This window comes from Clostridium budayi (assembly GCF_055396605.1).
The window spans coordinates 758,700-816,370 of sequence record NZ_AP042456.1; the positions used below are offsets into that span (position 1 = coordinate 758,700).

A 57,671-nucleotide genomic window follows, 5' to 3' on the forward strand; every position below is an offset into this window, starting at 1 on the left:
AACAGAAGATTTTAATATTAATAATTGCAATAGCCTTTATGGACTACTTTGTGGGATTATTTCAGCAAACTATGATATAGAAAATATTTATATTGATGGATTACTAAGTATAGTTTCTTGTAATTTAGAAGAAACTTATCAGCTATTTATTAAGTTAAAATTCCTTAGTAATAAATATAGAGTAAATCTATTCATTAATATAAATCACGAAGAAGAAATACCAGAATTCATTAAACATTACGTTGCTTAAATAGTTATATAAGTTTTATATTTGAAGTTCTGAAAACATTTTCTAAAAATAAGTTAGTTTATATAATAAAGAGCCTATTTAGAATAATTGCATGGGTAATCAATATTAATATAATTAAAAACAAAGGATTATCTAAAGAAGAAAAATAGTATATTAATTAGAGGTGTATAAAAAGTTTAATAAATGACTAAAATAATTTTAATCTTAAAATATGTAGTTTTAGACATTTATATAAATTAATATTTATACATCTCTTTTTATTTTTGTAAATAAAGATATACTTTGGAAGTGCCTTTTTATCTTACTTTTAGATAGGATGGAGTTGCAAAAATCAGATAGAGAAGATATACTATATTTATGCAAAATTTACGATTAATAAAGGCTAGGAGGACATAAAATGGCTAATGTATTAGATGTTTTATTAGAGCGTGGATACATAAAACAATTCACTCATGAAAAAGAAACAAGAGAGTTACTTGAAAAAGAAAAGATAACTTTTTATATAGGATTTGACCCAACAGCAGACAGTTTACATGTAGGTCATTTCATTGCAATGATGTTCATGGCGCATATGCAAAGAGCAGGACATAGACCAATAGCGTTACTTGGTGGCGGAACTGCAATGGTTGGAGATCCAAGTGGTAAGACAGATATGAGAAAGATGCTTACAAAAGAGCAAATAGCTCATAATGTTGCATCAATTAAAAAGCAAATGGAAAGATTCATAGACTTTACTGATGATAAAGCACTTATTGTAAACAATGCAGACTGGTTATTAGGACTTAACTACATTGAATTCTTAAGAGATGTAGGAGCACACTTCACTGTAAATAAAATGCTTGCAGCTGAATGTTTCAAGAAGAGACTTGCAACAGAGAATGGACTTTCATTCTTAGAATTTAACTATATGTTAATGCAAGGATATGACTTCTATGAATTAAATAAAAAATATAACTGTAAGATGGAACTTGGTGGAGACGATCAATGGTCAAACATGATTGCTGGTGTTGATTTAGTTAGAAAGAAATCAAGAGAAAACGTATTTGCTATGACATGTTCTCTTTTAACAAATAGCCAAGGAGAAAAGATGGGTAAAACTGTAGGAGGAGCTTTATGGCTTGATCCAAACAAGGTATCACCATTTGACTTCTACCAATATTGGAGAAATGTTGCTGATGCAGATGTTGAAAAGTGCTTAAAATTATTAACATTTGTTCCAATGGACGAAGTTAGAAGACTTAGCGCTTTAGAAGGAGCAGAAATAAATGAAGCTAAGAAAGTTTTAGCTTATGAAGTAACTGCTTTAGTTCATGGAGAAGAAGAAGCTAAGAAGGCAGTAGAAGCATCAGAAGCATTATTTGCTGGTGGAAATGATATGACAAACGTTCCAACAGAAAAAATATCAAAAGATATGATAGGAAATAGCTTATTAGATGCATTAGTAGCTGTTAACATATTCCCATCAAAAGCTGAAGGAAAGAGATTAATGAAACAAGGTGGAGTTTCAATTAATGATGAAAAAGTTACTGACTTTATGAGAACTTTAGAAGAAAGTGATTTCAGTGAAGGCTCAGCTTTAGTAAAAAGAGGAAAGAAAAAATTCTATAAATTAATAGTTGAATAGAAAAATTAAAGGGACATTTAAAATGTCCCTTTTTAATATTTAAAATTATTATAATTCTTTTATTGATGTTATATAGTTTTTTACTTTTCCTATAACGTCATCATTTTGACCTACATAAACAACAATATCTTTTTCATTTATTGTAAAGTATGGACCAGGAGAAAGGAATAATTGTTCTCCTCTTTTAATACCAACTATAGTTGCACCTGTATTATGCCAGAAATTTAATTCTCCAAGGCTTTTGCCTATTATTAAACTATTAGGCTCAACTAAACTTTCATAAGGAACTATAAGTCCTACATTTCTAAGCTGAGTTGCAAACTCAATTAAATTTTGTATATTATTTTCTAACTTTTCCTCTAAAACTTTTTTCTCATTAATCAAATTATAAATTTCTTCTTTAATATTTGTAAATTCACTCTTAGTCTTAAATTTTTTTAGAAATTCATTAGCATTATACTTGCTAGTAATTTTTATACCACTTTTTTCTGCAACTTCTACGACATCCATATCTTTTAATAAAGCTATTGAACGACGTATAGTTTCAGGAGAAACATTATAAAGACTTGCAAGAGTAGAACGTCCTGAAAGTTTTTCACCTTCAATAAAATCTCCATTTACTATTCTTGAAGCAATGTCAATTGCTATTTTTAAGTATGCTGGAGTTGATGTTTTCCTAGCCATAACTTATCACTCCTATCAGTGAATAATTGTACCACAAATATGTTAAATATAGTAGATAGATAAAAAATATTGTTAGTATTGTTCACATATATATTTATTTAATGGAAATCATTAAGTATATGATGATATAATGGTAAGCATAGTTAATTTATAAGATATAGCAGGGAAAGGTGATAAAGAAATGGCATTATATGCGATATCAGATTTACACTTAGCTTTAAGTGGGGATAAACCAATGGATATATTCGGGAGTCATTGGAGTAGACATGATGAAAAAATAAAAGAGAATTGGTTATCTAAAATAAAAGATGAAGATACAGTATTAATAGCTGGAGATATTTCATGGGCTATGAAGTCTGGAGAGAGTGAAGAAGACTTAAAGTGGATAGAAAATTTACCTGGAAGAAAAATAATATCAAAAGGAAATCATGATTACTGGTGGGGTAGCATTAGTAAATTAAATAGTATGTTTGAAAATACGAAATTTCTTCAAAATAATTTTTATGAATATGGTGAATATGCTATATGTGGAACTAGAGGATGGGTATGTGAAGGAACTGATAGATTCACAGAACATGATAAAAAAATATATTCAAGAGAAGCTATAAGGCTTAAGCTTTCTTTAGATGAAGCAAAGAAAAATGGATTTTCTAAATTTATAGTTATGCTTCATTATCCACCAACAAATGAAAAGTTTATGGATTCTAATTTTACAAAAATTTGTGAAGAATATAATGTTGAAACAGTTATATATGGACACCTTCATGGAAAATGTCTAAATAGGGTATTAGAAGGTGAAAGAAATGGAGTAAATTATATAATGACTTCAGCAGATTATTTGGATTTTGATCCAAAGCTTATAATGGAGTAATTTAAAAAGGTCTATGCAGAAAAATATTTTGTATAGACCTTTTTATAAATTATAAATACAACGATAAAAACATTACAGAAAGAAAAGTTTTTGGTATAATATGATAGTAAAGCAATAGAGCAATATTAATAGGGTGGTTACTAATGGCAATAAATGATTGGAAAAGTTTTTTAATGCCTTATGAACAGGCAGTAGATGAGCTAAAGGTTAAATTAAGAAGTATTAGAAAAGAATATAGAAAGAAAAAAGAATACTCTCCAATTGAATTTGTTACAGGAAGAGTTAAGGAAGTATCAAGTATATTAGAAAAAGCAAATAAATTTGGTATTCCAGTTGATAGAATTAGATTTGAAATGGAAGATATAGCTGGTATAAGAGTTATGTGCCAATTCGTTGATGATATAGATAAAGTTGTTGAACTTTTACGTAGTAGATGTGATATGCAAGTATTATATGAAAAAGACTATGTAAGAGGAGTTAAATCTAGTGGATATAGAAGTTATCATATGATTATTAAGTATACTGTAAATATGGTAGAAGGTCCTATAGACATATTAGCAGAGTTTCAAATAAGAACACTTGCCATGAATTTTTGGGCAACTATAGAACATTCATTAAACTATAAGTATAAGCAACAAATACCTGTAGAGCTTAAACAAAAGCTTAAGAGTGCAGCTGATGCAGCATTTAAATTAGATGAAGAAATGTTAGAAATAAAAGACGAAATAAAAGATGCACAAAAGTTATTTGAAGTTAAATCAGCTATTATTTCAGATGTTATGAATCAGATTCTTGTTCTAATTTCACTTGGAAAGATTCCAGAGGCAAGTAGATACGAAAAGTCCTTAAATAAACTTATTGAAAACGGAGACGTATGGGAACTTAACAGTTTACTTGATTCTATAAAAAAAGAAATTGATAAATATAAAGATTAATAATAAATTTTAGAGTTAAAGAGTCAATAGTTAGTATATTAATTATTGACTCTTTTTACGATTAATTGTTTTAATAATCTTGAGTAAAATGGTAAGAAATGATATAATAACATATATTCATTAATAATTATTATTAATTATAAAATTTATAAAAAGAAAAAGTTAAGAAAAAATAATATTAAATAAATACATAAACTAAAAATATGAGGTGTTTTTATAAATGGTGGACGAAGAAAATATTATAAAAATGATAAGACAAAATCCAATTAAAATTGGAGAAATAGAAAATCCAACAGAGAAAATGAAACTAGAAGCTATAAAGAAAAATGGAATGACAATAAAATTTATAAAAGATCCTTCAGTAGAGCTTCAAAAAATAGCAGTAAAAAATGATCCATTATCAGTAGAATATATTGAAAATTTAGATGAAGAAGTTGCTCTTTTAGCTGTAAAAATATTATGGAATTCATTAAAGTTTATAAAAAATCCAAGTAAAAATGTTATAAAAAGTGCAATAGAATCAAAGGGATGGGCTATACAGTATGTAGAAAATCAAGAAGAAGAATTAAATAAATTAGCTGTATCAAATGATTATGATTCAATTAAATATATAAAAGATCCAAGTGTAGAAGTTCAAAAGATAGCTGTATCAAATTATTGGGGAGCTATAAAATTTATAGAAAATCCAAGTTTAGAAGTTAAGAGATTAGCTGTAAGTGAGGACGAAGAAGCTATAAATTATATATCAAGTTATGACTATGAAGAAATGAAACTTTTTATAAAAGACAATATTAATGTAGTTAAATATATTTATGAGAGTATAGATCCAGAGCTTGTTGTAGAAGTATTAATTGAGAAATTAAATGAAGGTGATATGACTAGAGAATATATGATGGACTTCTTAGATTTAGAAATATTAGAAATGGATAAAATCTCATTTATTAAAGAGTATGGAGATAAAGAAACTAAGAAGCTTTTAGTAGATTGTAAGCTTTAGGGAGGAATAATATATTATGAAATATTCAGATGTTTTAAGTGCAGTAGAATTAGTTATAGAATCTAATGATGTTCCTTTAATTATAGGGGAGAGTGGAATAGGTAAAACTGCATTAGTTAAAGAACTTTCAAGAAAAAGTAATTATGTTCTTATTACAATAGATGCAAATCTTTTAAAAGAAGGAGAAATTGGAGGACTTCCAACAGTAGTAAATGGTAGAACTTTATATGCAACTCATGTAAAACTTTCTCAAATTGAAGAATGCTCAAAAAGAGGAGAGAAGGTACTATTATTTATTGATGAGCTTAATAGATGTGAGCATGCTGTTCAACAAGAGCTTATGAATCTTATATTAAATAGAGAAATTAATGGCTTTAATATAGATGACAATGTAAAGATAGTTGCTGCTATGAATCCATCTAATAAGTATGAAGACTATAGAGATAGTGAATATGCAGTTGTTGATATGGACCAGGCTCAAGAAGATAGATTCGTATGGCTTAATATGGAGGCTGATGTTAAAGAATGGATTAAATGGGCAATGACAGATGGACATATTGATGAAGATATCATTGAATTTATAGGAATCTTTCCAGAATATCTTAATACTCCAAATTCAAGAGAAAGTATTAAAGGAACTCCAAGAAGTTATGAGAGGGTATCTAAAGCTTATAAAATATATAAGAATAATAAAGAAAAATATTCTTTTGAAGTATTTTTAAGTGTTGTAAAAGGTAACTTAGGAGTTAGTATATCAAATGATTTTATAAGTTTTATAAAAAATAAGAAAAAACCTATGATTAAGGTAGATGAATTATTTAAAAATGAAGTTATAAATAGTGCTTTAAGAGAAAGAATAGAAAATGAAAATAATTCAAGATTATATATTTTAGCTAAAGCATCATTAAATTATTTAGAATCTTTAAAAGAATTTAGTTATGAACTAAATGTATTTAGTGAACTTTTAAAATATTACCCAAGAGATTTAAGACTTGGAATTATGAAAGAAATTAAAGGTGAGTATAGCCAAAAATTATATAATAGACTTCTAGATAAAGATGAGTTTTTAGAAGCATTCTTTATGATATATGAGTAGATATTATAAAAGGAGGGATATGTTATGGGAGTAAGCTTTGATGAAAAGAGACAACTTTTATTAAAAGAAGCATTAAAATTTAATAGTGAAGAAGATATTTCTTCAAAATTTTCTAGAGAATTTTTCAATTTAGTAGAATCAGTTATAATAAATCAAATTGAAACAGAAGATAGCTTCTTTGGGAATTTTATGCTTAAGATAGATAGAGAAATAAAGCTAGATATAACTTATCCTTTAGGTACAATTATAAAAGTTAATGGATTTAAAATGTTCTTTAATCCAATATTATTTTTAAATAGTTCAAAAAGGGAAATGGGAGCACTTTTTAAACATGAAATATATCATATAATGTTTAATCATTATGAAAGAGAAAAAGAACTTAAAAACTCATATAGCAAAGAAGCTGTAAATATTGCTATGGATATATCCATAAATCAATTCATTAAGCATTTACCTATGGAATGTATGAGAATTAATAATGTTTCTATGGAATATAATTTATCTCTTAAAGAAGACATGCCAATTGAATATTATGCAAAAGAAATTGATAAAGCTATCAAAAAAAGAACAAGCAAAAAGAAAGTTAAAGATAGTGATAAAGTAAAAAGAGAATATGATAATTTAAGTGCCCACGATATTTGGGAAAATATTAATTTAGATAAAGATAGAGTAAATGATCTTACAAAAAAGACAGCTATTAGTTCAATTAAGGGAGATGCTCCAAAATTAATTTTAGATATTATAAAAGAATATAATGAAAAAGAACAAGTTGATTGGCAAAATGTATTAAAAAGATTACTTCCAACTGTAAAAAGTGGTTATAAAAAGACTGTTGTAAGAAGAGATAGAAGACAACCTAATAGAATGGATATGAGAGGAAGACTTAGAGATGCTATTCCAGAAATTATAGTAGCAATTGATATTAGTGCAAGTATGAGTGACTCAGAATTCCATAAGACTTTAATTGAAATACTTGCAATAACAAGAGATAGAGCAAATAAAATTAAAATTATTGAATGTGATGATAATATAAGTAATGTATATGATATAAAAACTCCTAGAGATATTAAGGAAAGAAGTAAGAAAAATGGAGCAACTAAATTTTCACCTGTATTTGAATATATAAGAGAAAATAGGTTATCTGATAGAGTTCTAGTTTATTTTACAGATGGTGTAGGTGAAAAAGAACTTACAGTAAAGCCTACAGTAAGAAATGTGATATGGGTATTAACAGGTGAAGATGACTTGTCATTAAGAGAAAAATTCGGGATTATAAAAAGAATAGATGGAAAGACAGATAAAGGTGAAGGTGGATCTGCTGCTCTTGAAATGATTAGAGGAGTAATTCACGATTGGGCTAGATAAGTTAAATGTTTCATATTGTTAAATTAAAATCACTTAAATTCACAAATTGTTAAAAATATTCGTTTTGTAGTAAATTTGTAACCTTTATGTTAAAATACTTATTATAAGGGGGAAAAGGTATGCAAAATGGGTTTAAAAATAAAAAGTATTTTATTTCAGTTGTAATTATATTACTGATAAGTTTGTCTGTAAATATTATACTTTGTTTAAAAAATAAACAATACAGTCATAGAATTGGGGTTAATTCTTATAAAAATATTGAAACTATAAAAATTAAAAATGAAAAGAATATTGAGATAATAAATAAGACAATAGATACATTAAAAATTAATAATGGAGAATTATTAAATTTATATAATAATTATAGTGATATGGCAGATTGTATAATAAAACTTTGGGATGATTATAATTTTTATAATGAAACTGACAGAGGAATATTTATAAATAAAGAAATAGATACAAGTAAAGTTATAGAAAATGATATATACTCAAGAATAGAGAGCTATTTAGGAAATACTTTAATTAATATAATGAGCACAGATAGTGATGATTTAGTAGTTAAAGGAAAAGATTTAGAAGATTTTGAAGTTATGAAATCGTTAGCTATTAATATGGATAAAATATTTAAATCAGTTGATGAAAGCAGATTAGGAAATGGAAATAGCAGTGATAAAGAGAAAAAAGTTATAGATAATAAATACTGGATAGATATTTTAAGAGAAATAGATAAAACTAGTAGTAAATACATTGATTATGATTTTATAAAAGAAGTTAAAGTAACAAAGGCAATATATTAAAATAGAGGTCTACAAAATGATTTAAATTATTTTGTAGACCTTTATTTTTTTATAAGTTTTTCTTTTTGGCTATACCTGTAAGCATAAGAGTAATAGCACCGTCACCTGTAACGTTACATGCTGTTCCAAAGCTATCTTGAAGAGCAAATATAGTTAAGATAAGTGCAGTACCAGCTTCATCAAATGCTAGTACACTTATTATTAATCCAAGGGATGCCATAACAGTACCCCCAGGAACTCCAGGTGCACCTATTGCAAATATTCCAAGTAGTAATATGAATAGTATCATTGTTCCAATGCTTGGAAGTTTTCCATAAAGTATTTGAGATACAGTCATTATAAAGAATACTTCAGTAAGGACTGAACCACATAAATGGATATTAGCACAAAGTGGTACAGCAAAGTCTACAATATCCTTTCTAAGTGCTTTAGATTTTCTTGCACATTCTAAAGCTACTGGTAAAGTAGCAGCGCTAGACATTGTTCCAACAGCTGTAAGATATGCAGGTCCATAATATTTAACTACTTCCCATGGGTTTTCTTTAGAAATTATTCCACCAATAATATAAAGAACTGTAAGCCAAATAAAGTGTCCTACTAGAACTATAAGTATTACTTTAAAGAAAACTGGCAATTGAGTCTTAAGTCCACCTTCATAAGATAATGCAGCAAAGTTTGTTGCAATAAAGAAAGGTAATATAGGAATAATTACTTTATTTACAATATTTAAAACAATATTTTGGAACTGATCTAGTAATTTTTCAAATAAATCTGCTTTTGACCAAGCAGTTGATAGTCCTAAAAGTAAAGCAAGTGCAAGTGCACTCATAACACTCATAATAGGTGGTATGTCAAGCTTAAATAATAATTCAGGAAGTTGTCTTAAAGTTGCAGCACTTGCATCTATAGAAAGGTTTGGAATTATGTTATAACCAGCTACCATAGATAAAAGGGCAGCAAACACTGAAGATAAGTAAGCAATTAAAACTGCATACCCCAAAAGTTTACTAGCATTTCCCTTAAGCTTTGTAATGGATGGAGCAATAAATCCTAATATTATTAATGGCACAGCAAAGAATATTATCTGACCAAGAACATATTTTATAGTAATGACTACGCCTATAACTGATTCAGAAGCATAATCACCAATTATAATACCAATTACTACCCCGATAAGTAGTTTGAAAATTAGATTGTTAAATAATTTTTTCAAAATAAAGTCCTCCTTTTTTAGTTATTTATATAAATTTTATTTATAAGCATTTAAAATAGTGATAAAAGTTATAAAAAAAACTTCTGCCTCTATATTACAGAGGCAGAAGTATACTTCCACGGTTCCACTCTGTTTATATGCAATATATAATAATGCATAAAACTTTAATTATCAGATACAAATATATCATAACGCTGTAACGTGCGTTCACGCTTTAATCTACTTTAAAAAAATTTCGAAAAAAGAGCTCATAGATGCACTCAATTGATAAATTCCCTTAAAGTCTCTTTCAGCTTATAAAGACTATTCTCTGTATAAGTTAAAATTATCATACTTTTCTAATCACTGCTTTTAAAATATAATTCAATTCTTACTAATTTGATACGAATTCTGTAATTTGATTATATGAAAAAATTTTTATAAAGTCAAGTAGGAGTTGATAAATTTTTCTTTATAGGAAAAGTATTGAATAAAAAAGGCCTAGAAATAATATAATTTCTAGGTCTTTTCAATAAATTATTATAATAAATATATTTTATTTAATAATTATAAGATTAGTGACATCCGCCACCACATGATCCGCATCCACCTTCTGGAGCGATAACAGGTTTTAAGCTTAATCCGTTTCCGTTATTTTCAGCTGATGAAAGGATAATGAATCCACCGAATTCATCAATTAAGTTCTTTCCTATAATGAAGTTTATTTCATTAACTGTTTCAACTACATCATCATCAGTAGCATCTTCAATTGTTATGTTAAAAACAGGACCGCTACAAGCCATTCCAGCTAAGTTGATTCTTATATTATAATTTTCTACTTTGTTTTCGTCTAAGAATTCTTTAAATTCTTTGTAAGCTTCTTCGCTTATTGTTAAGTTCTTCATAAAATCACCTATCCTAATTTATTTTATACTCATATTATATCACAATGTAATTCAAAGTAAACCAGTCAGAATTGAAAAAATTATGTATAATAAAAAAATTTAAAGGAATATTGGAAAATAAAGAGAATGTATATATAAAGAAAATTTTATTTAAATAATTTTACAAATTATAAAAAATACATTATAAATAAAAGGGTAATATAATAAAAGGGATGATACTACTAAATAAAGAAAGGATGGTTTTAAGTGAAACCATATGACAAAAATTTTGTATTAAATAAAATTAAAGAATATGATGAAAAAATAAATTCAAATATAATTGGTAATCACGAAATATTTAAAACATATAATAAAGATAAAATAACAGAAGGTTATATGTATAAGAAAAATGAAGAGTTTAATATAAATATGCCTGATTTAGAAGGTAAAGATAAATATTGGATGAGAATTTCACCAAAAGAAGTACAAAGTACTTATGGTATTATTAAGCAAGCTTATGGAAAGGTTGGAGTTGTAGGTCTTGGACTTGGATATACTGTTCAAGAAATGGCAAAAAGAGATGAAGTTAAAGAAATAATTGTTTATGAAATAGAAGAGGATATAATTAATTTATATAAAGAAAACTTTGGAGAAAATAAAAAAATAAAGATAATTAAAGGAGATGCTTATAAAGCTAAAAGTGAAACTTTTGATTATTTTTTTGTTGATATTTATGAGTATAAATTAACTGATAAAGTTGTTTCAGATTATGTTATATTTAATAAACTTCATAAAATTGAAGATTATACATTCTGGGGAGTGGAACATTTCTTATTAAGCTCTAGATATGAAGAAATAGTTTGGGTATATATACCTGAAATTTGGATGGAACTTAGTAAAAAAGCCTTTGCATCACTTCAAGAGTCAGGATACTTAAAATATTATGAAAAGTTAGATGAAAAATTAGTAAGTGATATTCTTCAAAAATTTAAAGTTGTATTAGAATAATTTTATATTATTTAGTAGAATATTTACTTAAAAATAAGACTTAAATAAAATAATAAACAATTTAAAGAAGCAATATTAATAAAAAGTATTGCTTTTTATTTTTATATAAATATTTAAACATACAACATAATTATTATAAAAGTGTAGAGAATAATAAATGTGGAGAAAACCTTTACTAAAAATTTACTAGTTAATTATTTAACAAAAATGAAAAGTTATGATATAATAATTATAAGAGGAGATGAATATTATGGATAAAGATAAATTAAAAATTCAATTAGAAAAGAGATATTTTAATACTAAAGGTTTTTGTAATGCTGTGTGTGAAAAATTAGGTGCGGATGGCTATGAATGTATTGTGGATAATTCAGAAGACATCATTGTAGATGGTGAAAGATATTCTTTAGAAAAATGGAGTTTTGATTACGAATCACCAATACAAGAAGCAATATTTAAAAGAGTAGAAATTAATAGATAAAAATTTTCAAGGAAATAGTTAAAAAAATAACCAAGTTTGGAAGGTTGTTTAAGTAATGTATTTAAAATTAAATATTAAGAGATAGGGCAATATTTTATTATTAGAATTATGTTTAATAAGAAATGTTGCCTTAATTTTTTTATAAAAAAGAGTACTCTATAAAAAGAGTACTCTAAAAATTTCTTATTTAACAACTATATTAACAAGTCTTCCTTTGATAACAATAACTTTTACTATATTCTTACCTTCAGTATTTTTAATTATATTTTCATCAGCTAAAGCAGCAGCTTTAATACCTTCTTCATCAAGGTCAGATGCAACATTAATTTTAGCTTTTATCTTACCATTAACTTGAATAGCTATTTCAACTTCGTCTTTAACTAAAGCTTTAGGATCGAATTCTGGGAATGATTCGTTAAATACTGAAGTAGTATTTCCAAATAAGCTCCATTGTTCTTCAGAGAAGTGAGGTGCAAATGGTGCAAGTATTTTTATAAAGCTTTCACATACTTCTTTTAAGAATGAAGTATTTTTAACTTCTTCTTTATTGTATTTTGATAGAGCATTTATAAATTCCATCATTCTTGCAATTGCAGTATTAAATTGCATCTTTTCTCCATCTTCACTAACACCTTTAATTGCAGTGTTAAGCCAGAAGTTAAGTTCTTTTTCAGCTTTATCTATAGTAGTTTTTGAATTGCCTGAATTTATAGCTTCTCTTGCAATTTCAAGATTTCTTTCAATTCTATCTACAAATCTACCAACAGATTTAATTCCATCATCACTCCAAGCTCCACCTTCAGTGTAAGCAAATCCAAACATTAAGTACATTCTAAATACATCAGAACCATATTCGTTAATGTAATCATCAGGTGAAATTGTATTACCTTTTGATTTACTCATCTTAAGTCCATCTGGTCCTAAGATTAATCCTTGGTGAACTAATGAAGTAAATGGTTCATCAAAGTTTAAGTAACCCATATCTCTAAGTGCTTTAGTTATAAATCTTGCATATAGAAGGTGCATACAAGCATGTTCAGGTCCTCCAACATACATATCAACTGGAAGCATTTTATCTATAAGTTCTTTATTAAATGGAGCTTCAGTATTTTTGTTGTCTGGGTATCTTAAATAATACCATGATGAACAAACAAATGTATCTAAAGTATCAACTTCTCTCTTAGCCTTTCCGCCACAGCATGGGCAAGTAGTGTTAACGAACTCTTCGCACTTAGCTAGTGGTGATTTACCGTCTGGTGCAAATTCAACATCATATGGTAATTTTACTGGAAGGTCTTTTTCTGGTACTGGAACAGTTCCACATTTTTCACAATAGATCATTGGAATTGGGGCACCCCAGTATCTTTGTCTTGATACAAGCCAGTCTCTTAATCTGTAGTTAACCTTTTGGCTACCTTCCTTAGTTTCTGCTAATTTTTCAACGATTTTAACTTTAGCTTCCTTTGTAGTTAATCCATCAAATTCTCCTGAATTAACAAGTATTCCATGTTCGCAGTATGGAAGTTCAGTTTCTGATCCATCTTTAGGAGCTATAACTCTGTTTATTGGAAGATTGAACTTTGTAGCAAATGCAAAGTCTCTTTCATCGTGAGCTGGAACTGCCATTACAGCACCAGTTCCATAGCTTGCAAGAACATAGTCTGAAGCCCAGATAGGAACTTCTTTTCCGTTTATAGGATTTATAGCATAAGCTCCAGTAAATACTCCTGTTTTTTCTTTAGAAATTGATTGTCTTTCTATTTCAGATTGTTTAGCAGTTTCTTCTTTGTAAGCTTCAATTGCAGCTTTATTTTCTGGAGTTACTATTTCATCAACTAATTTATTTTCAGGAGCTAAAACAACGTATGAAACTCCACATAAAGTATCAACTCTTGTTGTGAATACATCAAATGTTAAATCATGATCTTTAACTTTGAATGTAACTTCAGCACCAGTTGATTTACCAATCCAGTGTTTTTGCATTGATACAGTTTTTTCTGGCCAGTTAAGTCCATCTAATTTTTCAAGTAGTTCATCAGCATAATCTGTAATCTTTAAGAACCATTGAGTTAAATCTTTCTTAGTTACTTCAGAATCACATCTTTCACATAATCCATCAACAACTTGTTCGTTAGCTAAAACTGTATTACATGATGGACACCAGTTAACAGGAGCTTTCTTTCTGTAAGCTAATCCTTTTTCATATAATTTTAAGAATAACCATTGAGTCCATTTATAGTAATCAGGTCTGCATGTTACAACTTCATTTTCCCAGTTAAACATTGCACCCATAGCTTTTAATTGTTCTTCCATTTTAACTATATTTTTTTCAGTTGAGTCTTGTGGATGAACTCCTGTTTTAATAGCATAGTTTTCAGCTGGTAATCCGAAAGCATCAAAGCCCATTGGTTGGAATACATTATAGCCTTTCATTCTCTTAAGTCTTGCCCAAGTATCAACTGGTCCGTAGTTGAACCAATGTCCAGCATGTAGCTGACTTCCTGATGGATAAGAGAACATTTCAAGTACATAAAGTTTTTTATCTAATTTGCTTGGGTCAAACTTATAAAGTTCTTCTTTTTCCCATTTTTCTTGCCACTTTTTATCTATGGCAGTTCCGTAGTTTCCCATGGTATAATTCCTCCTATAAATTAATTGTGTAAATAAATCATTACTAAGTATTTAATGGATAGTATAGACATTTTTTGAAATAAAAAAACCTTCCATCTCTTAAATATAAGAGACGAAAGGATACTTCCGCGTTACCACTCTTGTTAGGAAATCTCAAATTATGAAATTTTCTCACTCAATAATTTAACGGTTAAAACCGTACTTGATTATTATCTCAAGTAAGCTTATAGACAAGTTCCTATATTTGTAATACTGCTTTGCACCAAAATAGCAGCTCTCTAAAATTACAAGTGTATAGTACTACTCCTAATCATAGCAATAATATATTTATTTTTAATCATTTGTTTAAAATTATATCCTACAGCACTTTAAAAAGTCAAGTATCATTATATCAAATCATGTAGGAAATATTATAAGTAATTAGGAGATTAGAAGTTAAAGGAGAAGCATTACCTTTAATGCATATTACGATAGAATAATCATGAATTCAGTGAAATAGGCTGTTTGCTACTAAATGTATAAAGCAATATAATAGAAGAAAGTGTTTATTAAACTTAGGAGAGTGATATTTTGGTATCATTTAGGAAAAACTTGAGAAGTATCCTACTTATAATAGTAGGCTCAGGGATATTAGCCTTTGGAAGTTATAACTTTAATTATCAAAATGGAGTAACTGAAGGGGGAGTATTAGGATTAATATTATTAGTCAAAAATGTTTTTGATATTTCACCATCTATAACAAATATTCTGATAGATTTTTCACTTTTTGCCCTTGGAGCAAAATTCTTTGGAAAGAAATTTTTATTATGTTCTATTTTTGCAACAATATCTTTTTCTGCTTCATATAGAGTTTTTGAAACTATAGGATTTTTAGTACCAGATTTAAAAGACCATATGTTAATAGGAAGTATATTTGCAGGGATTTTTGTAGGTGTTGGTGTAGGATTAGTTTTAAGAGCAGGGGGAGCATCTGGTGGAGATGATGTTATAGCTTTAGTAACATCTAAATTTACTAAGCTAAAAGTTAACCACGTGTACTTTTTAACAGATGCCGTAGTTTTAATTATGTCATTAGTATATTTAAGATTCAATCAAATTATATTTTCTATACTAGCTGTTATGATAAGCGGAAAGCTTATAGAAGTTATATATGAATATAGTGGTAAATCATCAAATAATGATGAAGAAATTGAAGGTGAATATGCTTAAATAAAGTAAATTAAAGGTTTAAAGAGTAGTTTTTAGAAGTTAATATTTTATACTTAAGAAAGATTTAATAATTAAATTTTTAAGCTTAATACAATTAAAATATTGTATTAAGCTTATTTTTTTTGCTTAAGTATTAAAAAAAGTATTGTATTATTATAAAAATATAAAAAATATCAATGGAATTTAGTCCAAAAGTTTGAAAGTGAGATTATATTAATATAAAATGTTAATAAATATTAAACATTGTTAATAAATAGCAATTAAGAAAAATAAAGATTATACTTTATTTTTAAAATACAAAAGAAACAAAATAGGAGATTTATTTAATATGATAAGAAAAAAAATAAGTAAAATATTAGCTTTAGCAACTATATTATGTTCTGCAGTTATAATTGCGCCGCACAATGTAACCGCTAATGCAACTCAAATTAAAGCAGAGAGAAGTGTATCATCTGTAGGAAAAGTAACAGCAGTAAGTGGATTAAATATTAGAAAGAGTGCAAGTACAAGCTCACAAATTCTTAAAACAATTCCATATAGTGGACAAGTTAATATAAAGAGTAAAAGTGGAAGCTGGTATTATATTGAGTATAATGGAACTTATGGCTATGTAAGTGATAGTTATATTAATATAATTTCAGGAAATAGTTCTAATAATAATTCTAGTAGTTCAGTAAATGGAACAGGAAAAGTAATAGCAAGAAGTGGATTAAATTTAAGAAAAAGTGTATCAACAAGTGCTGGGATAATAACAACAATTTCATATAATTCACAAGTTAATATAAAAAGTAAGAGTGGAAATTGGTATTATGTAGAGTATAGAGGGGCAGTTGGCTATGTAAGTAGTGATTACATACAAATGGGATCAAGTGGATCTTCTAATTCACAAAATTCAAACACTCAAATAAATGGATATGGAAAAATTACAGCAAGAAGTGGATTAAACTTAAGAAAAAGTGCATCAACAAGTGCAGGAATAATAACAACAATTCCGTATAATTCACAAGTAAGTATAAAAAGTAAAAATGGGAATTGGTATTATGTAGATTATAGGGGTTCTTTAGGTTATGTAAGCTCCGATTATGTAGAAAGAACACAAGGCAATAATTCTACATCTAATAATCAAGTAACTTCTAAATATGATAGAATATTAAGCGCTATGAAATCTCAAATAGGTAAACCATATGTTTATGGGGGTTCATCACCATCAACAGGTTTTGATTGTTCAGGGCTTATGCAATGGGGATTTAATCAAGGTGGAATTAACATAGGTAGAACTACTTATGATCAAGTAAATGCTGGTTATGGAGTAAGTGTAAATAGCGCAAAACCAGGAGATTTATTAGTTTATTCTAATAAAGGACATATTGGTATGTATATTGGAAATGGACAATGGATAGAATCACCAAGTACAGGTAAGACAGTAAGAATTTCAAATGTACCTTGGAATAAGATTGGATATGCAAGAAGAGTTATAAAGTAAATTAAATATAAATTTTAGTATAAAACCTTCTAAGTTATACTTAGGAGGTTTTATTATATTTTTTTAAAATTTAGTAATAAATTTAATTATATTTAAATATATAATAGTATGAAATTAAATTTCTTATAAATAAAAAAATGATGAAAATTTGTTTTAAAAAATCATTGTAAAAAATTCGCAGGATGTTATAATGTAATTGTGATTGAAATTAAATTTCTTTTTAAAAAGCATTTAAATGAAAAAATATTTCAATGAAGGGAGATGAGATATTAATATGCAGGTGAATTTAATAAAATTAGACACTGAGAAAAGAAATTATGATACTGAAAGTATAGACAAGCTACCAACAATAGAAGTAGTAAAATTAATAAATAATGAGGATAAAAAAGTTGCATTTATAGTAGAAAAGGAATTAGAGTATATTGCAAGTGCTATTGACTTGGTATATGAACAAATAAAGCTTGGAGGAAGGCTCATTTATATAGGGGCTGGAACTTCTGGAAGGCTTGGAATATTAGATGCGGCAGAATGTCCACCAACTTATGGAATTAATTTTGATTTAGTACAAGGAATAATAGCAGGTGGGAAAGATGCAATATTTAAAGCGAAAGAGGGGGCCGAGGATTCAAAAAAATTTGCAGTAGATGATTTAAAAGCTATAGGATTTAATAAGAAAGATGTCTTAATTGGAATTGCAGCATCTGGTAGAACTCCTTATGTTATAGGTGCACTTGAATATGCAAAAGAAGTTGGTGCAAAAACAATATCTTTATGTTGTGTTAAAAATGGAAAAATTTCTAAGGAATCAAACATATCAATAGAAGTAGTTACAGGTCCAGAAGTTATAACTGGCTCAACTAGAATGAAAGCAGGGACTGCTCAAAAAATGGTTTTAAATATGATATCAACTGGAGTTATGATAAAATGTGGTAAGGTTTATGGAAATTTTATGGTTGATTTAAAACCTACAAATAATAAATTAGTTGAGAGAGCTAAGTTAATAATAATGGAGTCTACAGGTTGTGAAAGAGAGACTGCAGAGAAATTTTTTTATAAAGCATCTGAAAACGTTAAACTGGCAATTTTTATGATTCTTTCTGGACTGGAAAAGAATGATGCTATAGAAATATTAGAAAAAAATGAAGGGAGAATTTCAAAGGCCATAGATTCTATTTAAAATGGAGGAGATTTTATGAATAGTTTAAAAATAACCGTAATTGGAGGAGGAAGTAGTTATACTCCAGAACTTATTAATGGATTTATAAAGAGAAAAAGTGAATTACCTGTGAGAGAAATAGTACTAGTTGACATTGAAGAAGGAAGGGAGAAGGTAACAATAGTATCAAAGCTTGCGGAAAGAATGATTAAAAAAGCAAAGTTAGATACAAAAATTTCAGTTTCTTTTGATAGAAAAGAAGCATTAAAGGATGCAGATTTTGTTGTAACTCAATTTAGAGTAGGTGGATTAGAAGCCAGAGCAAGAGATGAAAGGTTTCCATTAAAGTATAATGTTATTGGACAAGAAACATGTGGACCAGGAGGATTTGCTAAAGCACTTAGAACAATACCAGTAATACTTGATATATGTAAAGATATTGAAGAGGTATGTCCAAATGCATGGTTAATTAATTTTACAAATCCATCAGGAATGGTTACAGAAGCAATAAATAAATATACAAATGTAAAATGTTTGGGTTTATGCAATGTTCCAATACATATGAAGATGACATTTGCAGATGTACTTGGAGTTAAACCAGAAGATTTATTTGTAGAATATGTAGGATTAAATCATTTAGTATGGGCTAAGAGTATATGGCTAAATGGGAAGAATATAACAAAAGATTTAATAAATGAAATGACAGACTTTGAAAGTTTATCAATGAAAAATATACCGGCAATAGACTGGGATAGGGATTATTTAAAAGCAATAGGAATGATACCATCACCATACCATAGATATTATTTAATGACTGCTGATATGGTAAATGAAGAAAAGGAAGCAGCAAGTGAAAACGGAAATGGAACTAGAGCTGAGGTAGTAAAGAAAGTAGAAAAGAATCTGTTTGAAATTTATAAAGACGAGTCTATTGATACAAAACCTAAAGAACTTGATAAAAGAGGTGGAGCATATTATTCAGATGCAGCAGTTTCTTTGATAAGTGCAATATATAACAATAAAAAGGAAATACACACAGTTAATATATTGAATAATGGAGTAATTAAAGAACTTCCAAGTAATTGTGTAATAGAAACTAATGCAATAATAGATAATACTGGAGCTACTCCACTTACATTAAAGAGTCCATTAGCACAGGAAGCAATTGGATTAATATATTCAGTTAAATCTTATGAGATTCCAGCTGTAGATGCAGCAGTAAAAGGAGATAGAGAAAAAGCACTCATAGCATTAGTAAATAATCCATTAATCCCATCAATTGATATTTCAAAGAAATTATTAGAAGAATTACTAGAAATAAATAAAGATTATTTACCACAATTTTAAATATAAGGAGTAGAACGATGAAATTTGAAAATGAAATATTTGAACTTATCTCTAATACTGGTGAGGCTAGAGCTAACATTTTTAATTCATTAGAAGAAGCTAGAGTAAATAATAATGAAAAATCAAAAGAGTTTGAAAAAATTGCTGAACAGTATTTAACAAAAGCTCATAATATTCAAACTAAGCTTATTCAAGAAGATATAACATCAGAAGGAATTAATGTCTCTCTTTTAATGGTACATGCACAAGATCAATTTATGACTACAATGTCAGAACAATATTTAGTAAAAAAGATGATAGAAATGTATGATACCATTCATAATTTAGAAAAAAAGTTGGAGGAAACTAGATGAAAGGATTATTAATTATAAGTATTTATATAGTAGTTGTAGTTATAGCAGCAATGCTTCCAATTAAATTAACTAATTATATGTATAAAAAGAAAAATATTTTAATTAATAGATGGATTTATGGATTTTCCGGATTTTTAATTATGATTTTACCAAATTTATTCTTTGATAATATTCCTAAAATTTTAAACAGAATATTTTTACTAATATTTTTCTTTTTAATTATGATGTTTTTTGAAACATCAAGAATTAAAGTTGAAAAATACAGTATGAAAACTATGTTTGATTACACATGGCTTGCAAAAAGAACAGTTAAAAAGAAATTATAAGGGGAGGTAATATTATGATTAGAGAAAAATTAATTATAAGTGGAAATGTTAGTGAAGGTGGAATAAGATATTTTGCTCAAATGAAAGCCTCAGCTCTTAAATTAACTGGTTATGCAAAAAGAGGATTAGAAGGGACTATATTAATAGAAGCTCAAGGAGAAAGAGAAAATATTTCTAAATTAAAAGAAAAACTTAAAGTAGGAAATGGCTTTTTTGAAGTAGCCAATATAGAATCTAAAGAGATTGATATTATTAAAGACGAAAAAATTTTTTCAATAAAGTAATATATATTTAAGGAGGAATTATTTATGAGAGTATTAATGGTTTGTTCAGGAGGATTTTCTTCAACAATAGTTGTAAATTCTATAAAAAAAGAGGCAGATAAACAAGGATTGCCAATTGAAATAATGGCATGTGGTACACCTGAGTTTCTTGAAAACGTTTCAAATTTTGAGCCGGAAGTTGTAATAATTGCACCACAAGTAAAACATAGATTTCCATATTTTAAAGAGGAAGGGGATAAGATTGGTCTTCCAGTAGAGCAAATTCCTTTAAATGCATATACACCATTAGGTGCACCAAAAATTATTGAAGATATATTAAAAAAATATATTGAATAATTAAAATATAAAAAAGGGGGGAATTAATATGAATAAATTTATGGATAAATTTATGAAGTTTTTTGATGAAAAAATTACACCACCATTAACTAAGGTATCCGAGGTTAAACAGTTAAGAGCTATAAGAGATGGAATTATATCTACAATGCCTTTAATATTAATAGGTTGTATGTTTTTAGTTATTTATAACTTCCCAATACCTGCATGGAGAGAGTGGATTACGCCAAAAGCTGGAGTGTTTTTAATACCATTTAGAATTACAGTAAGTTTAATGGCTTTATATGCGTCTTATGGTATGGGATATGCATTAGCAAAATCTTATAAGTTAGATGGGGTTAGTGGTGGAGTATTAACTATGGCTGCATTTATCTTAATGAATGTTCCTAAAACAGTATTAGATGCTGTATCAGGAGAAGAATTAGGATGGGCTTTACCTATGGAGTACTTAGGTGGTTCAGGAATGTTTGTAGCTATTATATGTATGCTTATTGCAGTTGAGATTCTTAGGTTTTGTAAGAAGAGAAATTTAACTATTAAAATGCCAGAACAAGTACCACCTTCAGTTGCTAGATCTTTTGAAGCTTTAATTCCAGGACTATTTATTATTGTATTAGTGTGGATTGTTAGGGTTTTATTAGGATTTGATGTAAATGCTTTCTTAATGAAATTATTTGAACCTTTAATGGGTATAGCGGGTAATAGTTTAATTGGAATATTAATTCCAGTAATTTTAATGTGTTTATTATGGACAACAGGTATTAGTGGAGATTCTGTTATAGGTTCAATAGTTAGACCAATTTGGTTAGTGCTTATGGATCAAAATATGGCAGCTGTTGCAGCTGGAGAACAAGCTAAAAATATAGGTGTAGAAGGATTCCTAGATGTATTTTTATGGATAGGTGGTACAGGAGGTACATTAGCTTTATGTATACTATTATTAAGTTCAAAATCGGCATATTTAAAAGAAGTAGGAAAATTCTCAATAATTCCAGGGTTATTTAATATTAGCGAGCCTATTATGTATGGAGCTCCTATTGCAGTAAATCCAATATTAGCAATACCTTTTATAGTAGGCCCAATAATTACAACTTGTATAACATATTTTGCTATGTCTTGGGGCCTTGTAGCAAAGGTATCTGTAATGGCTCCGTGGACTTTGCCAGCACCAATCAAAGCATTTTTGGCAACAAATGATTGGAAAGCCATAATATTGGTAATAATTAATTTCGCAATATATGTTATTATTTATTATCCATTTTTTAAGGCATATGAGAAAAAACTTCTTTCAGAAGAAGGAGAAAATTAGAAGTTATATTAAGGAGCTAGATAATTCTAGTTCCTTATTTAAAATAAAGGGGGAATACAGTTATTAAAATGAATGTAAAGAATGGAATAGATAATATTAAGGAATATGACTATCTATTTAAGAACAAGAGAATCGGATTAGTAACGAATGTAACAGGAGTAGATAAAAACTACGTTTCTACTATAGATATAGTTAATAAATTATATGATTTAAAAATTTTATTTTCACCAGAGCATGGTTTAAGAGGAGAGTATCAAGCTGGAGATAATATAGAAGATTATATTGATAATATTACGAATAAACCTGTAATAAGTCTTTATGGGAGCAAAAAGTCACCAACTGAAGAAGAACTTAAGAAGATAGATGTTCTTATTTATGATATACAGGACTTAGGGATAAGATATTATACATATATATATACTATGTATTTATGTATGAAAGCTTGTAGCAAAAATAATATTAAATTTGTAATTTTAGATAGAATAAATCCATTAGGAGGAGCTTTTATAGAGGGAAATATATTAGAAAGAAAATATTCTTCTTTTGTAGGAATGTTACCGATACCTAATATATATGGGTTAACTGTAGGTGAATTAGCTTTGTATATTAATTCTAGTGAAAATATAAATTGTGATCTTGAAATAATAAAAATAACAGGCTGGAAAAGAGGAATAAAAATAAATGATACAGATTTACCGTGGATACCACCATCTCCTAATATACCAACACTTGACTCAGCATTAATATATGGTGGAACCTGTTTATTTGAAGGAACAAATGTATCAGAAGGAAGAGGAACAACTAAACCTTTTGAAATGATAGGAGCACCATGGATTAATTGCAATGATTTAGCTAATGAATTAAATAAAATTGGTGAATTAGGAGTTCATTTTAGAACGGTATATTTTATACCAAAATTCTCGAAATATAAGAATAAATTATGCAGTGGAGTTCAAATTCATATTAAAGATTATACTAAATTTTCTCCAGTTAGAATAGCGATAACTATTTTATATAAAATTAAAGAGTTATATCCTAGTAAATTTAAAGTTCATATAAACTCAAATGAATTCAAATATGATTTTTTTAAACATTTAACAGGATGTGATTATATATTTAAGAAATCATTAGTAGAAGTATTTAAGAAATACAAACAAGATGAAAATGAATTTGAGAAATTAATAGCTAAATATAGACTATATTAGGAGATGAATTTATGTATTATTTAGGAATAGATGGCGGTGGCACTAAAACACAATTTACAATAATAAATGAAAATGTAGAGGTTATTCAGTCCATTAAAAAAGGTACATCTCATTTTAAACAAGTTGGACTAAATGGAGTAGAGAGAGTTTTAAGAGATGGATTGAACGAAGTACTTAATAAAAGTAATTTAAGTAAATATCAAATAGGTGGAGTATGCATTGGACTTGCTGGTTATGGCAACATAAGAGAGGATAGAGAGAAGCTTCAAAATATAATAAAAAAAGTATTTAAAGATTTTAATTATATTATAAGAAATGATGTTGAAATAGCTATTTCAGGTGCGTTAAATGGAGATGATGGTATAGTAATAGTTTCAGGTACAGGCTCTATTGCTTTGTCTAAAATAGGTAATGAATTTAAAAGATGCGGAGGTTGGGGATATTCAATTGGAGATGAAGGATCAGCTTATTGGATAGGAAAAAAAGTAATTGAGATATTCTCTAAAGAAGCTGATGGAAGATTAGATAAAACACATATATATGATATAATTAAGAAAAATTTATCACTTTCAAATGATTATAATTTAATTAAATATATTAATGAAGAGATAAAGTGTGACAGATTAGAAATAGCTAAATTTTCAAAGCTATGCTTTGAGGCTGCAAAACTTGAAGATATAAATGCAATAAATATATTTAATCTAGCAGCAAAAGAGCTTTCTGATTTAGTAAATATTCTAATAAAGGATTTTAAAAGTAATAATATAAAATTATCATATATTGGTGGAGTTTTTAAATCAGGAAAATTTATTTTAGATCCATTAAAACATTTAGTGGATAAGAAGTGTGTATTAGTTTCTCCAAAATATACAGCTGATATAGGCGCAGCGCTGCTTGCATTAAAAACTTATAATAATATGTTATAATAAATTAATGTTTATAAAATGAATTAGGAGTCAAAAAATGAGTTGTTTATATATTATAAAGCAGGGGATGGAAGGATTTACAGAGAGCGAAAAGAAGATAGGAAAGTATATTCTTTCAAATAAAAATGAAGTAATAAACTTATCAGCACAAGAACTTGCAGAAAAAGTATCTGTATCAGCAGCTGGAGTTGTGAGATTTGCAAAAAAAATAGGCTTTAAAGGTTTTACTGCTTTAAAGGTTGAACTTGCAAAAGACAATGAAGAAGAAATAGTAGACTTTAGTGAAATGATTAGTGAAGATGATGATACAAAAACTATGATAAAGAAAGCAATAAAGTCTAATATTAATACATTAGAACAGACGTATAAGCTTATAAATATGGGTGTAATTGAAGAGGCTATAAATACTATAGCAAATGCTAAAAAAATATATATTTATGGAATAGGGGCATCAGGGCTTATTGCATTAGATTTTCAATATAAATTGCTTAGAATAAAAAAAGATGTAATATATAATAATGATTCGCATATACAACTTGCTATTGCATCTCATATAGGAAGTGATGATGTTGCAATAGGAATAAGTTATAGTGGTGAAACTAAAGAAAGTAATATTGCTATGAATGAAGCAAAAAATAATGGAGCAAAAGTAATTGCTATAACAAGATATAATAATAGTACATTATCAAAAATTTCAGATATGACACTTTATATACCAAATCAGGAGAAAGAACTTAGACTTGGTGCAATAGCTTCAAGAATGTCAGCTTTAACATTGATTGATATTCTATATCTAGGGATTGTTAAGAATGATATACCAAAAACAAAAGATTATATTACTGGTACTAGAAGAATAATAGAAAAAATAAAATAAAAATATTAAACCTAGAGGTTAACTATAAATTAATCTCTAGGTTTTTCTTATATAATTTAATGTTTGTCATATATTAAAGTTTTAATTAATAAAAATATAGTAAATATTAAATTTATAGGATGATAAGAATATGGTTGAAAAGATAAGAATATTTATGGATTTTTTAAACAGGAAAAAAAGATCACTAATAATATTTGTTGTAATTAATATAATAGTTTTTATACTTGGGTTTAACTGTAACATCTTTATAAATAGAGGAGTATATATAAATAGTAGGGAAGAAATATTAGTTAAGATTTGGATTATATTTTTTATTATATCAACAATATACCTATTATTTTATGACTATTTAAAAAAATGGAGCCATTATATTATAAGAGCAAAATACGTATTTATAAGTGCAGACTTTGCATTATTTTTATATTATTATAATTTAAACGAAGAATATATAGTGTCATCAATTGAAAAAGGTCCAAGCTTTATGCCAAAGAGTACCTTTGCTTTTATTCTTTATTTTATTATATTTGTTATCTTTAATATTTTAATAATAACAATACTAACTAAAAGTGTTAAAAGTTTTAGCATAAGTAAAAATACATTAGAAGTTGAATTTGAAAAAAATATAGTAAAGGGTCTTACTTATATAACAGATACTTTAAATTATGTATATGCAAATAACGTGGCGTTATATCAAAATTTAGATGAGATAATAGAAATTACATTTGAAGATATTACTATTAGAAGTGAAGTAGATATAAATGTATTTTTTGACTTTTATAAAGAAATAATAAATTATTTATTCGAAGATACAGGAGTATGTGTAAATATAAGAATTGAATATAAGAATAATTTTGAAGGCTTAAAAAATATAATTAATGATATTGATACGTCAGCACTTTCAAAGACTAATATTTTTGAAGATATAATTCATGATAAAATAGTACAATTTGAGCGATATATTTTTATACCAGTATCTATGAAATTAATCGAAACTAATGTTGTAATAATACTTAATTTTAATAATATTGATGAAACTTTAAGTTCACTTGGCAATATAGTATTTTCTCTTTCTTTATATGCAGAAAATTCAATAAAGAGTTATTTGCTTGAAAAAGAATTAGAAAGATTAAATAAAAGCTTTAATGTAGGGGAAAGGAATGATTAATTAGTATGGCAAAAGCGAAAATAAATCTTGGAAATAAATATAGTAATTTAAATTCAGGAGATAATGAAAGTAATATAAGTAGTGATAATATACTAATTAGATCTACTATATTAAATGTAATAAAAAAGGGGAAAAAGAAAGAAACAATAAATAATAATGATATATATGGCAAAATAAAGAGTCAAATTAATACTTTATACGTAGAATAATATTGTAGAGATATTAAGGTGGTGCCTTATTTTGCTTAAGCTTAAAATTATAAATAAAGAATATGATGATTTTGTGTATATAAAAACAAAACCTTTAATTATAGATTTAATAAAGGACTGTATAAATAAAAGAGATGATAATAATAAAAAAGAGGACAAGTAGAGTTTATAGGTAGAATAACTTTGTAAAGATTTTTATAAGGTTATTCTATTTTTTATATACTTATAAATTTATAAAAAAGAATAATTCGTAAGGTTAAATAATAATAATACAGTAATATTAAATTTTTAGGAGGTATGCAATTTTGAGTGGAATTTTAGAACTTTTAAGTTCGTTTAGAGGACAAGGATTACTAGGATTTATAATTATTGCTATTATTATTTGTATTTTATCATATGGAAGTTTTATGAGTGTTAAATTAAAAAAAGGATATAAAGATTTAAGAGATGAAGTTGAAAATGGAGAAGTTATAGATAATGAAAGTTTAGAAAAAAGTTTTAGAGAAAAGTCTTTAATAAATATAGTTAATCAATTTAAAAAGAGTGCAAGTAGGGGAACTGAAAATATTAATACAGAGGCATTAATATCAAAGTATGTTACAAGAAGTATACCTGTAAATGAGAAGGTCTTAAACCTTCTTCCATCTTTCTCTATAGCACTTGGACTTCTTGGAACATTTTTAGGATTAACTTTATCAATACAAGGTTCAAATGGAGTATTAGAATCTGGTGTAAAAACTATGGATGTATTTTTAAAAAATATGATACTTCCACTTCAAGGTATGTCAAGTGCATTTTGGACTAGTATATTCGGGGTAATAAGTTCAGTTATATTAAATTTACTTATACAAAGTGCAAAGCGAGAAAAGGATGATTTTTATGATGAATTTGAAGATTATTTAGATAATACTTTATATAGTGAACATGCATTTAGTTTTGTAACACAATTTGAAAGGTTTAATGATACTATATCAACTTCAATGATTACTTTAGCGAAAGATATGAGAGCTTTATTTAAAGAAGGAATAGATGAGCTTGTATCAAACATAAATAAAAATACTGTAGATATGACAGAGTCAGCAAAGGTACTATCAAACTATACTAAGGACTTGCAACTAGTTATTGAATCATTAAATAAATCTGTAGATAACTTTAAAGAGCCTATTGATAGCTTTAAAGGTGCGATTGATGAATTTGATATAACAACAGAAAAATTAGAGTTTGTTATGAATACATCAGTTAATAAGCTTTCAGATAAAATTGACATATTATCAGAGGTTATAAATAACTTAGATGTAAGTATGGGGGAACAAAAGGAAGCTATAGAGCTTATGAATAAAGAAGTTAGTGGATATAAAGAAGGATTAGAGCTTGGATATAAGGAGCTTATAAGAAGTTCTGAGGGGATAGAGGCTGTAATTAAGGAAAGTAATAATAGAGTTTCAGAACAAGTAAGAAGTTTAAAAGAAGGATATGAAGGCTTTGAAGATGGAATAAATGACTTTGTAACAAATATTGAAAACTTAAGAGAAGGTATAGGTGATGTTATATTAAAGGTTTTAAAAGAAGAACTTAATAATATATCAGAACAAATGGCAAGTAAATTAAATACTCCAATTAAAGGAATAGAGGAAGCAACTGAAAGCTTAAGTAATAATACAAGAATTGTTGGAGAACTTGTAAAGGCAACAAACGAATTAATTATTGAAGCTTATGAAAATTAGGAGGGAAGGTTTATATGAAGCTTAGAAGTAGAAGATATAGACTTAAAGAGAGTGATGCATCTTATTGGCCTTCTTTTGTAGATATAATGACAGCTGCAGTTTTGATATTCTTCTTTATAATGTTAATATCTATGGCTATATCATCACAATTTGTGGATAATATTTCAGAAAAGAGGGAGAAAATATATAACTCAATTCAAGATAATTTAGATAAGAATAATGTTGATAAAAATATTATGCACTTTGATAGAAATGAAGGAAAGATGGTTATTAGTACAGAGACATTTTTTGATACAGATAAGTGGATTTTAAAAAAAGATGGTGATGATCTTGCCAAAAAGCTTAATAATATTTTTTTATCGCTTTTAAATGAAGAAGAAATACGAGATGAAATAGAATATATAGAAATTGTAGGTCATACTGATTATGCAGGAGATACTATATCAAATAGAAAATTGTCAACAGAAAGAGCTATGAGTTTCTTAAATGCTATGATGCCAAAGGATAGTGAACTTGAGAACAGTTATGGAGGAAAATTTAAAGCTTCAGGAATGTCAGAGTTTGAGACTAATAAAAACAAAAAAGATAGAGATAGAAAAGAATATACTAAAACTGATATGGAAGAGACGAAAGATCAAAGAAAAATAGAAATAAAGATGACATTTTCAAATAAAGATTTAGAAGAGGCTATAAAGTCAAAAATTAATAAATAGAGGGGAGGAGGGTAACTTACTTTGGAAGCATTATATATTAAAAAAAGTGAAGAAAACTTAATAAAAAAGGTTGAGTCACTAAATAATGTAGATGAAATATTAGAGCTTATAGAGAAATCAATAATTTTATATAAATATAATTTATCAATGAAGACTTATATCAAGGTAATAAAAATATGCAAAGAAATAAATAGTAAAAGTATTAACTTAGCTTTATTTTGTGAAAGCTTAATAAAAGATAAGGCCATACTTCTTAATTTAGTTATTGATCCAGTAAAACAAATGTATAAGAAGGGCATTGTAACTGAGAATACAAAAGATGTAATTAATATTTTAGAACTCACAATGTCTAGTGATAAGGAACTTAGTAAGGTATTAATGAAACCAAAAATAAAGCTTGGAATAATAGATAATGAATTTACAGAAGAATTTATAGAAAGGTATAAAAAAGCATTTAATAAAAATCAATTTAATAAAACAATAGATATAATTTTAGAGAGTAAAAATGTTAAATATAACTATGAATTAATAAATGTTATATTTTATTACTACAAAAAGCATAGTGATATAAAAGCATTAATTAGAGTATTTAGGGAACTTAAGAATAAGGATATTGATTTTATAAAGTATGGAATAACTTTAAAAGAAAGAATTTTATTAATTAAAGCGTACAAAAAAGATAGGTTGATTGATTTTAATGAACTTATAGAGTACACAGGGGATTTTTATAAAAAGAGTGTTTATATAAGAAGTGCTTTTATAGAGATATTTGAAGAAAAACTTACAGAAGGAAGTAAAGATACAAATGAATTTATATATTTACATTATGAGGATATACTAAAGTATTTATCAAACTATAGCAAAATAATATATAAAGCTTATATGCATGAAGTGTTTAATCTATCAAGAAGAGATAATTTAAAAAGAATTTTAGTAATTGAAAATTATTTAAATAATATAAAAGGAACTATTAAAACTTCAAAGAAAATAGAATTAATGGAAAGAATAATAAATTACTATATAAATACAGGTAATGAAAATAAATATATGGAATACATTAAATATTATTTTAAAAATATTGCATCAGAAGATTCAGGAGACTTATTTAGAAGAATACTTCAAAGTAATAAAAGAGATAAAAATTTTCTGGCTAACTTTTTAATGAAAAATGGATTAGGTTTATTTAAAGATCTAAACATAAGAGAATATGAGTATGAAATGCTAAGTCTGTTAAGTAAAAATATTTTGAAGCTAAGGGAATATGAATTATTAAAAATAATATTACTAAGATATTCAAGATTACAAAATTTAAGCAATATAGCAAAAGAAAAAGGTATGGATTTAGTTACTAAATCAAATGAAAGTATAAATTCAATGAAAGCAGTAATTAAAAATTGTAACAAAATAAGTGAGGAAATATATAATAAAGGAATAATACCAATATACGATAGTTTACCTATTAATGAAAAAAAGAATCTATATAGCATTTTAATAATTAGAAAAGATTTGCCTATGGATTTTAGAGAAAAAAATTACGAAATAATAAAAGATAGAGAAAACGATAAGTTCATAATAGAGCAGTTTTTAAGTGGTAATCATATAAGCTATCTTAGTAAGGAACTTGCACTAAAAGAATATTTTGAAGATGATTTTAAGTTTTTGAGTATAGCATCTATAGGTAGAAATAATGAAAGAACAAGAAAAATAATATTAGAAAAAATATCTAGGAAATTTTTAAAAGATAAAAAGTATGTAAGAAATATTATTTTAGCTATTAAGGAAAGAGATAGGGAACTTAGGTTTATTTTAGAATGTATTGAAAACTATTTTAATTATGAAAATGAGATAGAAAAAAGAGTTGTATTTGAGAGGTTTAAAATTTGTGATAGAAAATATGGCGAAGTTTGTGATAAAGTTAGGGTTAAAGAAATTTTCACTAAGGAAGAACGCTCTGGATATCTTTTTAAGAATGACGGAGTTTTAAAACTAATAAAAAAATATTTAAATGAAAATAAAATAAGTTATGATGAAATTGAGAGCAAAATACTAATTATAAAAGAAAATATATTAAATAAAACAACTAAAGATAAGAGAAGTTTAAATTTATTAGATATATTAAATTTAATAAAGCTTGAACAAGATTTAGTGCTAAAGGGTACAATAATAACCAATTTAAAAATAGAGGAACTTGTATTTATAAATGATGTAGTATTTATAAAAAACTTAGAAAAGATAAGTAAATATAAAAAAGAATTAAGCAATGAAAAAGATATTATAAAAATAATGAAATATTATTTAGGTAATATAGAATTTGATAATGAATTATTAAAGAATGAAGTAATAGAAAAAATAATAAAAAATGATAGAATAGAAACTTATATTGAACTTAAAAATAGTATAAAAGAAATAATAAATAAAAAAGATAATTTAAATGACAGTGAATTTAAGGAATATAAATATGCTAAATATTTAGAGGACTTTAATATATTAAATGATAGTTTTAAAGAAAGAGTTATTTATTTAATATTAAAAAAGAAAGATATAAGAAAAGTAAGTAAAGAAATAATGATAGATTATGACTTCGAGAGTACTTTAAAAAATAATAATCAGTATTTAGATAAGTATATTAGTTATTTAATAGAGTGTTTTAATTATCACTATTTTGATTTAAGTAAATTTAAACTTAGAGAATTATACGAAAAAATAATAAATTTAATAAAAGATAATAGAGAAGATTCTTTATTAAAAAAATATATTAAAGATAATCAAAACTCATTTATAGAACTGTTTATTAATGCTCCATCTAAATGCAAGTATAAAAGTATTGAAATTTTTCTAGAGGCAGAGAGTTTAAATATAATAGAAGATAGAAAATATTTAAAAAGTAAATTAGCCTAAATTTTTATAGTATAATAAATTTATAAATTAAAAGATTATAAATTTATAACAGTAATTAAAAATAGAAAATACACTTTAGGAGAATTTATGAAACAAATACAGATAGATTATTGTGGAAAAACAATAAATATTACTCTTATTAGAAAAAAGGTTAAAAATATAAACCTTAGAGTTAAGATAAGTGGTGAAGTTATAGTTACTGCAAATAATAGAGTAAGTGAAGAAAAGATAATTAATTTTGTTCAAAGTAAGAGCGAGTTTATAATAAAGCATTTAGAAAGATTTAAAGATATAAGAGAAAAAGCTTTGGAGGATGAGAAGAATAGACTAGATAATAACAAAATAAAATACTTAGGAAAATTATACAATGTTAAATTCCAAGATAAAAATAAAACCGAAAAAGAAAAAATATTAAATGATACGATTATATTTTATATTAAAAATATAGATAATGAAAAAGATAAAGAAAAGATAATAAACAGTTGGTATAGAGATAGATGCTTAGAAATTTTTAATAAATGTTATATTGATACATTTAAAAAGTTTAAAAAATACAATATAAAAGAAGTAAGCATAGTAGTTAGAAAAATGAAAAGTAAATGGGGATCATGTATGCCATTTAAAAGAAAAATAACTTTAAATAGTGAACTTATTAAAGTTCCTTATGAGTGTATTGAATTTGTTATGGCACATGAGTTAGCTCATCTAGTAGAACCAAATCATAGTAAAGATTTTTATAAAGTACTAGATGATGTAATGAAAGATTGGAAATATAGAAAAGAAATAATAGACAAGGTTTATTTAAAATAATAAACTTTGTCTTTTTTATATATAAAGCATAGAAAATTTACAATTTGTTAGTTAAATGATTAAATTTATAAGTGATAATAAGTTTAATAGAAATAACTACTCTTTATAGAGTAAATGAATTTATACTATTATGATTTTATTGAATAACTAGAACAAAAGAAAAAGGATGGAAAATATGGAACAAAAAAATGAAGATATTAAAAGAGTAAAAAGAGTTGAAAGAAGAAAAAATAAAAGAAGTAAATTTCCGCAAACAGTACTTACAGTAGTAATTGCAGCTGTAGTTTTATTTGCTGCATATGCATTAGTAAAGTTATAAAATTTATAATAAAATTTAAACTTTAAAAATTAATTTTTATAAGTTTATTACTATATAGTTATAACTATTTCTTATGTGAAAATTTTATGTTAATATATAAAATTTCTCGTGTTTTATGATAAATAATATATATAATAAAGCTATAGGAATATAGATATTAGGGGTGAAGAAAATGAGAAATTTTAATAAAAAAATATTGGCAGTTTTAACTGTTTTAGTATTTTCTTTTGCATTAATTGGTTGTACAAATAGTGTAGTTAAAAATTCATTAGATAGTGCAAAAGAAGATATTAACAAAGGAGATTATAATAAAGCACAGGATGATCTTCAAATTGTTTTAGATCAAGATAGTAATAATAAGGAAGCACAAGATTTAATGAATATAGTATCAGATTATTTAGGTGCTGTAGATCATTTTAATTCGAGAGAATATGATGCAGCTCAAGCTGAATTAGACAAGCTTCCTAAAGATTATGTAGACTGCGGAATTAAAGACAATGTAGTAAATTTAAAAAATGAAATAGTATATCAAAAGGCTAAAGCTAAAGCTGTTGATGGATTTATAAATACTGCTCAAAAATTAGTAGATAAGAAAAAGTATAAAGAAGCAGAAGCTGAAATAAAAATGATAGATGTTAATTCACCATCAAAAGAACAACTAGAAAAAATAAATAAATTGAATAAAATAATTCAAAACAACAAAAAATAGAAATGCAATATAAATAAAAATTTAATATATGCTTTTTAAAGCAAATAAGCCAATTAAAACAGGGAAAGAGAGTTAGTATATTTATAATCATTTAAGCAGACGAAAAATATATCTTAATATTTTTAAAGTGCTTGTACAAATGATAAAATGTGCTGACTCTCTTTTTTATAAGTTAATTTAATAAAATATAAACTGCCTTGATTAAGTTTTATTAATTAAGCCTTATAAATGATGTATCATCACTAAAGATATTTGAAGTAAATTTAAGAATTAGACCTTCTGCATCCTTTTCTTCTTCAAATACTAATTCACCAGTTATGGATTTCCCAGGAGATAACTTACCATTAGATAAATTTTTAATGCCACCTAACTTTAATTTATGACAAGATTTAAAAATTCCATCTTTTCCTTTTAGATAAAAATCAAAAGGATTATAAGAAACAATGGAATCTCCAATATTTTCAATAGTTATATTTAAAATTATATATTCATTATTTTCTTTTGGTTTATCACTTAGAAATTCATCATCTTTTTTTATGCTGTTTATAGTAATCTTAGCATCTCTTGATATAACTTCATCTCCGATTTTATATAGTGTGTTTTCTTTTAACTTTTTACTTAGTTCTTTTTTTGAAGGAATGTTATTTAAATAATCATTAGCTGAAATGGTGTTAGGTGGTGGAATAAGTATGTAACATACTTTAATTATAAGAAAGCTTAAAAATAAAAATAGAATCCATCTAATTTTTGTTGATCTTTCAAGGTCGTTTTGCATAAGTATATCCCCCTTAAAAATATATGTAGAAATATTTATTTGATATTCTTTATAAGACATTATATGTAGAGAAATAAGATTTAATAATTAAAAAATAAGTATAAAATATGTTATGAAACTTTAAGCAATATATTAAATAAATTAGTAAAAAAATATATTAATCATTTTCTATGATAAACTTAAAAATATATGTATCATGTAATTTAATATGTGTGAGTAGGAGATGACATAAGATGAATTTTGAGATTAATGAATTATTAAAGGAAATAATAAATCAGAGTGAATGTATAGATAATAATAAAAAGATAAATCTTTTAGAAAAGGTTAAATATAATGGAGTAAAAAGTATTGAAGCATCTAAAATAATAGATGGTATATTAAACTATGGAGTAGCTTTAGAAAGAGAGAATCTTAAAGATTTACCTGATGTAGATTGCAAGAAATTAAACACTGCACTTTTTCTTATTTTAAAATATTATAAAAATATGGATAAAGAAACTTTTTTTGATTCATTAGAATTAATGATAAATATAAATATAGATTCAATAGAAGGCGGTTTAATAGAAAATGATATAAATGCACCGATTACTGCTATTATAGATATTTTAGAAGACTATGTTTTTGGATCAAATCCAGATGATAAAGATGTAGTACTTTCAAAAGATGAAATAGAACTTTATAAGGTGAATATTAATTATGGAGTAGATAGAATAAAAGAGCAAAATAGAGATTTTTTAGATATATATTAAATAAGCGGTAGATAGATATGTGATTCTTCTGTTAATTTTTTGGTGAATTTGTTATAATAATTAATGAGATGTTAATGATTTTGATACTTATTAGTACATAATTACCTCATAGAAATTACAAGGGGAAGAACTAAAGATGAAGTTAAATAGAAAACTAGTGCTAGTATTTTTAGCGACATTAGTTATTTGTTCATTCTGTGGATGTAGTAAAAAGAGCGAAACAAACACTTCTACAGAGACGATTGATTCAAAGGGGGATACTCATAATAACAAAGATGTAATTAATGAGATTAATATTCAAAGTGAATCAAAATAATTAAATTTTATATTTATTATCATAAGGTACTGTAATTAAATTTATAGTATCTTTTTATTTTATATAAGTTTATAAAAATAGGGGCTGTCTCAAAACCATAATTATCTAATAGAATTATAGAAAAAGCTGAATGAAATAAGCAGGATAAGAAAAAAAGTATTCTAACCTGCTTATTATTTTTCACACAGCATTTGTAATGTTCGTAAAGTATAAGTTAAATGAAAGAAGGCTGTCTATTTTGAGACAGCCCCCATAATATAGTTATATTTTACAAACAGTTTCTCTTTTTACAATATGATTATTTAAAATAATTCTTTTACTAAATTCATTATTGCAATTAATTTTTTCAAGTAGAAGCATAGAAGCGTTGCTACCAAGTAAAGCCATATTTTGATCTATTGTAGTTAGCTTAGGCTCAATTAATTTACTTAATAAAATATTATCATATCCAATTACAGATATATCATTTGGGACATTTAAGTCTAATTTTTTACAAGCATTAATAACTCCAAGGGCCATAAGATCATTACAAGCAAAAATAGCAGTTATATCTTTTCTATCATTTAAAATATCGATTAATTTATTAGTTGTATTATCAACAGTTTCTATAATATTTCCTTCACCTATATTTATAATATTTTTATATGAAAAATTATTTATATCATTCATAAATTCAATATAAGCAGTTTCCTTAATATCATATGAGTAACTATTTTCACCTCTAATAAATAAAATATTTTTATGATTATTTTCTAATAAATAATTTAAAGAAATTAAAGCACCTTCTTTTTCATCATTAGAAACTGAAGATATATTTGAAATATTATTGTACCCATTTATAAACGTAATTGGTATTTTGTTTGAAATTCCATCGTAAAATCCTGATTTAACGTTATTAGTATTTGGAGTTACAATAATTATTCCAGAAACATTTCTAGAAATTAAGTTTTGTACTGAAGATATTTCATCTTCTTCATTACCATTAGAACAACAAAGAATAATTGAATATCCATGTTCTTTTAAAGATTTTTCAATAGAGTTTACTACATCTGTAAAGAACATATTATTTATACTTGGTACTATAACACCTATAGTAGTACTTTTTTGTTTAGTAAATTCTTTAGCTTGCATACTTGGTATATAATTTAATTCTTTTATTGTTTTTAAAACTTTAGCTTTTGTTTCTGCTTTAACTGGATAGTTACCGTTCATGACTCTAGAAACAGTAGCAACTGATACGCCACACTTCCTAGCTACATCTGCTATAGTTAATTTCATTTAATAATCCACCTTATAATATATTTATAAATTTATCAAAAGCTTTATCTCCCTGAGGATTACGTTTAAATACGCCAGAATGAGATATTGCTTCTAAAAATTTAATTCCGACTTCCTTCCTTAATATATCATCAATGGAATTATCAGTAAACATAGTGTATTTATTTCTAATAGTTTTATACCAATCAGCATGTTTTTCTATTACTTCATTATTTGATATATCTTGAACATTATTTAAAAGATTTTCTTTTATAAGCGTAAGTTCTTCTTTAAGTCTTGCAGGTAAAACAGCAAGTCCCATAACTTCTATAAGTCCTATATTTTCTTTCTTTATATGGTGGACTTCATTGTGAGGATGGAATATACCAAGAGGGTATTCATCTGTAGTTCTATTATTTCTTAAAACTAAATCTACTTCGTAATTTCCATCTTTAAATCTAGCAATAGGAGTTATAGTATTATGAGGTTCTCCATTTGTAGAAGATAGGATGTCTACTGACTCATCACTATAATTTCTCCATGTTTTTAGTATATGATCGCATAAATCTATTACTTTATCTTTAGAAGTACCACTTACTCTTATAACAGACATTGGCCATTTTACACGTCCTAAATTAACATCTTCAAAAGACTTAATTTTAAAACTCTTTTCAATAGGGGCTAAGTCCATAGCAAATGTGTAATTACCACCTTGATAGTGATCGTGAGCTAATATAGACCCTCCAACTATAGGTAAATCAGCATTAGACCCAATAAAATAATGTGGGAAAATATCAACAAAATCTAATAAGTTTTTAAATGTGTCTTTTGATATTTTCATTGGAGAATGTTCTCCATTTAATACAATACAATGCTCATTGTAATAAGTATAAGGAGAGTATTGTAAAAACCACTTAGAATTATTAAGGGTTAATGGAATAATTCTATGATTTTGTCTTGCTGGATGATTTAAGTTACCATAAAAACCTTCATTTTCTTTACATAAAAGGCATTTAGGATAAGCATGTGATTTCAAAGCTTTTGATTTAATAATATCTTTTGGGTCTTTTTCAGGCTTTGAAAGATTTATTGTTATATCTAAATCTCCATATTCTGTAGAAGCTTTCCACACAATATTCTTATCTATTCTACTTTTTCTTATATAATTAGATGCTATGCTAAGGTCATAGTAATATTCAGTTGCCTTCTTTGGAGATATAGAGTAATTTTCTTTAAATTTAGAAATAACTTCTGAAGGTCTTGGCATAAGACAATTCATAACTTTAGTGTCAAATAAATCACGCTCAGTTATAGTATCATCAATAATATTTTCTGATACAGCATAGTCTAAAATATTATTTAATATAGAAGAAGGCTCAGAAAGTTCTTCATTAATTTCTTCTTTTTTAAAATTAGATAAATTTAATAAACCAAGAAGCATATTAGTTGAGTATATAACATCTAAGTCATCAATAAGTTTTTTATTAAGTGCAAAATTTATAAGTCTATTTATTTCATGATTTATCATATATATATTCCTCCCTAATCTTCAAAACCATTAGGATTATTTTTGTGCCATGTCCATGCTGTTTTTATTATATTTTCAATATTTGTATAAGCTGGTTCCCAGTTAAGCAGCTTTTTAGCTTTTTCACTTGAAGCAATAAGAACTGCAGGATCACCAGCACGTCTTTTATCCATTACTACTGGAATATCAAAGTTTGTAACTTTCTTTGAAGCTTCTATAATTTCTTTTACAGTAAATCCTGTTCCGTTTCCTAAATTAAATATTGTACTTTCATTACCATCTTTTAAATATTTTAATGCCTTTATATGAGCAGCAGCTAAATCAATTACATGTATATAGTCACGAATACATGTACCATCGTGTGTTTTATAATCATCTCCATAAACACTTATTGAATCACGTTTATGAAGAGGAACTCTAAGAACAAGTGGAATAAGATGAGTTTCAGTTAGATGATCTTCGCCTAAAGTACCATCTTCTAAAGCACCTGCAACATTGAAATATCTAAGAGATACATAATTTATTCCATATGCTAAGTTAAACCACTTCATCATTTTTTCCATCATTAATTTTGATTCACCATAAGGGTTTGTTGGGTTAGTATCATCATCTTCAGTTATAGGTATTTTCTTTGGCTCTCCATATACTGCAGCAGTAGAAGAGAAGACTATATTTTTAACCTCATGTTTAACCATTGTTTGAAGAAGAACTTGCATACCATAAACGTTATTATCAAAGTAAATCATAGGATTTACCATACTTTCTCCAACTAATGAATTAGCAGCAAAATGAATTACTGAATCTATATTATTTTCTGAGAATACTTTATCTAAAAATTCTTTATCTCTTATATCACCTTCATAAAATTTTGCATCTTTATGAATTGCTTTTTTATGACCAGTTTGAAGATTATCAACAATAATTATATCCTTAGTTTCTTTCATAAGTTCGTGAACTGTATGAGATCCGATATATCCTGCACCACCACATACTAAAATAGACATATAGTTACCTCCTAAAAATTAAATAATTTTTTAGCACCATCTGAAATGTTTGCAATATAGAAGCTTGGTTCATAGCCTATGATTTCAGAGTATAGTTCTTTTACATTAGATGTGAAAGAATCTACATATTCTTCTTTAACGATACTAACAGTACAGCCTCCAAAACCAGCACCAGTCATACGAGAACCAATAACTCCATCTTGTTTTAAAGCTACATCTACTAATGTGTCTAGTTCTTTTCCTGTAACTTCATAGTCATCTCTTAATGAGTTATGTGATTCAATCATAAGTTTTCCAAATAACTCTAAATCGTTATTTTCTAATGCAGAAACTGCGTTAAGTGTTCTTTCATTTTCTGTTACTGCATGTTTCGCTCTTTTTTTATCTATGTCATTAGTTATAAATTGTGATAGCTTGTTAAATTCTTCTGTATTAAGACTACAAAGAGAGTTAATATCTGAGTGTTCTTTTAATTCATTTAAAGCTCTTTCACATTCACTTCTTCTTTCATTATATTTTGAATCAGCTAGTCCACGTTTTTTGTTAGTGTTTGCTATAACTATTTTATGTCCATCCATATTTATTAAATTGTATTTGTATTCTAAAGTATCACAATTTAAAAGTATTGCATTATTTTCTTTTCCCATACCAACAGCAAACTGATCCATTATTCCACAGTTTACTCCAATAAATTTATTTTCAGCTTCTTGAGACATTTTAACCATATCAATCATGTCAATATTTAAATCAAATGTATCATTTAAAATTACAGCTGTTAAAACTTCAAGTGATGCAGAAGAAGAAAGTCCAGCACCATTTGGTATATTACCGTAAATTAATATATCGAATCCATGAAGTAATTTAAATCCATGATCAGTGAATGTTTTCATTACTCCTTTTGGATAGTTTGCCCAATCATCTTTTTTATCAAATATAAGTTCATCTAAAGAAAATTCAATTGTACCAATTTCTTTGAAATTTAAAGAACTAAGACGAATCTTATTATCTTGTCTATTTTTAACTAAAGCATAAGTTCCAAAGGAAAGAGCACAAGGAAATACATTTCCACCATTATAATCTGTATGCTCACCAATTAAATTAACTCTACCTGGAGAGAAGTAAGCACTTTCTGGTTCAGTATTAAATATTTTTATAAAATCCTCTTTTAAAGATCTTGCAATATCTTGATTTGACATATCAAATCCCCCTTTTATAAATTCCATATTTTAAAAGTTACTACACTTAAATAGTAACCGATTACTATAATAAAGTAAATAGTTTGTTGTAAAAAAGTTTATAAAAAATAGAAAGCGATTTCTGTAATGAAAATTTATAAAAGAGAGTAGAATTTCGATATAATTGTGAAGAATTTTATATGGAAAATAAAGTAAGTAAAAATTATAATGAAAACGTAATCAAAAATAATTGTTAAAAATTCATTTATATGTGGAGGGATTAAGATGGTTAAAATTAAAAAGTTATTGGCAATAGCTATGGCGACTATGATGTTAGGGGGAGCGCTAGCTGGATGTAGTAGTTCAGGAGATAAGGCAGATGGTGGAGATTCAAGTAAGGCAGTAAAGGTAGGAGTTTGCTTATATAAATTCGATGATACTTATATTTCAACAGTACGTCAAAGTTTAGAAAAGATCCAAAAAGAAAATGAAGGTAAAGTTGAATTTACTTTCTATGATGGAAAAGGTGACCAAGCTACACAAAATGATAGTATTGATACATTATTAGAAAAAGATACAGATCTTTTAATGGTTAATTTAGTTGATACAGGAGCTGCACAATCTGTTATAGATAAAGTTAAAAAAGCTGATAAACCAGTTGTTTTATTCAATAGAGAACCAGCAACAGATACTATAAAAGCTTATGAAAAAGCAATGTTTGTTGGAACAAACGCTCAACAAGCTGGAGTATTACAAGGAGAAATTCTTGCAGATGCATGGAAAGCTAACAAAGATTTAGATAAAAATGGTGATGGAGTAATGCAATATGTAATGCTTAAAGGAGAACCAGATAATCCTGAAGCTATTGCAAGAACTAAATATTCAGTATCAACAATTAATGAAAAAGGAATTAAAACTAAAGAATTAGCAAACCAAGTTTGTAACTGGGACCAAGCTACAGCTCAAAATGCTATGGAAGCATGGTTCTCTAGATATGGTAATGAAATAGAAGTTGTTATTGCAAACAATGATGGTATGGCTCAAGGTGCTATAGCAGCATTACAAGCACAAGGTTATAACAATGGAGATGCTAAGAAAACTATTCCTGTAGTTGGAGTTGATGCTACATCAGCAGCTCAAGACCTTATTTCTAAAGGATTTATGACAGGTTCTGTTCTTCAAGATGCACCAGCAATGGCTGAAGCTCTTTATAAATGTGGTATGAACTTAGCAGAAGGTAAGAGTGCAATTGAAGGAACTGATTATAAATTTGATGATACAGAAGTATCAGTTCGTATACCATACAAACCATATACTAATAAATAGTTTTTAAATAAGAATATATTTTGATTTAAATAAGGGTTGTATTATGTCCAAGCCAGGATGTAATACAACCTAAAAATAAGCAGAAAAGTGGTGAAGCAAGGATTATGGGAAATTCAAAATATGTATTAGAAATGACTAACATATGCAAGAGCTTTCCAGGGGTAAAAGCTTTAGATAATGCTCAGCTTAAAGTAAGACCTGGCACTGTACATGCTCTAATGGGTGAAAATGGAGCAGGAAAATCAACGTTAATGAAATGTTTATTTGGAGTTTATATAGAAGATAGCGGAAAAATCTTAATTAATGGAGAGGAATGTAAGTTTTCTAATCCAAAGCAAGCAATGGAAAATGGTGTATCAATGGTACATCAAGAATTGAATCAAGTATTACAAAGAGATGTAATGGATAATATTTGGCTTGGAAGATATCCAAGTAAGAATGGAATTATAAGTCAGAAAATAATGTTCGAAGAAACTAAAAAGATTTTCGATGAATTAGAGATAGATGTAAATCCAAAGATAAAGATGGTTAAACTATCTGTTTCACAAAGACAAATGGTTGAAATAGCAAAAGCTGCTTCATACAATGCAAAGATACTAGTTCTTGATGAACCTACATCATCATTAACACAAGAAGAAGTTAAGCATCTTTTTAAAATAATAAATAAGCTTAAAGAAAAGGGATGCGGAATTATTTATATATCTCATAAGATGGAAGAAATACTTCAAATATCTGATGATGTAACAATTATGCGTGACGGAAAATGGATTGATACAATAGAAGCTAAGAATTTAACTACTGATAAAATTATAAAACTTATGGTTGGTCGTGATTTAGATAATAGATTCCCACCTAAAACTAATAAACCGGGTGAAGTTATATTAGAAGTTAAAAATCTTACAGGAGCATACCAACCATCTGTTAAAGATGCATCTTTTAAACTAAGAAAAGGAGAAATCCTTGGAGTTGCTGGACTTGTAGGATCAAAGAGAACAGAACTACTTGAAACTATCTTTGGAATTGCAAAGCATAGCGAAGGTAAAATATTACTTCATGGTAAGGAAATAAATAATAAAGATTCAAGAACAGCAATAAAAAATGGATTTGCCTTATTAACAGAAGAGCGTAGAGCTACCGGAATATTTGGTGGTCTAGACATAAAGTTTAATACAGTAATTGCTAGCATTGATAACTACAGCAAAAGGGGAGTATTAGACAATAAAAAAATGGTGGAAGACACTAAATGGGTAATTGATAGTATGAGAGTTAAAACTCCAAATCAAAAGGCACAGATAAAAAACCTATCTGGTGGTAATCAACAAAAAGTAATAATAGGAAGATGGCTGTTAACTCAACCAGAAATCCTATTGCTTGATGAGCCAACTAGAGGAATTGATGTTGGCGCTAAATACGAAATATATCAATTAATTATAGATCTAGCTAAGAAAGAAAAAGGAGTTATTGTTGTATCCTCTGAAATGCCAGAGTTACTTGGAATTTGCGATAGAATTTTAGTTATGTCAAATGGAAGAGTTGCTGGAATAGAAGATACAAATAAACTTGATCAAGAAAAGATTATGGAATTAGCTGCTAAATATATTTAGAATTGAGGTGTAACATATGGAAAAAACACAAATAAATAAAGAGAAATTAACTACGTTTTTAGTAAACTATGCGTTATATATAGTGCTTGCAATGATGATAGTATTCTTTGTAATTAAAGAACCATCATTTCTATCATTTAAAAATTTAACAAATATATTAAGTCAAGCATCAACACGTGGTATATTAGCACTTGGAGTTGCAGGACTTATAGTATTACAAGGAACTGACCTTTCAGCAGGACGTATACTAGGCTTTACTGCAATAGTTTCAGCTTCATTATTACAATCTACAACATATGTAGCAAGGATGTATCCAGATCTACAAGCATTACCTCTTATAGTACCTCTTATTGCTGCTATGTTAATTGGTGGACTTTTTGGAGCTATAAATGGATTTGGAGTAGCAAAACTTAAAGTTCATGCTTTCATAATAACATTAGGAACACAACTTATTGCTTATGGTGCATCATGTCTTTATATTGATAGACCACCACTTGGAGCACAACCAGTTGCAAACTTAGATGAAAGATATATAAACTTTGTAACAGGAAGTTTAAACCTTGGAGTAGTTGAAATACCATATTTAATATTCTATTTAGCAATTATAGCATTAATTATGTGGTTTATTTGGAACAAAACTAAGCTTGGTAAAAATATGTTTGCTATTGGTGGAAATCCAGAAGCTGCTGCAGTATCAGGTGTTAACTTAGCTAAAAACATTATGATAATATTTATAATTTCAGGTATCCTTTATGGAATTGCAGGATTCCTAGAAGCTGCAAGAGCTGGATCTACAACTACAAGTACAGGATTTAACTATGAGCTTGATGCAATATCAGCTTGTGTAGTTGGGGGAGTTTCATTTACAGGTGGTGTTGGTACAATACCTGGAGTACTTATAGGTACAGTTCTTCTTCAAGTTATAAACTACGGATTAAACTTTATAGGTGTTAATGCTTACTGGCAATTTATAATAAGAGGTTTAATTATAATAGTTGCAGTTTCACTTGATGTAAGAAAGTATCTAGCTAAGAAATAATTAGGAGTGTAGATTATGGACAATCTTAATGTAAATGAAAATTTATTAGAAAATAATGATACAGCAAATAAAGAGCCTAAGAGAAGTTTTAGAGATTGTATATATGGAAATATAGACATATCACTAGAAAGTATGGATAAATTTATTGTGGTGATAGTGTCATTACTATTTATATCTATAATTTTAGGAGTAATAGTTTAATATTGAAATTATATAAGGTGCTAAATTTATAGCACCTTTTTCTTTTTTTATGTAATTTATAAATAAAAAGTTAGAAGTATGTTTTATAAAATTTTTCACATATTCTAATGTTCTAATTAGTTGTTGTTATACAGGTTTTAAGGTTATATAAATAATGGGGAAATTAATCAGAAATAGTCGATTTATATAGAAAAATAAAAGTGTTTTATGTATGGAAAATGGATAATTATTACTAACTACAGCTTGTCTTAACCGTTGGAATAAGTAATAAATTAAAGAATGATAATTAAAAAAATTAACTACAAAAGATTGCGTTTATAAGATTTGATACTAATACTTTATTAGAAAAAGTATTTTCAAAAATATGAATAAACCAATCTAAATAAGAATTCAAATATTTCGTTGCGACTCCTCTAAATAGTGCAATCCATTTTTTTAGATTTATATGAAAAGAATTAGAAATTTCACGTAATTTATTTTCTTTAGAATTTGTACACTTTTGCATCTTCATTAAATCTCTATTAAGATTTTTTGCAATAGCTATAGCATATCTATCTAAAAAACCTATAACTTGAGAATTAAAATTTAATTTATTTTTTAGTAGTAAATAAGATGAGTTTTGATTCAGCAATTGCTTAGATACAATTTGAGAAAAAGAAGATTTTTTCTCATTTACACAAATTGAAACAAAAATTTTTCTCCTATAAGTAATGCTTTTAGATAAATTTCTTTTACCTTTAAAGCTTTCAAAGAAATGAATGTGTTTAAATCCAATATAACTATCTAGATATAGTTTACTATTACAAATTGGAAGTTTATTTAATATTTTATGTCTCCATTTAAAAGATGTATCTATAGATATGTTTAAATTTGAAGCACATTCTCGTATAGTTTTTCCAGAAAACATTAATTCACAATATTTATACCAGTGAGTAGTGGATTTCTTAGAATTATACCAAATAGAGTTAGTAGAATCTGAAAATGTCTTAGAGCAAGATGGATTTTTACATTTATATCTTTGGATTTTATTATATTTTCCATACTTTATAAAACTCGTATAGGAACAAAAAGGACATTTTTTAATCTCTTTCATAAATATTCACCTCATTAGATTATAGACAAAAAAATTAATATATAAACATACCAACACATAACTAGAACAATTATATATAGCATATAGTTAATAATATATACATTATGATGCTAAAGAATTTTAGTTATATATAGACCTTAAAAGCAAAGTTATAAAAATATATTAAATAAAAGATTTTATTTAATTAAAATAAATATTGAATAGATATAAATAAAATGCGATAATCTACTTAGGTAAAAAATTAATTATATGTAAAAATAAAGAATTTGCATGTGAGGGGTATGGGATGGGTTTATATAAAATATTAATTGTTGATGATGAAGAAGAAATTCGTTATGGAATTATAAGGAAAATAAATTGGGAAAAATACGGCTTTGAAATTGTTGGAGATGCAGAGAATGGAAAAGATGCATTAGAAAAAGCTGAAAAACTAAAGCCAGATATTATTATGACAGACATAAAGATGCCATTTATGGATGGGTTAGAACTTGGAGAAAAGATAAAAGATATAATGCCATGGATTAAAGTTATAATTTTTTCTGGATCAGATGAATTAGAGTATGCACATAAGGCTATAAAGATTAATGCATATGAGTATGTTTTAAAGCCAATAGACTCTACAGAACTTATAGAAGTATTGAATAATTTAAAAATAAAGATGGATAAAGAGTATGATGAAAAAAAGAATGTAGAAGTACTTTATAAACATTATAAGGATAGTTTACCTATATTAAAAGAAAAGTTCTTAGTTGGTACAATAGAGGGCAGAATTAAAGAAGGGGTATGGACTGAGGAAGGTTTAAAAATAGGGGTAAATTTTAAAAATCCCTATTATGCTGTAGGGGTTATATGTAAAGATAGCCTTATAGAAGAAAATACATTAGATGAAAATGATTTGTTCGATATATCAATAAAGAAAATATTAGATGATTTAATGAATGATTATTGTGATTATGAGAGTTTTATTTATTCAGGGACAATAATTATTATAGGAAACTTAAAGAAAAAAGAAGATATATTAAAATTCATTAAAGGATTAAATGAGGTATGTAAAACAGCTGAATATATTATTTATAAAAATGTGTCAGCAGGTGTTGGGCAAGTTGTTGATGAATATTCTAAAATAAGATTTTCATATAAGATGGCTAGAAATGCAATGCATTATAGAATGGTATTAGGAACTGGAAGGGCAATTTATATTAAAGATGTAGAACCTGATAACTCTGTGCAATTGCAATTTGATGAAAATGATGAAAGAGAGCTTTTAAATGCAATTAAGATTAAATCGAAAGAAGAAATAGTAAGCACAATAAGTAAGCTTTTTGTAAAAGCTAATGAATTATTACTTCCTTTTAATTTATATAAAATTTATTTAATTCAAATAACTACAACGTTACTTAAATTAGTGCAAGCATATGAAATTAATATTGAAGAAGTTTTTGAAGTTGGATTTAATTGTTATAGTCATATAGATAAATTCGATTCTATGGATAAGGCTAAAGAATGGTTTATTGAAAAGGGAGTGAGGATTAGCTCTTTAATAAAAAGAGAACGATTAGATTCTTCTAAATTACTTGTAGAGAAAGCTAAACAATATATAAATGAAAATTATAAAGATAGTGAAATATCAGTAGAGAAGCTTTGTAAACATCTACATGTAAGTCCTACTTATTTTTCTACTATTTTTAAACGTGAAACAGGAGAAAATTTTGTAAACTATTTAACTACAGTAAGACTTGATGAAGCAGTAAATTTATTAAATACTACAGATTTTAAAACATATGTAATAGCTCAAAATGTAGGTTATCCAGAAGCAAATTATTTTAGTTATGTATTTAAAAGACGATTTGGAGTATCGCCATCTAAATATAGGAATAACTAAAACTTTGGAGGGTTTATAGGTTTGGGAAAATTTAAATTAAATAGATTATATAAAGATAAGGGGATTCAATATATAATATCTATTTCATTTACTATAATTGCTGTTATTGGAATGATTACATTAGGACAAGTTCTTTATGTTAAATTTATAAATATAAACGAAGAAATTTCATCTAAAAATAATAAAGATATAGTAAACCAAGTTAATCTTAATTTAGATAGATATTTAAGAAGTGTAATGAAAATATCAGATGGAATTTATTATAATGTCATAAAAAAGAAGGACTTATCAGTAGACGAAATTAAAAATGAAATGAGTCTTATATATGAAACGAATAAAGATTTTATCGCAAGTATTACACTATTTTCAAAATATGGTGAAGTTATAGATGGATATCCTTTAAAAACTTTAAAAAATACTATTGATCCTAGAGAGAACGAGTGGTTTTTAAATGCAATTAAAAGGAAAGAGAATCTTCATTTTTCTACGCCACATGTACAAAACTTGTTTAAGGATCCAGGTTATACATATAAGTGGGTTGTATCCCTTAGCAGAGCAGTTGAAATTACAGCAGATGGAGAAACAAGTCAAGGTGTTTTATTAGTTGATATGAACTTTAGTGAAATAGAGAGAATCTTTAAAAATACCGAAATTAGTAAGTCAGGATATATTTATTTAATGGATGGTAAAGGAGAAATTATATATCACCCAAGGCAACAGCTTATATATTCAGATTTAATAGATGAAAATAATAATATAGTAAAAGATTATGGGGATGGAACTATAGTAGAAACATTTGATAAAGAAAAAAGATTAGTTACAGTAAAAACAGTTGGATATACAGGATGGAAAATAGTAGCTGTGACTCCTTTTAGTGATATTACCGAAAGTTATAGTCATATGAAAATATTTACATTAGTTATATTATTTTTTGCTGTATTAATTTTAGCAACAATTAATATAGTAGTATCATCTCGTATAGCAAATCCAATAAAAGCATTAGAAAAGAAAGTTAAAAAGTTTGAAGAAGGAGCACTAAATATTGATTTTTCAACATGTTCAGGTTCAAATGAAGTAAAACATCTAGGAAAAGCTATAAATTCTATGGTAGCTCAAATGAATATTTTAATGGATAACATTGTAGTAGAACAAGAATTGAAAAGAAAAACAGAACTTGATGCACTTCAAGCTCAAATAAATCCACACTTTTTATATAATACTTTAGATTCAATTGTATGGATGATAGAAAGTGAAAAATATAGTGGTGCTATTACTATGGTTACATCACTTGCAAGATTCTTTAGAATAAGTTTAAGTAAAGGCAGAAATGTTATAACAGTAAAAGAAGAATTAGAACATGTACGAAATTATTTAACAATTCAAAATATACGTTATAAAAATAAATTTAATTATAATATAGAATTTGAAGATGATGTATTAAGCTTAGCTAGTATAAAACTTATAATACAACCGCTAGTTGAAAATGCAATATATCATGGCATGGAATTTATGGATGGAGATGGAGAAATAAATATAAAAGCTTATAAAATAAACGACGATTTATATATAGATGTAATAGATAATGGTCTTGGAATGCCAGATTATATAGTTGAAACTTTATTATGTGAGAATAAAAATATAAAAAGTAAGGGGTCAGGAGTAGGCCTTAAAAATGTTAATGAAAGAATAAAATTATACTTTGGAAAAAATTATGGATTAGAAATATATAGTGAACCAGATGAAGGAACAACTATTAGAATTCATATGAAAGCTATAGAGTATAGTGATTTTGAAGTTAAAGAGGAAAATAAAAAATGAAGATAAGGAGAAAAAATATAATAATCATAGCATTTTTTATAATAACTATTACATTATTTATAGCAATAATAAGTTACTTAATTCCAGACAAGGAAAAAAAGAAAGTTTATAAAATATCGTATATTAGTGCAAGCACTAAAGAGAAAAATTTAAAATTTATTGGTGAAGGAATATCTCGAGCAGCAAAAGATATGAATGCAGAAGTAACAATGCATAAACTATTGCCTGGGAAAGAAGTAGAGAATCAAATTTCATTATTAAAAAAAGAAGCTTACAAGAACGTAGATGCAATATTAATATCACCAATAGACTATGAAAAATTAGCAAAACCTATCGAAGAAGCTAATGAGAAAGTACCAATTATATTAATTAATTCAAAAATAGACTCTAATAAAAAATTACCTTATATATCATGTAATAATTATGGATTAGGAATAAACCTTGCAGAAGAAGTACTTCAAAGAGGAAATACAAGAAAAAGAATTTTAATAATAAAAGAAAATATTAATAGTAGTAATTTAAATGAAATGGAAGATGGATTTAAGGATGAATTAAAAAATAGTAAGAATTCATTATTAGAATTAAATTTAAAAGAGAATAAAGATAATTATTATGATCAGATTTTAAGTTTCATAAAAGAAAATAATGTAGATATAATAGTAAGCTTTAATGAAAATATAATTGAGGTTTTAGCAAAGCTTAAAAAGGATCTATATAAGGAAAATGAGAAATATAATTTTGAACTTTATGGAGCTTCTAAAGCAAATGAAATGGTATCTTATGTAGAGGAAGAAATTATAGATGGCCTAGCTATAGAAAATGAATTTAATATAGGATACTTAGGAACTGAAATGGCTATAAAAAAGATAACAAATGAAAAAATAGAAGAAAAAGAAATTAGATATACCGTTATTAACAAAAGAAATATGTATTTAGAAGAAAATCAAAAACTAATTTTTCCGTTTATTAAATAATCAATATTTTTATAGGTGGTGGAAATTATAAAAGTGTTTAAAAAAACTATATCGGTAACATTATCATTATTGTTTATTTCTAATTTTTTTGTTGGTTGTAAAGAAAATAGCTTGGATAAAAAAGATAGTTTAGAAGAAATAAAAATTGGAGTTAGTGTATATGAAAAATCGGATGCTTTTATATGTAGTATAATAGAAAACTTAGAAAAGATTATAGAAGATAAGGAATTAGAAAATAAATATAAATTTACATTAACAGTAGAAGATGCAAAGAAAAATCAATATAATCAAAATGAGCAAGTAGATAATTTTATTGATCAAGATTACGATGTTATGTGTATAAATCTTGTTGATAGAAGATCAGCATCATTTATTATTGATAAAGCAAAAAATTCTAATATACCAGTAGTATTTTTTAATAGAGAACCTGTAGAAGAAGATATGAATTTATGGGATAGAATACATTATGTAGGTGGGAAAGCAGAGGAGTCAGGCATAATTCAAGGAGATATAATTTTAGATATTTATAACAAAAATAAGAAGCAAATAGATAAAAATAATGATTCTAAAATACAATATGTAATGCTTGAAGGAGAAGCTGAACATCAAGATTCATTAATTAGAACTGAATATAGTGTAAAAAGACTTTTAGATAATGGATTAAAGGTCGAAAAATTAGAAAGTGATATAGCAAATTGGAATAGGGATGAAGCCAGTGAAAAAATGGATAGCTGGGTAAAGAAATATGGAGATAAAATAGAAGTTGTGTTTAGTAATAATGATGAAATGGCTTTAGGTGCAATTGAGGCATTAAAAAAATCAGAAATAAAAGATATGCCAATAATTGTTGGAGTAGACGGTATAAGTGAGGCATTAGAAGCAATTAAGGATAGGAGTTTAACTGGAACAGTATTTAGTGATTCATACAAACAAGCTGAAATTATTTTTAAATTGGTTTATATGGAATCTACCTTAGAAGGATCAAAAGAGGAACGTGAGGCTTTAAATAAAAAATATATAAGGAATGGTTATAAAGCTGTTACTAAAGAAAATATAGATTCAATTATTGAATACTAAGAATATTATATAAATCAATATTGTAATTAAATCTGGAGTGATAAAAAGATTAGTATGAGCAAATGAAATAGCTAGAAAGACTTTAAGTTTTTTAGCTATTTTTTGCTTTTTATTATGCAGGTGCATGGAAAAAGTTCGAACCAGTTTGGGGATTTTTAATCAGAAATGGACTTTTACCAAAGGCTAGAGGTAGCTTGGTAAGAACATTGAAATAAAGGGTAGAAGATATTAAATATTATTTATTAATCAAAATATTTTAGGTCATAGCAGAAGATATAAACTTGGATAATATATTTTTAGAAGTACAAACTAAAAATGATTAAATTATTATAAAAGTTTATAGCTAAAAATAATAAAAGCTATGATCTTTTTTATATAAGAAAGTTACATAAAAACAAAAGAAGAAAGGAGAATCTAATGAAAGAAGAAAAAGAAAAAATAGAAACAGGTTTTAACTTTGAAAATACATATGCTAGCCTTCCAGAAATGTTTTTTACAAAAAAAGGCCCAAGCCATGTGAAAGCACCAAGTTTAGTAAAATTAAATAGTTCATTAGCAAAAGAATTAGGATTAAATATTGATGCATTAAAAAGTAATGAAGGTATAGAAATACTTTCAGGAAATAAAATTCCAGAAGGTTCAATACCACTTGCACAAGCATATGCAGGACATCAATTTGGTCACTTTACTCTATTAGGTGATGGAAGAGCATTGCTAATTGGCGAACATATAACTCCAAAAGGAGAGAGGGTCGATATTGAGCTTAAAGGTTCAGGTAGAACTCCATATTCACGAGGTGGGGATGGCAGGGCAGCATTAGGTCCAATGCTTAGGGAATATATTATAAGTGAAGCTATGCATGCTCTAAATATTCCAACAACTCGTAGCTTAGCAGTTACTAAAACAGGTGAAGCTGTGATACGTGAAACTTATTTAAAAGGTGCAGTATTAACTCGTATAGCTTCAAGTCACATACGTGTTGGAACATTCCAATATGCTAGAAATTGGGGGACTGTAGAATATGTTAAAAAACTTGCTAATTATACTTTAAATAGACACTTTAAAGAAATAGAAAATGAAGAAAATCCATATCTTTCTTTACTTAAAGAAGTAATTAAAAGACAGGCAGAACTTATTTGTAAATGGCAATTAGTTGGATTTATTCATGGAGTAATGAATACTGATAATATGGCAATTAGTGGTGAAACAATTGACTACGGACCTTGTGCATTTATGGACACATATGATCCTGAAACTGTATTTAGTTCTATAGATATTAATGGTAGATATGCTTATAAAAATCAACCTAACATAGCTGTATGGAATCTAGCAAGATTTGCTGAAACATTACTTCCATTAATAAGTACTGATAAAGATGAAGCGATTAAGTTAGCAGAGGATGCACTTTCAGATTTTAGTGAAATATTTAAAAATAATTGGATTTCTGGAATGAGAGCAAAACTTGGAATATTTAATGAAGAAGCTAGTGATGAAGAATTAATTAAAAATCTTTTGAGTATTATGGAAAAATATAAAGCAGATTATACTAATACATTTAGAGCATTAACTCTTGGTGATTTAGATGATACAGAAATTTTTATTTCAGAAGAGTTTAAGGAATGGTATAAGATGTGGCAAGAAAGATTATCAAGACAAGATGAATCAAATGAGTTATCTAAAAAGCTTATGAAAAGTAGTAATCCAGCAATAATTCCACGTAATCATAGGGTAGAAGAGGCTTTAGAAGCAGCAGAAAATGGTGACTATAGTGTTATGGATAGACTTTTAGATGTTCTTATAAGTCCATTTGATTATTCTAAAGCACAAGAAGAGTATGCTAAGCTACCTAAACCATCAAGTTGTAGATACAAAACTTATTGTGGAACATAAAAATACTTCTGACAAAGAAAAAATACTATAGTAAAATAAAAGTAAAACAAAGACTATAAGTATTTTATTTAAGAAGGAAGTATACAATGGAAAAATTAATAAGAAAAAAATATCCTAAATATCTTAAAGAATTTAGATGTATAGGTGAAGAATGTGAAGACAGTTGTTGCATAGGATGGGATATAGATATTGATAAGATTACTTTTAGACAATATTATAAAGTTAAAGATCAAGAAATGAAGAAAATGTTCCAAAAGAATGTACATAATAATGAGTACTGTCAAGCGCCTGATGTTGATTATGGAAAAGTAAAGCTTAAGAAAGATAAGAGATGTCCATTTTTAGATGAATGTAATTATTGTATAATTCAATCTAAGCTTGGAGAAGAATATCTTTCAAATGTGTGTACATCTTTTCCAAGAATACTCAATAAAATAGATGGATATTATGAAATGTCTCTTGATGTATCTTGTCCTGAAGCTGCAAGAATTCTTTTGTTAAAAGAAGAAGGAATTGAATTTGAAGAAAATGAAGAAACTTTAGGAAAGCACATAATATCAAGTGAAATAGATACAAAATCTAAAGATTTTAAGAATCTACCTATAAAATATTTTAAAGAAATTAGGGATTTAAGTATTAAAATAATAAAAAATAGAAAGTTTGATTTAAACAAAAGACTTTATATATTAGGAGAATTCATAAATGAATTAGAAGAAGAACTTAAATATAACTATGAAAATGTATCAAAGTTTATAAAAGATTATGATATAAATTCAGTTAAAGATCCTTATGAAAAAGATGAGTTTAGTTATCTCCTTCAAGTTGATTTTTTCAAAAAGACTATGAAATATTTAAATATACTTAATGAAGTTGATAGTCTTTCATTTAAGGATTATACAAAGGAAGTTATGACTGGATTTAACTTTGAAGATGATAATATAAGTAAATACGCAAATGTTTATATAGAAGCATTTGAAGAATATTCTAAAGAATATATGATTAAAAATAGTTTTATTTTTGAAAATTATTTAGTTAATTTTATTTATAATTATATGTTCCCATTTTCAGAAAATCAATCAGTATTTGATGGATATATTATGCTTTTAATGAGATATTCATTTATTAGATTTTATTTAGTTGGTAAGTATATAGTTAATAAAAATGATTCTAAAGAAGAAATAGTTAGATTTATTCAAATTTTCTCAAAGAGTATTGGACATCATAGAAATTATTTAGTTAATTTATTAAAGTATATAAAAGAAAAAGAATTTAATAATATAGAATTTGTTAAAATACACTTACCTATGATGTAGAAAAAATTGTAATTAATATATGCAGTAAGTCTTTACGGATTTACTGCTTTTTTATAAAAACTTTTTCCATAAATCATAAAAATAATATGTAATATTAAACTTTAAATATGGTATAATATACTATATAGTATAATTGAGATGAACTTTTATGATGGAGGGATTATTATGAATTATGAGAAGGTACAATTACTTATGAATAATAGTAAAGAATTAGATAAAGCAGGAGGAATATTTACAGTAAATTCTTTTAGAAAATGTAATGCACTAACATTAACATTAAAAGATAAAATGGCAGATGCTAATAGAATTAACGAGGCCATAAAAATAATTAAAAAGAACACAACCTTAATGTCAAATTTTAGAGGGAATAATTTATTTACAACGGCTATTACTATATCTCTTGAAAATGATATGGAAAGCAGTTTTAAAGAGCTTATGAATATTTATGAAAAGCTAAAAAGCTTTTTCTTTGCAAATCAATATTTGATATTAGCTGCAATTGTTATATTTAATGCAAGAAACAGGGTTAATATTGATGATGCAGTGAAAAATACCAGAGAAGTTTACGAAGAGATGAGGAAGAATCATAGATTTTTAACAGGCCATGAGGATATTTCAGCTGCTGCTATGATTGCAACTACTTCAACTAATATTGAGATAACTTTAAATGAAACAGAAGAATGTTATGAAGCTTTAAGAAGCAGTGGGTTTAGTACTGGGAATAATACTCAAAGTTTATCACACATATTACCTTTATTTAATGGAAGTGCATATGAAAAAGCTATTAGAGTTTTAAAGATACAAAATGCATTAAGAGATAACAAGGTGCCATTAAAAAATTATTCCATTCCACTTTTAGGAGTAGCAGCATTTATAAGTGATGATCCTAATGTTTTTGCAAAAGAAGTAAGAGAAGTTTCTGATAGATTAAAACAAGAAAGTGGATTTGGTGCCTTTTCATTAGGCTCAACTATTAGGAATATGATAGCTACAGGACTTGCTATTTCAGATTATATAAATAGATTAAATGATGAAGATAATCAAAAGTTAATAAATGCTACTAATAACATAACATTAACAATACAATTAGCGATTGAAGTTGCAGTGGCAAGTGCTTCTGCAGGGGCAGCAGCTGCCGCAGCTTCATCATCATCAGGAAGTTAAAAAATAAATGAAAAGTATAGAGCAACTAGTTTTATAGTTGCTCTTTTTATATTAGAAAGAGAGTTATATAGGAGAAGCAAGTTTAAAGATTAATAGCTTAAATAAATACAGGATTTTATATTTCTGAAACTATAAGTAGAGTATTAAAAAGGATAGAATTATAGATTAATAAGGTATGTATAGTAAGATAAAATATGATAAATTTGGAGTTAATAATTAACAAACAAAAAAATATATGAACAAATAAAAAGATATATTTATAAATAATGAAATATATGTTAAATTCAGAAATAAATAGATAATAGTTCTTGAAAAGAGAATTTTTTGTTAATAAAATTAAGTTAATAATAATCAATTTTTGGAAAATATTATTTATACTTAAAAAATAGAAAAAATATTATATTTTAGGAGGAGATAATATGCATATACCAGAGAATTACTTAAGCCCATCAACATGTGCAGTTATGGGTGCTGTTATGATTCCAGTATGGAAACATTCAATAAGTAAGGTTAGGAAAAATTTAAGTAAAAAGAAGATTCCAATATTAGGAGTTTGTGCTGCTTTTTCATTTTTATTAATGATGTTTAATGTTCCAGCACCAGGGGGGACAAGTGCTCATGCAGTTGGGGCAGTACTAATTGCAATAATATTAGGTCCGTCATCCGCCACCATAGCAGTAAGTATAGCTTTATTGATACAATGTTTATTTTTTGGAGATGGTGGAATACTTGCATATGGAGCAAATACATTTAATATGGCTTTTATTATGCCGGTTGTAGGTTATTATACTTATAAATTTTTAAAATCAAAGTTTAAAAATAGTAAAGGAGAGTATATAGCAGCATTTATTGGAAGTTATTTAGGGCTAAACATAGCAGCTTTATGTGCAGCAATAGAATTTGGAATACAGCCTTTATTATTTAAAAATTCACTAGGACAACCTTTATATTGCCCTTACTCATTAAGCGTATCTATGCCAGCTATGGTATCAACGCATATTTTAATTGGTCTTCTTGAAGGAGCAGTTACAGTTGGAGTTTATGCTTATATTAAAAAAGTATCACCAGCAACAATTAATGATGGTGGTGAAGAGAATGTAAGTACTGTTTTTAAATCTGCTATTGTTGCTATAATAGCAATGATAATTTTAACACCACTTGGACTTATAACATCAGGTACAGCCTGGGGTGAATGGGGATTAGATGAAATGAAAGAGTTAATAGGATATGTTCCTAAAGGAATGAGTTCAGGTTTTTCATACCATGCACTTGGCGATGGATATGGATTCAATGGATTAGGTACTATTACAGGTTATATATTA

General features: G+C 26.6%; 55 protein-coding genes and 1 other annotated feature (2 of these 56 cut by a window edge). Of the genes, 45 read left to right on the forward strand and 10 right to left on the reverse strand.

Annotation, left to right across the window (positions count from 1 at the left end; genetic code table 11):
- Window positions 1–250, forward strand: the 3' portion of a protein-coding gene (locus tag ACZ5TJ_RS03465) for a hypothetical protein (protein WP_464201319.1). 158 nt of this gene lie to the left of the window's left edge; only the last 250 of its 408 coding nucleotides appear in the window; the start codon falls outside the window, past its left edge; its stop codon occupies window positions 248–250.
- 397 nt (window positions 251–647) lie between these two features.
- Window positions 648–1,874 (forward strand): tyrosine--tRNA ligase, encoded by a 1,227-nt coding sequence (gene tyrS, locus ACZ5TJ_RS03470; RefSeq protein WP_464201321.1) that lies wholly within the window; start codon window positions 648–650, stop codon window positions 1,872–1,874.
- Window positions 1,875–1,922: 48 nt separating this feature from the next.
- Here tyrS and ACZ5TJ_RS03475 read toward each other — a convergent pair whose 3' ends face one another.
- A complete protein-coding gene (locus ACZ5TJ_RS03475; RefSeq protein ID WP_464201323.1) occupies window positions 1,923–2,558 on the reverse strand; it encodes a GntR family transcriptional regulator in 636 nt (211 codons plus the stop codon).
- Between the two features lie 181 nt (window positions 2,559–2,739).
- On the opposite strand from ACZ5TJ_RS03475, the gene ACZ5TJ_RS03480 reads away from it, so the two are divergent.
- From ACZ5TJ_RS03480 to ACZ5TJ_RS03505, 6 genes are all read left to right on the forward strand, one after another.
- Window positions 2,740–3,429, forward strand: coding sequence for a metallophosphoesterase (locus ACZ5TJ_RS03480; protein WP_079287244.1), 690 nt, complete (start codon window positions 2,740–2,742; stop codon window positions 3,427–3,429).
- A 143-nt stretch (window positions 3,430–3,572) separates the two neighbouring features.
- The gene (yjbM, locus tag ACZ5TJ_RS03485; protein ID WP_215634851.1) at window positions 3,573–4,364 is read left to right on the forward strand and encodes a GTP diphosphokinase; all 792 of its coding nucleotides are present in this window, start codon (window positions 3,573–3,575) and stop codon (window positions 4,362–4,364) included.
- A 220-nt stretch (window positions 4,365–4,584) separates the two neighbouring features.
- Entirely contained in the window at window positions 4,585–5,361 is a 777-nt protein-coding gene (locus ACZ5TJ_RS03490; protein ID WP_464201326.1) for a hypothetical protein, read from the forward strand.
- Window positions 5,362–5,377: 16 nt separating this feature from the next.
- Window positions 5,378–6,457 carry an AAA family ATPase gene (locus ACZ5TJ_RS03495; RefSeq protein ID WP_464201328.1) on the forward strand — a complete coding sequence of 360 codons (1,080 nt, stop codon included), beginning with the start codon at window positions 5,378–5,380 and terminating at the stop codon, window positions 6,455–6,457.
- Between the two features lie 24 nt (window positions 6,458–6,481).
- Window positions 6,482–7,822 carry a vWA domain-containing protein gene (locus tag ACZ5TJ_RS03500; protein WP_464201329.1) on the forward strand — a complete coding sequence of 447 codons (1,341 nt, stop codon included), beginning with the start codon at window positions 6,482–6,484 and terminating at the stop codon, window positions 7,820–7,822.
- A gap of 119 nt (window positions 7,823–7,941) precedes the next feature.
- Window positions 7,942–8,619: a hypothetical protein gene (locus tag ACZ5TJ_RS03505; RefSeq protein ID WP_464201330.1), complete on the forward strand. Its 678-nt coding sequence runs from the start codon at window positions 7,942–7,944 to the stop codon at window positions 8,617–8,619.
- A 49-nt stretch (window positions 8,620–8,668) separates the two neighbouring features.
- Here ACZ5TJ_RS03505 and ACZ5TJ_RS03510 read toward each other — a convergent pair whose 3' ends face one another.
- Together ACZ5TJ_RS03510 and ACZ5TJ_RS03515 are read right to left on the reverse strand one after the other, a co-directional pair.
- The gene (locus tag ACZ5TJ_RS03510; protein ID WP_464201331.1) at window positions 8,669–9,832 is read right to left on the reverse strand and encodes a dicarboxylate/amino acid:cation symporter; all 1,164 of its coding nucleotides are present in this window, start codon (window positions 9,830–9,832) and stop codon (window positions 8,669–8,671) included.
- 554 nt (window positions 9,833–10,386) lie between these two features.
- A complete protein-coding gene (locus tag ACZ5TJ_RS03515; protein ID WP_464201333.1) occupies window positions 10,387–10,716 on the reverse strand; it encodes a HesB-like protein in 330 nt (109 codons plus the stop codon).
- A 246-nt stretch (window positions 10,717–10,962) separates the two neighbouring features.
- On the opposite strand from ACZ5TJ_RS03515, the gene ACZ5TJ_RS03520 reads away from it, so the two are divergent.
- Together ACZ5TJ_RS03520 and ACZ5TJ_RS03525 are read left to right on the forward strand one after the other, a co-directional pair.
- Entirely contained in the window at window positions 10,963–11,703 is a 741-nt protein-coding gene (locus ACZ5TJ_RS03520) for an rRNA adenine N-6-methyltransferase family protein (RefSeq protein ID WP_464201334.1), read from the forward strand.
- A gap of 250 nt (window positions 11,704–11,953) precedes the next feature.
- Window positions 11,954–12,181 carry a hypothetical protein gene (locus ACZ5TJ_RS03525; RefSeq protein ID WP_464201336.1) on the forward strand — a complete coding sequence of 76 codons (228 nt, stop codon included), beginning with the start codon at window positions 11,954–11,956 and terminating at the stop codon, window positions 12,179–12,181.
- Window positions 12,182–12,364: 183 nt separating this feature from the next.
- Here the strand turns inward: ACZ5TJ_RS03525 and leuS are convergent, their stop codons facing one another.
- The gene (gene leuS / locus ACZ5TJ_RS03530) at window positions 12,365–14,812 is read right to left on the reverse strand and encodes a leucine--tRNA ligase (RefSeq protein WP_464201338.1); all 2,448 of its coding nucleotides are present in this window, start codon (window positions 14,810–14,812) and stop codon (window positions 12,365–12,367) included.
- Between the two features lie 105 nt (window positions 14,813–14,917).
- Window positions 14,918–15,135: a binding site (T-box leader), on the reverse strand.
- A 247-nt stretch (window positions 15,136–15,382) separates the two neighbouring features.
- Here leuS and ACZ5TJ_RS03535 point away from each other — a divergent pair.
- The 21 genes from ACZ5TJ_RS03535 (at window position 15,383) to ACZ5TJ_RS03635 (ending at window position 34,164) form a co-directional block, all read left to right on the forward strand.
- Window positions 15,383–16,021, forward strand: a complete 639-nt coding sequence (locus ACZ5TJ_RS03535) for a YitT family protein (protein ID WP_464201339.1) — start codon at window positions 15,383–15,385, stop codon at window positions 16,019–16,021.
- 328 nt (window positions 16,022–16,349) lie between these two features.
- Window positions 16,350–17,504, forward strand: coding sequence for a C40 family peptidase (locus ACZ5TJ_RS03540; protein ID WP_464201341.1), 1,155 nt, complete (start codon window positions 16,350–16,352; stop codon window positions 17,502–17,504).
- 274 nt (window positions 17,505–17,778) lie between these two features.
- The gene (murQ, locus tag ACZ5TJ_RS03545) at window positions 17,779–18,681 is read left to right on the forward strand and encodes an N-acetylmuramic acid 6-phosphate etherase (protein ID WP_464201342.1); all 903 of its coding nucleotides are present in this window, start codon (window positions 17,779–17,781) and stop codon (window positions 18,679–18,681) included.
- 15 nt (window positions 18,682–18,696) lie between these two features.
- The gene (locus ACZ5TJ_RS03550; protein ID WP_464201343.1) at window positions 18,697–20,007 is read left to right on the forward strand and encodes a 6-phospho-beta-glucosidase; all 1,311 of its coding nucleotides are present in this window, start codon (window positions 18,697–18,699) and stop codon (window positions 20,005–20,007) included.
- A gap of 17 nt (window positions 20,008–20,024) precedes the next feature.
- Window positions 20,025–20,360 carry a PTS lactose/cellobiose transporter subunit IIA gene (locus tag ACZ5TJ_RS03555; RefSeq protein ID WP_464201345.1) on the forward strand — a complete coding sequence of 112 codons (336 nt, stop codon included), beginning with the start codon at window positions 20,025–20,027 and terminating at the stop codon, window positions 20,358–20,360.
- A complete protein-coding gene (locus ACZ5TJ_RS03560) occupies window positions 20,357–20,686 on the forward strand; it encodes a hypothetical protein (RefSeq protein ID WP_464201347.1) in 330 nt (109 codons plus the stop codon). Before ACZ5TJ_RS03555 ends, ACZ5TJ_RS03560 begins: the two co-directional genes overlap by 4 nt.
- A gap of 14 nt (window positions 20,687–20,700) precedes the next feature.
- Window positions 20,701–20,970, forward strand: coding sequence for an acylphosphatase (locus tag ACZ5TJ_RS03565; RefSeq protein ID WP_464201349.1), 270 nt, complete (start codon window positions 20,701–20,703; stop codon window positions 20,968–20,970).
- Between the two features lie 24 nt (window positions 20,971–20,994).
- Window positions 20,995–21,306, forward strand: a complete 312-nt coding sequence (locus ACZ5TJ_RS03570; protein ID WP_464201350.1) for a PTS sugar transporter subunit IIB — start codon at window positions 20,995–20,997, stop codon at window positions 21,304–21,306.
- Between the two features lie 28 nt (window positions 21,307–21,334).
- Window positions 21,335–22,612, forward strand: coding sequence for a PTS sugar transporter subunit IIC (locus tag ACZ5TJ_RS03575; RefSeq protein WP_464201352.1), 1,278 nt, complete (start codon window positions 21,335–21,337; stop codon window positions 22,610–22,612).
- A gap of 68 nt (window positions 22,613–22,680) precedes the next feature.
- Entirely contained in the window at window positions 22,681–23,817 is a 1,137-nt protein-coding gene (locus tag ACZ5TJ_RS03580) for an exo-beta-N-acetylmuramidase NamZ family protein (protein ID WP_464201353.1), read from the forward strand.
- 11 nt (window positions 23,818–23,828) lie between these two features.
- Window positions 23,829–24,743: an N-acetylglucosamine kinase gene (locus tag ACZ5TJ_RS03585; protein WP_464201354.1), complete on the forward strand. Its 915-nt coding sequence runs from the start codon at window positions 23,829–23,831 to the stop codon at window positions 24,741–24,743.
- A 37-nt stretch (window positions 24,744–24,780) separates the two neighbouring features.
- The gene (locus ACZ5TJ_RS03590; RefSeq protein ID WP_464201355.1) at window positions 24,781–25,617 is read left to right on the forward strand and encodes a MurR/RpiR family transcriptional regulator; all 837 of its coding nucleotides are present in this window, start codon (window positions 24,781–24,783) and stop codon (window positions 25,615–25,617) included.
- 130 nt (window positions 25,618–25,747) lie between these two features.
- Window positions 25,748–26,782, forward strand: a complete 1,035-nt coding sequence (locus ACZ5TJ_RS03595; protein ID WP_464201356.1) for a hypothetical protein — start codon at window positions 25,748–25,750, stop codon at window positions 26,780–26,782.
- A 5-nt stretch (window positions 26,783–26,787) separates the two neighbouring features.
- The gene (locus ACZ5TJ_RS03600) at window positions 26,788–26,991 is read left to right on the forward strand and encodes a hypothetical protein (protein ID WP_464201357.1); all 204 of its coding nucleotides are present in this window, start codon (window positions 26,788–26,790) and stop codon (window positions 26,989–26,991) included.
- 31 nt (window positions 26,992–27,022) lie between these two features.
- On the forward strand, window positions 27,023–27,154 hold the full coding sequence (locus ACZ5TJ_RS03605) for a hypothetical protein (protein ID WP_464201358.1): 132 nt from the start codon (window positions 27,023–27,025) through the stop codon (window positions 27,152–27,154).
- A 142-nt stretch (window positions 27,155–27,296) separates the two neighbouring features.
- Complete coding sequence (locus ACZ5TJ_RS03610) at window positions 27,297–28,715, forward strand: hypothetical protein (RefSeq protein WP_464201359.1); 1,419 nt, start codon at window positions 27,297–27,299, stop codon at window positions 28,713–28,715.
- A gap of 14 nt (window positions 28,716–28,729) precedes the next feature.
- The gene (locus tag ACZ5TJ_RS03615; RefSeq protein WP_464201360.1) at window positions 28,730–29,428 is read left to right on the forward strand and encodes an OmpA/MotB family protein; all 699 of its coding nucleotides are present in this window, start codon (window positions 28,730–28,732) and stop codon (window positions 29,426–29,428) included.
- A gap of 21 nt (window positions 29,429–29,449) precedes the next feature.
- Entirely contained in the window at window positions 29,450–32,326 is a 2,877-nt protein-coding gene (locus tag ACZ5TJ_RS03620) for a hypothetical protein (protein ID WP_464201361.1), read from the forward strand.
- A gap of 87 nt (window positions 32,327–32,413) precedes the next feature.
- Window positions 32,414–33,136, forward strand: a complete 723-nt coding sequence (locus ACZ5TJ_RS03625) for a M48 family metallopeptidase (protein WP_464201362.1) — start codon at window positions 32,414–32,416, stop codon at window positions 33,134–33,136.
- Window positions 33,137–33,311: 175 nt separating this feature from the next.
- Complete coding sequence (locus tag ACZ5TJ_RS03630; RefSeq protein ID WP_464201364.1) at window positions 33,312–33,455, forward strand: hypothetical protein; 144 nt, start codon at window positions 33,312–33,314, stop codon at window positions 33,453–33,455.
- A gap of 172 nt (window positions 33,456–33,627) precedes the next feature.
- Window positions 33,628–34,164: a hypothetical protein gene (locus ACZ5TJ_RS03635; protein WP_464201365.1), complete on the forward strand. Its 537-nt coding sequence runs from the start codon at window positions 33,628–33,630 to the stop codon at window positions 34,162–34,164.
- 211 nt (window positions 34,165–34,375) lie between these two features.
- Here the strand turns inward: ACZ5TJ_RS03635 and ACZ5TJ_RS03640 are convergent, their stop codons facing one another.
- The gene (locus ACZ5TJ_RS03640; RefSeq protein WP_464201366.1) at window positions 34,376–34,939 is read right to left on the reverse strand and encodes a DUF4352 domain-containing protein; all 564 of its coding nucleotides are present in this window, start codon (window positions 34,937–34,939) and stop codon (window positions 34,376–34,378) included.
- A gap of 233 nt (window positions 34,940–35,172) precedes the next feature.
- Between ACZ5TJ_RS03640 and ACZ5TJ_RS03645 the strand changes: the two genes are divergently transcribed.
- Complete coding sequence (locus ACZ5TJ_RS03645; RefSeq protein ID WP_464201368.1) at window positions 35,173–35,688, forward strand: hypothetical protein; 516 nt, start codon at window positions 35,173–35,175, stop codon at window positions 35,686–35,688.
- Window positions 35,689–35,824: 136 nt separating this feature from the next.
- Window positions 35,825–36,004, forward strand: coding sequence for a hypothetical protein (locus tag ACZ5TJ_RS03650; RefSeq protein WP_464201369.1), 180 nt, complete (start codon window positions 35,825–35,827; stop codon window positions 36,002–36,004).
- A 261-nt stretch (window positions 36,005–36,265) separates the two neighbouring features.
- On the opposite strand, the gene ACZ5TJ_RS03655 is transcribed toward ACZ5TJ_RS03650, so the two are convergent.
- The 4 genes from ACZ5TJ_RS03655 to ACZ5TJ_RS03670 are packed head-to-tail and all read right to left on the reverse strand — an operon-like array spanning window position 36,266 to window position 40,989.
- Window positions 36,266–37,282: a LacI family DNA-binding transcriptional regulator gene (locus tag ACZ5TJ_RS03655; protein WP_464201371.1), complete on the reverse strand. Its 1,017-nt coding sequence runs from the start codon at window positions 37,280–37,282 to the stop codon at window positions 36,266–36,268.
- Between the two features lie 13 nt (window positions 37,283–37,295).
- Window positions 37,296–38,789, reverse strand: coding sequence for a UDP-glucose--hexose-1-phosphate uridylyltransferase (gene galT / locus ACZ5TJ_RS03660; protein ID WP_464201373.1), 1,494 nt, complete (start codon window positions 38,787–38,789; stop codon window positions 37,296–37,298).
- A 14-nt stretch (window positions 38,790–38,803) separates the two neighbouring features.
- A complete protein-coding gene (gene galE, locus ACZ5TJ_RS03665) occupies window positions 38,804–39,793 on the reverse strand; it encodes a UDP-glucose 4-epimerase GalE (protein ID WP_464201375.1) in 990 nt (329 codons plus the stop codon).
- 11 nt (window positions 39,794–39,804) lie between these two features.
- The gene (locus ACZ5TJ_RS03670; protein ID WP_464201377.1) at window positions 39,805–40,989 is read right to left on the reverse strand and encodes a galactokinase; all 1,185 of its coding nucleotides are present in this window, start codon (window positions 40,987–40,989) and stop codon (window positions 39,805–39,807) included.
- Between the two features lie 264 nt (window positions 40,990–41,253).
- On the opposite strand from ACZ5TJ_RS03670, the gene ACZ5TJ_RS03675 reads away from it, so the two are divergent.
- The 4 genes from ACZ5TJ_RS03675 to ACZ5TJ_RS03690 all read left to right on the forward strand — a co-directional run bounded on the left by ACZ5TJ_RS03675 (window position 41,254) and on the right by ACZ5TJ_RS03690 (window position 45,138).
- Window positions 41,254–42,294 carry a galactose ABC transporter substrate-binding protein gene (locus tag ACZ5TJ_RS03675; protein ID WP_464201378.1) on the forward strand — a complete coding sequence of 347 codons (1,041 nt, stop codon included), beginning with the start codon at window positions 41,254–41,256 and terminating at the stop codon, window positions 42,292–42,294.
- 104 nt (window positions 42,295–42,398) lie between these two features.
- The gene (gene mglA, locus ACZ5TJ_RS03680) at window positions 42,399–43,898 is read left to right on the forward strand and encodes a galactose/methyl galactoside ABC transporter ATP-binding protein MglA (protein WP_464201379.1); all 1,500 of its coding nucleotides are present in this window, start codon (window positions 42,399–42,401) and stop codon (window positions 43,896–43,898) included.
- 16 nt (window positions 43,899–43,914) lie between these two features.
- On the forward strand, window positions 43,915–44,937 hold the full coding sequence (gene mglC, locus ACZ5TJ_RS03685) for a galactose/methyl galactoside ABC transporter permease MglC (protein ID WP_464201381.1): 1,023 nt from the start codon (window positions 43,915–43,917) through the stop codon (window positions 44,935–44,937).
- 15 nt (window positions 44,938–44,952) lie between these two features.
- Window positions 44,953–45,138 carry a hypothetical protein gene (locus ACZ5TJ_RS03690; RefSeq protein WP_055207305.1) on the forward strand — a complete coding sequence of 62 codons (186 nt, stop codon included), beginning with the start codon at window positions 44,953–44,955 and terminating at the stop codon, window positions 45,136–45,138.
- 295 nt (window positions 45,139–45,433) lie between these two features.
- Here the strand turns inward: ACZ5TJ_RS03690 and ACZ5TJ_RS03695 are convergent, their stop codons facing one another.
- Window positions 45,434–46,231, reverse strand: coding sequence for a transposase (locus ACZ5TJ_RS03695; RefSeq protein ID WP_464201384.1), 798 nt, complete (start codon window positions 46,229–46,231; stop codon window positions 45,434–45,436).
- 286 nt (window positions 46,232–46,517) lie between these two features.
- Here ACZ5TJ_RS03695 and ACZ5TJ_RS03700 point away from each other — a divergent pair, with 286 nt between their 5' ends.
- From ACZ5TJ_RS03700 to cbiM, 8 genes are all read left to right on the forward strand, one after another.
- Window positions 46,518–48,113, forward strand: a complete 1,596-nt coding sequence (locus ACZ5TJ_RS03700; RefSeq protein WP_464201386.1) for a response regulator — start codon at window positions 46,518–46,520, stop codon at window positions 48,111–48,113.
- A 21-nt stretch (window positions 48,114–48,134) separates the two neighbouring features.
- Window positions 48,135–49,931 (forward strand): sensor histidine kinase, encoded by a 1,797-nt coding sequence (locus tag ACZ5TJ_RS03705; RefSeq protein WP_464201388.1) that lies wholly within the window; start codon window positions 48,135–48,137, stop codon window positions 49,929–49,931.
- Window positions 49,928–50,905, forward strand: a complete 978-nt coding sequence (locus ACZ5TJ_RS03710) for a substrate-binding domain-containing protein (protein ID WP_464201390.1) — start codon at window positions 49,928–49,930, stop codon at window positions 50,903–50,905. Before ACZ5TJ_RS03705 ends, ACZ5TJ_RS03710 begins: the two co-directional genes overlap by 4 nt.
- A 33-nt stretch (window positions 50,906–50,938) precedes the next feature.
- Window positions 50,939–51,982, forward strand: a complete 1,044-nt coding sequence (locus ACZ5TJ_RS03715; RefSeq protein ID WP_464201392.1) for a galactose ABC transporter substrate-binding protein — start codon at window positions 50,939–50,941, stop codon at window positions 51,980–51,982.
- Between the two features lie 417 nt (window positions 51,983–52,399).
- Entirely contained in the window at window positions 52,400–53,872 is a 1,473-nt protein-coding gene (locus ACZ5TJ_RS03720; protein WP_464201394.1) for a protein adenylyltransferase SelO, read from the forward strand.
- Between the two features lie 86 nt (window positions 53,873–53,958).
- Window positions 53,959–55,185, forward strand: a complete 1,227-nt coding sequence (fliB, locus tag ACZ5TJ_RS03725; protein ID WP_464201396.1) for a flagellin lysine-N-methylase — start codon at window positions 53,959–53,961, stop codon at window positions 55,183–55,185.
- A gap of 165 nt (window positions 55,186–55,350) precedes the next feature.
- Window positions 55,351–56,349 (forward strand): DUF4003 family protein, encoded by a 999-nt coding sequence (locus ACZ5TJ_RS03730; protein ID WP_464201398.1) that lies wholly within the window; start codon window positions 55,351–55,353, stop codon window positions 56,347–56,349.
- A 419-nt stretch (window positions 56,350–56,768) separates the two neighbouring features.
- Window positions 56,769–57,671: the 5' portion of a cobalt transporter CbiM gene (cbiM, locus tag ACZ5TJ_RS03735; protein WP_464201400.1), read on the forward strand. The gene runs 69 nt beyond the window's last position; 903 of the gene's 972 nt are visible here — the first part of the coding sequence; its start codon is at window positions 56,769–56,771; the stop codon falls past the right edge of the window.

What these genes read in the sequence shown, in the direction of transcription:
- tyrS (WP_464201321.1), top strand. Translation starts at nt 648, where the DNA reads ATGGCTAATGTATTAGATGTTTTATTAGAGCGTGGATACATAAAACAA.
- ACZ5TJ_RS03475 (WP_464201323.1), bottom strand. Translation starts at nt 2,558, where the DNA reads ATGGCTAGGAAAACATCAACTCCAGCATACTTAAAAATAGCAATTGAC.
- ACZ5TJ_RS03480 (WP_079287244.1), top strand. Translation starts at nt 2,740, where the DNA reads ATGGCATTATATGCGATATCAGATTTACACTTAGCTTTAAGTGGGGAT.
- yjbM (WP_215634851.1), top strand. Translation starts at nt 3,573, where the DNA reads ATGGCAATAAATGATTGGAAAAGTTTTTTAATGCCTTATGAACAGGCA.
- ACZ5TJ_RS03490 (WP_464201326.1), top strand. Translation starts at nt 4,585, where the DNA reads ATGGTGGACGAAGAAAATATTATAAAAATGATAAGACAAAATCCAATT.
- ACZ5TJ_RS03495 (WP_464201328.1), top strand. Translation starts at nt 5,378, where the DNA reads ATGAAATATTCAGATGTTTTAAGTGCAGTAGAATTAGTTATAGAATCT.
- ACZ5TJ_RS03500 (WP_464201329.1), top strand. Translation starts at nt 6,482, where the DNA reads ATGGGAGTAAGCTTTGATGAAAAGAGACAACTTTTATTAAAAGAAGCA.
- ACZ5TJ_RS03505 (WP_464201330.1), top strand. Translation starts at nt 7,942, where the DNA reads ATGCAAAATGGGTTTAAAAATAAAAAGTATTTTATTTCAGTTGTAATT.
- ACZ5TJ_RS03515 (WP_464201333.1), bottom strand. Translation starts at nt 10,716, where the DNA reads ATGAAGAACTTAACAATAAGCGAAGAAGCTTACAAAGAATTTAAAGAA.
- ACZ5TJ_RS03525 (WP_464201336.1), top strand. Translation starts at nt 11,954, where the DNA reads ATGGATAAAGATAAATTAAAAATTCAATTAGAAAAGAGATATTTTAAT.
- leuS (WP_464201338.1), bottom strand. Translation starts at nt 14,812, where the DNA reads ATGGGAAACTACGGAACTGCCATAGATAAAAAGTGGCAAGAAAAATGG.
- ACZ5TJ_RS03540 (WP_464201341.1), top strand. Translation starts at nt 16,350, where the DNA reads ATGATAAGAAAAAAAATAAGTAAAATATTAGCTTTAGCAACTATATTA.
- murQ (WP_464201342.1), top strand. Translation starts at nt 17,779, where the DNA reads ATGCAGGTGAATTTAATAAAATTAGACACTGAGAAAAGAAATTATGAT.
- ACZ5TJ_RS03550 (WP_464201343.1), top strand. Translation starts at nt 18,697, where the DNA reads ATGAATAGTTTAAAAATAACCGTAATTGGAGGAGGAAGTAGTTATACT.
- ACZ5TJ_RS03555 (WP_464201345.1), top strand. Translation starts at nt 20,025, where the DNA reads ATGAAATTTGAAAATGAAATATTTGAACTTATCTCTAATACTGGTGAG.
- ACZ5TJ_RS03560 (WP_464201347.1), top strand. Translation starts at nt 20,357, where the DNA reads ATGAAAGGATTATTAATTATAAGTATTTATATAGTAGTTGTAGTTATA.
- ACZ5TJ_RS03565 (WP_464201349.1), top strand. Translation starts at nt 20,701, where the DNA reads ATGATTAGAGAAAAATTAATTATAAGTGGAAATGTTAGTGAAGGTGGA.
- ACZ5TJ_RS03570 (WP_464201350.1), top strand. Translation starts at nt 20,995, where the DNA reads ATGAGAGTATTAATGGTTTGTTCAGGAGGATTTTCTTCAACAATAGTT.
- ACZ5TJ_RS03575 (WP_464201352.1), top strand. Translation starts at nt 21,335, where the DNA reads ATGAATAAATTTATGGATAAATTTATGAAGTTTTTTGATGAAAAAATT.
- ACZ5TJ_RS03580 (WP_464201353.1), top strand. Translation starts at nt 22,681, where the DNA reads ATGAATGTAAAGAATGGAATAGATAATATTAAGGAATATGACTATCTA.
- ACZ5TJ_RS03585 (WP_464201354.1), top strand. Translation starts at nt 23,829, where the DNA reads ATGTATTATTTAGGAATAGATGGCGGTGGCACTAAAACACAATTTACA.
- ACZ5TJ_RS03590 (WP_464201355.1), top strand. Translation starts at nt 24,781, where the DNA reads ATGAGTTGTTTATATATTATAAAGCAGGGGATGGAAGGATTTACAGAG.
- ACZ5TJ_RS03595 (WP_464201356.1), top strand. Translation starts at nt 25,748, where the DNA reads ATGGTTGAAAAGATAAGAATATTTATGGATTTTTTAAACAGGAAAAAA.
- ACZ5TJ_RS03600 (WP_464201357.1), top strand. Translation starts at nt 26,788, where the DNA reads ATGGCAAAAGCGAAAATAAATCTTGGAAATAAATATAGTAATTTAAAT.
- ACZ5TJ_RS03615 (WP_464201360.1), top strand. Translation starts at nt 28,730, where the DNA reads ATGAAGCTTAGAAGTAGAAGATATAGACTTAAAGAGAGTGATGCATCT.
- ACZ5TJ_RS03625 (WP_464201362.1), top strand. Translation starts at nt 32,414, where the DNA reads ATGAAACAAATACAGATAGATTATTGTGGAAAAACAATAAATATTACT.
- ACZ5TJ_RS03630 (WP_464201364.1), top strand. Translation starts at nt 33,312, where the DNA reads ATGGAACAAAAAAATGAAGATATTAAAAGAGTAAAAAGAGTTGAAAGA.
- ACZ5TJ_RS03635 (WP_464201365.1), top strand. Translation starts at nt 33,628, where the DNA reads ATGAGAAATTTTAATAAAAAAATATTGGCAGTTTTAACTGTTTTAGTA.
- ACZ5TJ_RS03640 (WP_464201366.1), bottom strand. Translation starts at nt 34,939, where the DNA reads ATGCAAAACGACCTTGAAAGATCAACAAAAATTAGATGGATTCTATTT.
- ACZ5TJ_RS03645 (WP_464201368.1), top strand. Translation starts at nt 35,173, where the DNA reads ATGAATTTTGAGATTAATGAATTATTAAAGGAAATAATAAATCAGAGT.
- ACZ5TJ_RS03650 (WP_464201369.1), top strand. Translation starts at nt 35,825, where the DNA reads ATGAAGTTAAATAGAAAACTAGTGCTAGTATTTTTAGCGACATTAGTT.
- ACZ5TJ_RS03655 (WP_464201371.1), bottom strand. Translation starts at nt 37,282, where the DNA reads ATGAAATTAACTATAGCAGATGTAGCTAGGAAGTGTGGCGTATCAGTT.
- galT (WP_464201373.1), bottom strand. Translation starts at nt 38,789, where the DNA reads ATGATAAATCATGAAATAAATAGACTTATAAATTTTGCACTTAATAAA.
- galE (WP_464201375.1), bottom strand. Translation starts at nt 39,793, where the DNA reads ATGTCTATTTTAGTATGTGGTGGTGCAGGATATATCGGATCTCATACA.
- ACZ5TJ_RS03670 (WP_464201377.1), bottom strand. Translation starts at nt 40,989, where the DNA reads ATGTCAAATCAAGATATTGCAAGATCTTTAAAAGAGGATTTTATAAAA.
- ACZ5TJ_RS03675 (WP_464201378.1), top strand. Translation starts at nt 41,254, where the DNA reads ATGGTTAAAATTAAAAAGTTATTGGCAATAGCTATGGCGACTATGATG.
- mglA (WP_464201379.1), top strand. Translation starts at nt 42,399, where the DNA reads ATGGGAAATTCAAAATATGTATTAGAAATGACTAACATATGCAAGAGC.
- mglC (WP_464201381.1), top strand. Translation starts at nt 43,915, where the DNA reads ATGGAAAAAACACAAATAAATAAAGAGAAATTAACTACGTTTTTAGTA.
- ACZ5TJ_RS03690 (WP_055207305.1), top strand. Translation starts at nt 44,953, where the DNA reads ATGGACAATCTTAATGTAAATGAAAATTTATTAGAAAATAATGATACA.
- ACZ5TJ_RS03695 (WP_464201384.1), bottom strand. Translation starts at nt 46,231, where the DNA reads ATGAAAGAGATTAAAAAATGTCCTTTTTGTTCCTATACGAGTTTTATA.
- ACZ5TJ_RS03700 (WP_464201386.1), top strand. Translation starts at nt 46,518, where the DNA reads ATGGGTTTATATAAAATATTAATTGTTGATGATGAAGAAGAAATTCGT.
- ACZ5TJ_RS03710 (WP_464201390.1), top strand. Translation starts at nt 49,928, where the DNA reads ATGAAGATAAGGAGAAAAAATATAATAATCATAGCATTTTTTATAATA.
- ACZ5TJ_RS03720 (WP_464201394.1), top strand. Translation starts at nt 52,400, where the DNA reads ATGAAAGAAGAAAAAGAAAAAATAGAAACAGGTTTTAACTTTGAAAAT.
- fliB (WP_464201396.1), top strand. Translation starts at nt 53,959, where the DNA reads ATGGAAAAATTAATAAGAAAAAAATATCCTAAATATCTTAAAGAATTT.
- ACZ5TJ_RS03730 (WP_464201398.1), top strand. Translation starts at nt 55,351, where the DNA reads ATGAATTATGAGAAGGTACAATTACTTATGAATAATAGTAAAGAATTA.